General features: G+C 72.1%; 53 protein-coding genes, 1 tRNA gene and 2 pseudogenes (1 of these 56 only partly in view). 21 read left to right on the forward strand and 35 right to left on the reverse strand.

Annotation, left to right across the window (positions count from 1 at the left end):
• Nucleotides 1-447, reverse strand: partial view of an urea ABC transporter substrate-binding protein gene (gene urtA, locus ACQBJO_RS00315; protein WP_255184902.1) — the beginning only. Its footprint begins 804 nt before the window's first position; the window shows 447 of its 1,251 coding nt (coding positions 1-447); it begins with the start codon at nt 445-447; the stop codon falls past the left edge of the window.
• A 308-nt stretch (nt 448-755) separates the two neighbouring features.
• Nucleotides 756-1,253: pseudogene (locus ACQBJO_RS00320) on the reverse strand (monooxygenase family protein).
• 24 nt (nt 1,254-1,277) lie between these two features.
• Here ACQBJO_RS00320 and ACQBJO_RS00325 point away from each other — a divergent pair.
• Together ACQBJO_RS00325 and ACQBJO_RS00330 are read left to right on the forward strand one after the other, a co-directional pair.
• Nucleotides 1,278-1,523, forward strand: coding sequence for a hypothetical protein (locus ACQBJO_RS00325; protein WP_421007735.1), 246 nt, complete (start codon nt 1,278-1,280; stop codon nt 1,521-1,523).
• Nucleotides 1,524-1,616: 93 nt separating this feature from the next.
• Nucleotides 1,617-1,699, forward strand: a tRNA-Leu gene (locus tag ACQBJO_RS00330).
• Nucleotides 1,700-1,772: 73 nt separating this feature from the next.
• On the opposite strand, the pseudogene ACQBJO_RS00335 reads toward ACQBJO_RS00330, so the two are convergent.
• Both ACQBJO_RS00335 and ACQBJO_RS00340 read right to left on the reverse strand, forming a co-directional pair.
• A pseudogene (locus ACQBJO_RS00335) lies at nt 1,773-2,050 on the reverse strand (transposase); the annotation flags it as partial.
• 166 nt (nt 2,051-2,216) lie between these two features.
• Complete coding sequence (locus ACQBJO_RS00340) at nt 2,217-2,861, reverse strand: M23 family metallopeptidase (protein ID WP_421007736.1); 645 nt, start codon at nt 2,859-2,861, stop codon at nt 2,217-2,219.
• A gap of 27 nt (nt 2,862-2,888) precedes the next feature.
• On the opposite strand from ACQBJO_RS00340, the gene ACQBJO_RS00345 reads away from it, so the two are divergent.
• Complete coding sequence (locus tag ACQBJO_RS00345; protein ID WP_421007737.1) at nt 2,889-3,152, forward strand: hypothetical protein; 264 nt, start codon at nt 2,889-2,891, stop codon at nt 3,150-3,152.
• Between the two features lie 20 nt (nt 3,153-3,172).
• On the opposite strand, the gene ACQBJO_RS00350 is transcribed toward ACQBJO_RS00345, so the two are convergent.
• The 4 genes from ACQBJO_RS00350 to ACQBJO_RS00365 are packed head-to-tail and all read right to left on the reverse strand — an operon-like array spanning nt 3,173 to nt 6,158.
• Complete coding sequence (locus ACQBJO_RS00350; protein ID WP_421007738.1) at nt 3,173-4,411, reverse strand: hypothetical protein; 1,239 nt, start codon at nt 4,409-4,411, stop codon at nt 3,173-3,175.
• Nucleotides 4,412-4,466: 55 nt separating this feature from the next.
• The gene (locus ACQBJO_RS00355; protein ID WP_421007739.1) at nt 4,467-4,952 is read right to left on the reverse strand and encodes a hypothetical protein; all 486 of its coding nucleotides are present in this window, start codon (nt 4,950-4,952) and stop codon (nt 4,467-4,469) included.
• Nucleotides 4,953-4,994: 42 nt separating this feature from the next.
• Nucleotides 4,995-5,594 (reverse strand): dihydrofolate reductase family protein, encoded by a 600-nt coding sequence (locus ACQBJO_RS00360; protein ID WP_421007740.1) that lies wholly within the window; start codon nt 5,592-5,594, stop codon nt 4,995-4,997.
• Nucleotides 5,595-5,609: 15 nt separating this feature from the next.
• Nucleotides 5,610-6,158, reverse strand: a complete 549-nt coding sequence (locus ACQBJO_RS00365; RefSeq protein WP_255184911.1) for an NYN domain-containing protein — start codon at nt 6,156-6,158, stop codon at nt 5,610-5,612.
• 69 nt (nt 6,159-6,227) lie between these two features.
• Between ACQBJO_RS00365 and ACQBJO_RS00370 the strand changes: the two genes are divergently transcribed.
• Entirely contained in the window at nt 6,228-6,365 is a 138-nt protein-coding gene (locus tag ACQBJO_RS00370; RefSeq protein WP_164513539.1) for a hypothetical protein, read from the forward strand.
• A gap of 104 nt (nt 6,366-6,469) precedes the next feature.
• Here ACQBJO_RS00370 and ACQBJO_RS00375 read toward each other — a convergent pair whose 3' ends face one another.
• A complete protein-coding gene (locus tag ACQBJO_RS00375) occupies nt 6,470-7,042 on the reverse strand; it encodes a TetR/AcrR family transcriptional regulator (protein WP_421007741.1) in 573 nt (190 codons plus the stop codon).
• Between the two features lie 114 nt (nt 7,043-7,156).
• On the opposite strand from ACQBJO_RS00375, the gene ACQBJO_RS00380 reads away from it, so the two are divergent.
• The 4 genes from ACQBJO_RS00380 to ACQBJO_RS00395 are packed head-to-tail and all read left to right on the forward strand — an operon-like array spanning nt 7,157 to nt 12,618.
• Entirely contained in the window at nt 7,157-8,377 is a 1,221-nt protein-coding gene (locus ACQBJO_RS00380) for an acetyl-CoA C-acetyltransferase (protein WP_421007742.1), read from the forward strand.
• A 35-nt stretch (nt 8,378-8,412) separates the two neighbouring features.
• Nucleotides 8,413-10,587, forward strand: a complete 2,175-nt coding sequence (locus tag ACQBJO_RS00385) for a 3-hydroxyacyl-CoA dehydrogenase NAD-binding domain-containing protein (protein ID WP_421007743.1) — start codon at nt 8,413-8,415, stop codon at nt 10,585-10,587.
• A 1-nt stretch (nt 10,588) separates the two neighbouring features.
• Nucleotides 10,589-11,431, forward strand: a complete 843-nt coding sequence (locus ACQBJO_RS00390; RefSeq protein ID WP_421007744.1) for a CoA transferase — start codon at nt 10,589-10,591, stop codon at nt 11,429-11,431.
• Nucleotides 11,432-11,454: 23 nt separating this feature from the next.
• Nucleotides 11,455-12,618, forward strand: a complete 1,164-nt coding sequence (locus ACQBJO_RS00395; RefSeq protein ID WP_421007745.1) for an acyl-CoA dehydrogenase family protein — start codon at nt 11,455-11,457, stop codon at nt 12,616-12,618.
• A gap of 46 nt (nt 12,619-12,664) precedes the next feature.
• Here ACQBJO_RS00395 and ACQBJO_RS00400 read toward each other — a convergent pair whose 3' ends face one another.
• The gene (locus ACQBJO_RS00400) at nt 12,665-13,969 is read right to left on the reverse strand and encodes an MFS transporter (RefSeq protein ID WP_421007746.1); all 1,305 of its coding nucleotides are present in this window, start codon (nt 13,967-13,969) and stop codon (nt 12,665-12,667) included.
• Nucleotides 13,966-14,547, reverse strand: coding sequence for a helix-turn-helix domain-containing protein (locus tag ACQBJO_RS00405; protein WP_421007747.1), 582 nt, complete (start codon nt 14,545-14,547; stop codon nt 13,966-13,968). The genes ACQBJO_RS00400 and ACQBJO_RS00405 overlap by 4 nt, the downstream gene beginning before the upstream one ends.
• A 156-nt stretch (nt 14,548-14,703) precedes the next feature.
• Here ACQBJO_RS00405 and ACQBJO_RS00410 point away from each other — a divergent pair, with 156 nt between their 5' ends.
• The 6 genes from ACQBJO_RS00410 (at nt 14,704) to ACQBJO_RS00435 (ending at nt 22,587) form a co-directional block, all read left to right on the forward strand.
• Nucleotides 14,704-15,912: an endonuclease/exonuclease/phosphatase family protein gene (locus ACQBJO_RS00410; protein ID WP_421007748.1), complete on the forward strand. Its 1,209-nt coding sequence runs from the start codon at nt 14,704-14,706 to the stop codon at nt 15,910-15,912.
• A gap of 146 nt (nt 15,913-16,058) precedes the next feature.
• The gene (locus ACQBJO_RS00415; protein WP_421007749.1) at nt 16,059-18,653 is read left to right on the forward strand and encodes a circularly permuted type 2 ATP-grasp protein; all 2,595 of its coding nucleotides are present in this window, start codon (nt 16,059-16,061) and stop codon (nt 18,651-18,653) included.
• The gene (locus ACQBJO_RS00420; protein ID WP_421007750.1) at nt 18,650-19,720 is read left to right on the forward strand and encodes a transglutaminase family protein; all 1,071 of its coding nucleotides are present in this window, start codon (nt 18,650-18,652) and stop codon (nt 19,718-19,720) included. The genes ACQBJO_RS00415 and ACQBJO_RS00420 overlap by 4 nt, the downstream gene beginning before the upstream one ends.
• A 10-nt stretch (nt 19,721-19,730) precedes the next feature.
• Nucleotides 19,731-20,558: a patatin-like phospholipase family protein gene (locus ACQBJO_RS00425; protein ID WP_421007751.1), complete on the forward strand. Its 828-nt coding sequence runs from the start codon at nt 19,731-19,733 to the stop codon at nt 20,556-20,558.
• On the forward strand, nt 20,555-21,583 hold the full coding sequence (locus ACQBJO_RS00430) for a 1-acyl-sn-glycerol-3-phosphate acyltransferase (RefSeq protein WP_421007752.1): 1,029 nt from the start codon (nt 20,555-20,557) through the stop codon (nt 21,581-21,583). The genes ACQBJO_RS00425 and ACQBJO_RS00430 overlap by 4 nt, the downstream gene beginning before the upstream one ends.
• Nucleotides 21,584-21,612: 29 nt before the next feature.
• Nucleotides 21,613-22,587, forward strand: coding sequence for an alpha/beta hydrolase (locus ACQBJO_RS00435; RefSeq protein ID WP_421007753.1), 975 nt, complete (start codon nt 21,613-21,615; stop codon nt 22,585-22,587).
• 288 nt (nt 22,588-22,875) lie between these two features.
• Here the strand turns inward: ACQBJO_RS00435 and pheA are convergent, their stop codons facing one another.
• Genes pheA through ACQBJO_RS00450 form a run of 3 tightly spaced genes read right to left on the reverse strand, consistent with a single transcriptional unit; the run spans nt 22,876 to nt 25,486 of the window.
• A complete protein-coding gene (gene pheA, locus ACQBJO_RS00440) occupies nt 22,876-23,808 on the reverse strand; it encodes a prephenate dehydratase (protein ID WP_421007754.1) in 933 nt (310 codons plus the stop codon).
• A 26-nt stretch (nt 23,809-23,834) separates the two neighbouring features.
• A complete protein-coding gene (locus tag ACQBJO_RS00445; RefSeq protein WP_421007755.1) occupies nt 23,835-24,242 on the reverse strand; it encodes a DUF4446 family protein in 408 nt (135 codons plus the stop codon).
• Nucleotides 24,239-25,486, reverse strand: coding sequence for a glycosyltransferase 87 family protein (locus tag ACQBJO_RS00450; RefSeq protein ID WP_421007756.1), 1,248 nt, complete (start codon nt 25,484-25,486; stop codon nt 24,239-24,241). The genes ACQBJO_RS00445 and ACQBJO_RS00450 overlap by 4 nt, the downstream gene beginning before the upstream one ends.
• Nucleotides 25,487-25,564: 78 nt before the next feature.
• Between ACQBJO_RS00450 and ACQBJO_RS00455 the strand changes: the two genes are divergently transcribed.
• Nucleotides 25,565-27,892, forward strand: coding sequence for a hypothetical protein (locus ACQBJO_RS00455; RefSeq protein ID WP_430407133.1), 2,328 nt, complete (start codon nt 25,565-25,567; stop codon nt 27,890-27,892).
• Between the two features lie 40 nt (nt 27,893-27,932).
• Here ACQBJO_RS00455 and ACQBJO_RS00460 read toward each other — a convergent pair whose 3' ends face one another.
• The 3 genes from ACQBJO_RS00460 to ACQBJO_RS00470 are packed head-to-tail and all read right to left on the reverse strand — an operon-like array spanning nt 27,933 to nt 30,981.
• The gene (locus tag ACQBJO_RS00460) at nt 27,933-29,399 is read right to left on the reverse strand and encodes a hypothetical protein (protein WP_421007758.1); all 1,467 of its coding nucleotides are present in this window, start codon (nt 29,397-29,399) and stop codon (nt 27,933-27,935) included.
• Nucleotides 29,396-30,097: a glycosyltransferase gene (locus ACQBJO_RS00465; protein ID WP_421007759.1), complete on the reverse strand. Its 702-nt coding sequence runs from the start codon at nt 30,095-30,097 to the stop codon at nt 29,396-29,398. The genes ACQBJO_RS00460 and ACQBJO_RS00465 overlap by 4 nt, the downstream gene beginning before the upstream one ends.
• 2 nt (nt 30,098-30,099) lie before the next feature.
• Nucleotides 30,100-30,981 carry a DUF5926 family protein gene (locus ACQBJO_RS00470; protein ID WP_255184931.1) on the reverse strand — a complete coding sequence of 294 codons (882 nt, stop codon included), beginning with the start codon at nt 30,979-30,981 and terminating at the stop codon, nt 30,100-30,102.
• Nucleotides 30,982-31,081: 100 nt separating this feature from the next.
• Between ACQBJO_RS00470 and ACQBJO_RS00475 the strand changes: the two genes are divergently transcribed.
• From ACQBJO_RS00475 to rsgA, 3 genes are all read left to right on the forward strand, one after another.
• Nucleotides 31,082-31,561, forward strand: a complete 480-nt coding sequence (locus tag ACQBJO_RS00475; protein WP_255184932.1) for an ATP-binding protein — start codon at nt 31,082-31,084, stop codon at nt 31,559-31,561.
• A gap of 9 nt (nt 31,562-31,570) precedes the next feature.
• Nucleotides 31,571-32,074: a hypothetical protein gene (locus ACQBJO_RS00480; RefSeq protein WP_255184933.1), complete on the forward strand. Its 504-nt coding sequence runs from the start codon at nt 31,571-31,573 to the stop codon at nt 32,072-32,074.
• 72 nt (nt 32,075-32,146) lie between these two features.
• Nucleotides 32,147-33,244, forward strand: a complete 1,098-nt coding sequence (gene rsgA, locus ACQBJO_RS00485; protein WP_421007760.1) for a ribosome small subunit-dependent GTPase A — start codon at nt 32,147-32,149, stop codon at nt 33,242-33,244.
• Nucleotides 33,245-33,252: 8 nt separating this feature from the next.
• On the opposite strand, the gene ACQBJO_RS00490 is transcribed toward rsgA, so the two are convergent.
• The 3 genes from ACQBJO_RS00490 to ACQBJO_RS00500 form a co-directional block, all read right to left on the reverse strand.
• Entirely contained in the window at nt 33,253-34,101 is an 849-nt protein-coding gene (locus ACQBJO_RS00490; protein ID WP_421007761.1) for a hypothetical protein, read from the reverse strand.
• 159 nt (nt 34,102-34,260) lie between these two features.
• Nucleotides 34,261-35,259 carry a DUF2330 domain-containing protein gene (locus ACQBJO_RS00495; RefSeq protein WP_421007762.1) on the reverse strand — a complete coding sequence of 333 codons (999 nt, stop codon included), beginning with the start codon at nt 35,257-35,259 and terminating at the stop codon, nt 34,261-34,263.
• Nucleotides 35,260-35,336: 77 nt separating this feature from the next.
• Entirely contained in the window at nt 35,337-36,359 is a 1,023-nt protein-coding gene (locus tag ACQBJO_RS00500; protein ID WP_255184937.1) for a pirin family protein, read from the reverse strand.
• A gap of 83 nt (nt 36,360-36,442) precedes the next feature.
• Between ACQBJO_RS00500 and ACQBJO_RS00505 the strand changes: the two genes are divergently transcribed.
• Nucleotides 36,443-37,378, forward strand: coding sequence for a pseudouridine synthase (locus ACQBJO_RS00505; protein ID WP_421007763.1), 936 nt, complete (start codon nt 36,443-36,445; stop codon nt 37,376-37,378).
• A 306-nt stretch (nt 37,379-37,684) separates the two neighbouring features.
• Here ACQBJO_RS00505 and ACQBJO_RS00510 read toward each other — a convergent pair whose 3' ends face one another.
• The 4 genes from ACQBJO_RS00510 to ACQBJO_RS00525 all read right to left on the reverse strand — a co-directional run bounded on the left by ACQBJO_RS00510 (nt 37,685) and on the right by ACQBJO_RS00525 (nt 41,276).
• Nucleotides 37,685-39,373: an MDR family MFS transporter gene (locus ACQBJO_RS00510; RefSeq protein WP_421007764.1), complete on the reverse strand. Its 1,689-nt coding sequence runs from the start codon at nt 39,371-39,373 to the stop codon at nt 37,685-37,687.
• The gene (locus tag ACQBJO_RS00515; RefSeq protein ID WP_421007765.1) at nt 39,370-39,882 is read right to left on the reverse strand and encodes a MarR family winged helix-turn-helix transcriptional regulator; all 513 of its coding nucleotides are present in this window, start codon (nt 39,880-39,882) and stop codon (nt 39,370-39,372) included. Before ACQBJO_RS00515 ends, ACQBJO_RS00510 begins: the two co-directional genes overlap by 4 nt.
• A 166-nt stretch (nt 39,883-40,048) precedes the next feature.
• Entirely contained in the window at nt 40,049-40,678 is a 630-nt protein-coding gene (locus ACQBJO_RS00520; RefSeq protein WP_430407134.1) for a VOC family protein, read from the reverse strand.
• Nucleotides 40,679-40,685: 7 nt separating this feature from the next.
• Nucleotides 40,686-41,276: a DUF664 domain-containing protein gene (locus ACQBJO_RS00525; RefSeq protein WP_421007767.1), complete on the reverse strand. Its 591-nt coding sequence runs from the start codon at nt 41,274-41,276 to the stop codon at nt 40,686-40,688.
• A gap of 126 nt (nt 41,277-41,402) precedes the next feature.
• Between ACQBJO_RS00525 and ACQBJO_RS00530 the strand changes: the two genes are divergently transcribed.
• A complete protein-coding gene (locus tag ACQBJO_RS00530) occupies nt 41,403-42,368 on the forward strand; it encodes a helix-turn-helix transcriptional regulator (protein WP_421007768.1) in 966 nt (321 codons plus the stop codon).
• Here ACQBJO_RS00530 and ACQBJO_RS00535 read toward each other — a convergent pair.
• The 6 genes from ACQBJO_RS00535 to ACQBJO_RS00560 form a co-directional block, all read right to left on the reverse strand.
• Nucleotides 42,354-42,851, reverse strand: coding sequence for a hypothetical protein (locus ACQBJO_RS00535; protein WP_421007769.1), 498 nt, complete (start codon nt 42,849-42,851; stop codon nt 42,354-42,356). The two genes, ACQBJO_RS00530 and ACQBJO_RS00535, sit on opposite strands and share 15 nt — an antisense overlap.
• Nucleotides 42,848-43,483, reverse strand: coding sequence for a CDP-alcohol phosphatidyltransferase family protein (locus ACQBJO_RS00540; protein ID WP_421007770.1), 636 nt, complete (start codon nt 43,481-43,483; stop codon nt 42,848-42,850). The genes ACQBJO_RS00535 and ACQBJO_RS00540 overlap by 4 nt, the downstream gene beginning before the upstream one ends.
• Entirely contained in the window at nt 43,480-44,292 is an 813-nt protein-coding gene (locus tag ACQBJO_RS00545; protein ID WP_421007771.1) for a hypothetical protein, read from the reverse strand. Before ACQBJO_RS00545 ends, ACQBJO_RS00540 begins: the two co-directional genes overlap by 4 nt.
• Before the next feature lie 106 nt (nt 44,293-44,398).
• The gene (locus ACQBJO_RS00550) at nt 44,399-44,791 is read right to left on the reverse strand and encodes a peptidase inhibitor family I36 protein (protein WP_421007772.1); all 393 of its coding nucleotides are present in this window, start codon (nt 44,789-44,791) and stop codon (nt 44,399-44,401) included.
• Nucleotides 44,792-45,318: 527 nt separating this feature from the next.
• Nucleotides 45,319-46,077: an SDR family oxidoreductase gene (locus tag ACQBJO_RS00555; RefSeq protein ID WP_421007773.1), complete on the reverse strand. Its 759-nt coding sequence runs from the start codon at nt 46,075-46,077 to the stop codon at nt 45,319-45,321.
• A 31-nt stretch (nt 46,078-46,108) separates the two neighbouring features.
• On the reverse strand, nt 46,109-47,173 hold the full coding sequence (locus tag ACQBJO_RS00560) for a phosphotransferase family protein (protein WP_421007774.1): 1,065 nt from the start codon (nt 47,171-47,173) through the stop codon (nt 46,109-46,111).
• Nucleotides 47,174-47,575: 402 nt separating this feature from the next.
• On the opposite strand from ACQBJO_RS00560, the gene ACQBJO_RS00565 reads away from it, so the two are divergent.
• The gene (locus tag ACQBJO_RS00565) at nt 47,576-49,057 is read left to right on the forward strand and encodes a peptide MFS transporter (RefSeq protein WP_255184946.1); all 1,482 of its coding nucleotides are present in this window, start codon (nt 47,576-47,578) and stop codon (nt 49,055-49,057) included.
• 79 nt (nt 49,058-49,136) lie between these two features.
• Here the strand turns inward: ACQBJO_RS00565 and ACQBJO_RS00570 are convergent, their stop codons facing one another.
• The 5 genes from ACQBJO_RS00570 to ACQBJO_RS00590 all read right to left on the reverse strand — a co-directional run bounded on the left by ACQBJO_RS00570 (nt 49,137) and on the right by ACQBJO_RS00590 (nt 55,395).
• A complete protein-coding gene (locus tag ACQBJO_RS00570) occupies nt 49,137-50,030 on the reverse strand; it encodes a diacylglycerol/lipid kinase family protein (protein ID WP_421007775.1) in 894 nt (297 codons plus the stop codon).
• Nucleotides 50,031-50,040: 10 nt separating this feature from the next.
• Complete coding sequence (locus tag ACQBJO_RS00575; RefSeq protein WP_421007776.1) at nt 50,041-51,303, reverse strand: beta-propeller fold lactonase family protein; 1,263 nt, start codon at nt 51,301-51,303, stop codon at nt 50,041-50,043.
• A gap of 884 nt (nt 51,304-52,187) precedes the next feature.
• Nucleotides 52,188-53,777 carry an ABC transporter permease gene (locus ACQBJO_RS00580; protein WP_421007777.1) on the reverse strand — a complete coding sequence of 530 codons (1,590 nt, stop codon included), beginning with the start codon at nt 53,775-53,777 and terminating at the stop codon, nt 52,188-52,190.
• A complete protein-coding gene (locus tag ACQBJO_RS00585; RefSeq protein ID WP_421007778.1) occupies nt 53,774-54,730 on the reverse strand; it encodes an ABC transporter ATP-binding protein in 957 nt (318 codons plus the stop codon). Before ACQBJO_RS00585 ends, ACQBJO_RS00580 begins: the two co-directional genes overlap by 4 nt.
• Entirely contained in the window at nt 54,727-55,395 is a 669-nt protein-coding gene (locus ACQBJO_RS00590) for a TetR/AcrR family transcriptional regulator (protein ID WP_421007779.1), read from the reverse strand. Before ACQBJO_RS00590 ends, ACQBJO_RS00585 begins: the two co-directional genes overlap by 4 nt.
• Nucleotides 55,396-55,541 lie beyond the last annotated feature (146 nt).

Consider the following 55,541-nt stretch of genomic DNA (forward strand, 5'->3'; position numbering starts at 1 on the left):
CTCGTACTGCACAGGGTAGAAGAGCAGCGCGTCGTTGCCCTCGAAGACGGGGAGCATCGCCTTGCGCGAGCTGGAGGTCCAGCCGCCGAAGACCGCTGCGACACAGTCCTGCTGGATGAGCTTGGTTGCCTTCTCCGCGAAGACGGTCGGCTCGGAGGCGCCGTCCTCGGACACGACGGATAGCTGCTTGCCGAGGACACCGCCGTCGGCGTTGATCTCGTCGGCGGCCATCTTGAGCGACTTGTTGACGGTCGTCTCGCTGATCGCCATGGTCCCGGAGAGCGAGTTGAGGAAGCCCACCTTGATCTCGTCGCCGCTGGTGTCGACGCAGGAGTCGGCCGCGGCGGCGGTGCCCTCGCCGGTCTTGGCGCCGCAGGCGGCGGTGGCGAGGAGCAGGAGGGCGGTGGAGCTGGCGGCGACGGTGCGTCGCGTGATGGAGCGTGCCACGGGGTGCCTTTCGGTCCGTGCCGCCCGGGGGTCGGGTCGGCGGGGGATCGGCCCACGCGGGCGACGCTGCCCCCGGTCGGCGCCCGCGTGTGGGGCGCCCTCTGCCGAACTCGACGGACTGTGGCCGCGGTGTGTTTCGTCACTGTTTCGCGTCGGTCGCTGAGGCGTTTCATCTCCGGACCACCCCGACGGGGCGCGGGTTCACACCCTTCGACCGTCTGAATCGAGAGCCGCCGGTCTCGGCATCCGGACATGGACGGACCCGCGTCCTCTGCAGGACGCGGGTCCGAGATCGTGACTAAGGGGGGTCAGGCCACCTTCGAGCCCATCCGCTCGCGGGCTCGGTGGCCGCGCCGGGTGACCTCGACGGTGTCGGTGGCGGCGCCCAGTCCGACGTCAGCGCCGTTGCCGTAGAGCGTCTCGATGCCGGCGGCGGGCACGGCAAGGGTCTCGTGCCAGATGCCGACGGCGCCGGGCTGCTTGCGGCCGACGGCGTTGTAGGCCTTCCAGGCCGGCAGGTGCCGCGCGTCGGGGTTGGCGGCGTAGTCGTAGAGGTGCTCGGTGCTGCACCAGTACTGCACGACCTAGGGTCCCTTGCGGCCCATGAGGGTCGTCGCGCCGAGGAAGCCGAGGTCCTCGCCCTCGCCCCGCTCGGCGGCTCGTCGAGAATGCTCGAACTCGGAGATTATCCGCGGCATCGCGACGAAGACCGGCCACCACAGGTCGACGCGGTGCGGCTTGGCGATGGTCATGCCGATGTTGAAGACGACGACGTCGTCCTCGAGGGCGTGCGTGCGGTGCTCCATGATTCGACTCCTTGATGGGACCCGGTGATCGACGACCTCGACGAGGCCTGGGTCGCCTGCGACGCCGCGGGGCTCGGGGTCGACGAGACCCGCATGAGCGCCTACGCGGAAGGGGTCCTGCGCGTGGCCCGGGTCGACGTCGACTCCGTCCCGCAGGACCCCGCCGGTGCGGTGCGGCAGGTGGTGCTCGGGACCGTCCTCGTCGACCGGGTGCTCGCCCTCCTTCGCCGGCTGGCCCAGCAGCACCTCAGCGTGAGTGAGCAGGGCTGACCGGGACCCCGCGCCCCGCCGCTTTGGGGATTGGCCGGGTCATGGGGCACAATGAGACGGCTCGTGCGCCGGAAGGCGCTGGGCACACTCTTTGCGCGAGTGGCGGAACGGCAGACGCGCTGGCTTCAGGTGCCAGTGTCCGAAAGGGCGTGGGGGTTCAAATCCCCCCTCGCGCACAGATCCGAAGGGCGTCGCACCAGCTGGTGCGACGCCCTTCGTCGTGCTCGGGCGGGGATGCTCCTATGGATGTCAAGCGGCCATGGTGAGCGTCTGGTTGTCGGTTGCTGTCTTGGTGATGACGTAGAACATTTCTCGGGCGATGAGGCGTTTGAGGCAGCGGATGACGTCCTCTTGGACAGTCCTTCGGCAGTGCGCATGTAGGCCTGGGTGCGCGGGTCCCAGCGCAGGCGGCAGAGAACGATCCGGTACAGCGCAGCGTTTGCTTGCCGGTCGCCGCCGCGGTTGAGGCGGTGGCGGTGGGTCTTGCCGGACGAGGCGGGGATCGGCGCGACGCCGCACAGCATCGTGATGGGTGCCTGCTGGCACAGGCTCCTATGAGGTCACACATCCTCGTCCGGTGAGTGCACACGAGTCCCGCAGCGGAACGACCGACAGATCCCGATGAAGACCCGAAGTCAGTCAGGCGCCGAGTCAGGACGACCGCTGCGGGACTCGCCTACACCATCATCACTGTCAGGCGCCGACGACCTCGCCGTTGCGCGGGAGCCGACCGCCGAAGGTCATCGGCACCGCCTGCGCCGCTTCGACGGGCAGCCGGTCGATCGCCTGCACGTGCACGTGCGGCTCGGTGCTGTTGCCCGAGTTGCCGCAGCGGGCCACGTGCTGGCCGGTGACCACCGGTTCGCCGACCGCCACCGCCACGCTGTCGCGCTGGAGGTGGCACATGACGACCACGCCGCCGTCGCAGCGGATCATCACGTGGTTGCCGGCGAGGGCGGGCCAGCCGGCGGCCGCCCGCCGGCCCTGGGTCAGGGCATAACCGAGCGACGGCAGCCCCCGGTATGCCGCGTGGTCGGGCTCGCCGTCGTGGTCAGCGACGACCTCGCCGGCCACGGGCGCGACGATCGCCCGGCCGAAGCCCGGGAAGTCCTCCGGCGCCTGCGGCCGCAGCAGGCTCGCCCACGTGATCGGCGCGGTCCGTTGGTCCCTGCCCACGGGGACGAAGTCGATGGCGTTGGCCGACGCGAAGCGGGTCGTGCCGTGGCTCGGCACCCGGTCGGCCGGGCTGTTGCGCACGATCCACTCCCCGGCGAAGGGGAGGGCGAGCTCGATCGACATCGTGACCGGCTCCCTTCGCGTCGTGTCGTGTCGGAGCACCCCCCCGTGCTCGCCTAGGGTCCCAGCATGAGCGCACCTCCAACCGCACCGCGACCGTCCTCGGGGGCGCGCGGTGCCGTGCCCTACCTGCTCATCGGGCTCGGCGCGCTTCTGGGGTGCTGCGGTCTGGGGGTCGTCGCCTACGGCGGGCTCGGCGCCGTCATGGTCGACCAGGCGAGCGAGGACCCGTGGGTCGTGTGGTCGCTCGTCCTCGGTCTCGCCGCCAGCGTGATCGCCCTCGTGGCTCTCGTCATCGGCATCGTGATGCTCCTGCGGCGCCCCCGCGGCTGATGAGGGTCAGGACGCGAGGCTCAGCCGCTGCGGCCGAGCAGCGCCTGCAGCGCCGCGTGCGCGCCGGTCCCGTCACGCACCTCGGAGAAGGCGCTCTGCGACGCCAGCAGGTCGTCGGCATCCGGGTGCTGCGAGCGCCCGAGGACGAAGGTCGTCGTCCCGTCCTGCCCGGGCCTGACCTGCATGGTCGCCACGTGCTGCGGCAGGAAGGTGTTGACGACGAGGGCGCCGCTGCCGTCGCGCTGGGCGATGAGCGCGCGTCGGTCGGTGACGGCGCGGACCGCGACGAAGGCGGGCTGCCTGTCGCCGGTCGGGTGTGGGTTCGTCGCTGCCTGGTGGGCGCGACGCATCATGGCGGACCGCCGCAGCAGGCCGGTGAGCACGACGAGCCCGAAGAGGACGACGACGCCGACCGCGACCAGGCCCGCGGTCCTGCTGATCGACCCGACGACGCTCCACATGCCATAGGAGCAGAAGCCGAAGACGATGACGAGGAAGGCCACCGATCCCAGCATCAGCTGGCTGCTCCACCGGTCGACGAGCACCCGCAGCCGGCCCGCCTCCCGCCAGGTCACCCGCTCGCCGGGGTGGACGACCTCGGCGAGCAGCTGCTCGTGGTGCGGTCCCATGGGTGATGGGGAGAGCGTGACGGGCGAAGGGGAGGTCGCACCCTTCGCCTCGACGATCGCCCGCTCGGCCTCTCGTGACTCGTCGGCGGTGAGGTCGAGGAAGCCGACCGGACGGTGGCCGGACATGTCCGACCCGCGCGATCTCTGCGTCGTGAGCACGCGCCAGTAGAGCTGCGCGGGACCACGGCTCGGCACCCGGCGGGTCAGCTGAGGCAGGTCGGCGAGCGCCACCTCCTCGGCGACGCGCGCCCGCCCGTCGGGCCGGTCGACCTCCACCGCACGCCGGTCGGTGACGACGGAGGCGACCGGCGGGGTGCCGAGCACGGCGCGACGCACCGGCCGGACGAGCACCACCGCGAGGACGATCCCGACGACGGCGCCGCCCACCCCGTAGGTCGAGGCTGCGGCCACCGGGTCCGGCGAGCCGGCGTCCGGCCCCGCCGCCACGAAGGCCATCGTCACCATGCCGCCCACGAGGGCGCCCACGATGCCGAGGAAGACCACGGCACCGAAGAGGTCAGCGGCACGGGGCGCGCGTCGCCCGCGCTGCGCCAGCCACAGCACCCGCTCGTCGTCGGCCAGGCCCGCTATGCGCACCCCGGACCCCCTGCTGCCGTCCCCTGCGGTCATGTTCTCGACCGTAACGGGCGAAGGGGGGCGCCGCGCCCGGCGCGCAGGCCCCGCCTCAGACCGCGACGCCCACGGCGGTGAGCAGCTCCCGCAGTGCCGCGCCGATCTCCCGCTGCTGGCCGATCTCACGACCGACGATCGACTGGACCCCACCCTGGTAGGTCCCGTCGACCTTGCCCGGGGCGCCGACGTAGAGCGTGCGCCCGGCCATGAGCGACTGGCTGGCCGGATGTCCCTCGACGGCCGGACGCGAGGCGGCGAGCTCGGCGAGCTGCTGCTCGCTGAAGGGTGCGCCCGAGGCGCTGCCGACCCCGGCGAGGACGTGCTTGCCGCCGTCGACCTCGAGGGTGACGTGACCGACGGTCTTGCTCGCCTTGGCGCGGATCGCCTGAGCCGGCGCGTCGAAGAAGACGCCGCCCTGGCCGACGAGCCACACCCGGCCCGGGAGGACGCCGAGGATCGTCGGCTCGGACTTCGAGGTCATCATCCGCGGGTAGCGGTAGATGCCCATGAGGATCGGTGGCACCGGTGTCTGCTCCATGCTCCACCTTTATCGCGCCGACCGCGGGCGCGCTACCGGGGGTCAGCCGCGCACGGGCCGGTAGGTCATGTGCGTGACGAGCGGCGTGGCCCGGACCGAGACCCGCTCGAGGGTCTGCGGCGGCACCCCGTCGAAGATCCGTTCGCCGGCCCCGAGGATGCTCGACGTGACGTGCAGCCGCAGCTCGTCGAGCAGGCCGGCGGCGAGGAACTGGTTGACCGTGCTCGCCCCTCCGGCGACGGAGATGTTGCGCTCGCCGGCCGCGGCCCGGGCGCGCTCCAGCGCGGCCTCGATGCCTTCGGTGACGAAGTGGAAGGTCGTGCCGCCCTGCATCTCGATCGGCTCGTGGGCGAAGTGCGTCAGCACGAAGACCGGCCCGTGGTACGGCGGCTCGTCGCCCCACCACCCCCGCCAGTCACAGTCCCACTCGCCGCGGACCGGGCCGAACATGTTGCGGCCCATGATCGTCGCGCCCGAATCGACGATCGCGTCGACCTCCGCCCGGTTGTCCTCGTAACCCTCGAACATCCAGGCGTGGAGCGCGCCCTCCTCGATCTCGCCCATGGGCGAGGCCTCGCTCTGCCGCGGCCCCGCGGCGAAGCCGTCGGCGGAGACGGCGATGTCGGAGTACACGATGCCCACGGCGGGGCCCCTTCGTCAGATGAACTCGAGCGGGTCGAACTCGTCGATCTCGATGACCCGCACCCGCGGCAGCCGGCTCTTGAAGGCCGACACGTCGTACTCGAGGTCGAAGAACTCCACGCCGTCGACCTGCCGCAGGCCGTTGGCCATGAACTCGCCGAAGCCGACGACGCCGAGCCGCCGCCCTTCGTCCTGGGCCAGCGCCTCCATCTGCGGGGTGAAGTCGTTGTCGTGGCTGACGAGCATGACGTCGGCGTCACGCTCGAGGAGGGCCTCGGCGGTGCGCTGGATCGCGATGTCGACGACCTTGCCCTCGCCGCGCAGCGGCACCGGCCGGTAGCCCATGGCGAGCAGCGCCTGCACGAAGGAGGCCGGCAGCTCACCCGCGACGGCGAGGAAGAAGAGCCCCTTGACCGGCTGGTCCCACACCGCCTCGGTGTAGTCGAGCAGCGTGTTCCACCGCGGACGCTCCTGCGGCTCGGGCCGGCGCCCGAGGACGGAGACCCCGAGCGTGGCGTCGATGTTTTCCCCGTCGACGAGGAGGTAGGTGGTGCGATCGGCCATGATCGGACCCTACTGTGAGAGGGGCCGGCACGTCGCCGGCGCCAGGATGACGAAGGGGAGTGACCGCTCGTGTGCATGCCGGTCCGGTGCCAGCAGTGCGGCAAGACGACGTGGAGCGGCTGCGGTGAGCACGTGGCCCAGGTCCGGGCGCAGGTACCCGCCGACCAGTGGTGCCAGTGCCCGGAGAACGCCGACCCCAACGCCTGACGCCCTTCGCCCCTGACCTCCAACCCTGCAAAACCCTAGGGTCCTGCAGGGTTCACGCGACGCAACTGCGCAAAACCCTAGGGTTTTGCAGAGTTGGGTGACGGTCAGCGGAGGGTGATGCGGACCTCGGGGGGCGGGCCCTCGGCGCCGGAGAGGTCCCAGAGCCGGCCGAGGGCCGGCTGGAGCAGCCAGGTGCCGAGCTGGCGGACGAGCACGCGGACCGCCTGCTCGGTGACGGGGGCGCGACTCGCGCCGATGCCGTGGTCGCGCAGGGTCTGGGTCTGCACGACCTGCTCGTCGAGGAGCTTGCGCACGAGGCGCCCGTCGCCGGCGCCCGGGGTGACGACGACGCGGCGCAGGTAGTCGACGGCGTGGGGGTTGGCCAGGAACATCGCGTGGATCGCCGCGTCGCGCCCCGCGACGACCTCGTCGACCGGGCCGTCGAGCGGCACCGACCCGAGGGCGTCGCGGAAGAGCGCGACGACCGCGTCCTCGACCGCCTCCTGCAGCCCGTCCTTGCTGCCGAAGTAGTGCCCGACGAGGCCGGGGGCGACCCCGGCGGAGCGGGCGACCTCGCGCAGACTCGTCGCGGCGACGCCCCGCTCGGCGAAGAGCGCCAGTGCCGCGGCCCGGATGCGGGTGCTGGTGTCGCCGGCGGCGCCTTCACGTGAACCCACGGGGACCTCCCTTCGGTGTGACGGTGAACAAGTCGACCCACCATTGCACATGTGTTCAACGGCTGCGTAGGGTGCGAGGCGAACCCCAGCAGTGACCCGCGAAGGAGCCGGCCCATGCCCGAGCAGCCCCAGGCGATCATCTACGACGCCGTCCGCACGCCCCGAGGGAAGGGCAAGTCCTCCGGCTCCCTCCACGAGGTCAAGCCGATCGACCTGACCGTCGGTCTCCTGCAGGCGATCCGGGAGCGCAACCCCGGCCTCGACGCCGCGCAGGTCGACGACCTCGTCATGGGCATCGTCTCGCCGGTCGGCGACCAGGGCGCGGTCCTGCCGCGCATCGCCGCGCTCAAGGCCGGCTACCCCGAGCCGGTGGCGGGCGTGCAGCTCAACCGCTTCTGCGGCTCCGGCCTCGAGGCGGTCAACCAGGTCGCGGCGCGGGTGCGCTCCGGCTTCGAGGACCTGCTCATCGCCGGTGGCGTCGAGTCGATGTCGCGCGTGCCGATGGGCAGCGACGGCGGCGCGTGGGCGATGGACCCGCGCACCGCGCTCGAGACCGACTTCGTCCCGCAGGGCATCAGCGCCGACCTCATCGCGACGATCGAGGGCTACGACCGCGCCGAGGTCGACCGCTTCGCCGCGCAGTCCCACGCCCGTGCGGCGGCTGCCTGGGAGGGCGGCTACTTCGACAAGAGCGTCATCCCGGTCAAGGACGCCAGCGGCATCACGATCCTCGACCGCGACGAGACGATCCGCCCCGGGACGACCGCCGAGTCGCTCGGCGGCCTGCGTCCCTCCTTCGCCGCGATGGGCGAGCAGGGCGGCTTCGACTTCGTCGCCACCGAGAAGTACCCGCACGTCGACGCGATCAACCACGTCCACCACGCCGGCAACTCCTCGGGCATCGTCGACGGCGCCGCGCTGCTGCTCGTCGGCAACGAGCGCGTCGGCCAGCAGATGGGCCTGACCCCCCGCGCCCGCATCGTCTCCACCGCGGTCATCGGCTCCGAGCCGACGATCATGCTCACCGGCCCCGCCCCGTCGTGCCGCAAGGCCCTCGACCGGGTCGGCATGAAGGCCAGCGACATCGACCTCGTCGAGATCAACGAGGCCTTCGCCGCCGTCGCCCTCAAGCTCATGCGCGACATGGGCTGGAGCGAGGAGCAGACCAACGTCAACGGCGGTGCGATCGCCATGGGCCACCCGCTCGGCGCCACCGGCGCGATGATCCTCGGCACCCTCGTCGACGAGCTGGAGCGCCGCGACCTCGAGCGCGGCATCGCCACCCTCTGCATCGGCGGCGGCATGGGTGTCGCCACGATCGTCGAGCGCGTCTGACCCCCCTTCGTCACGGACAGGAAGCACGAGAAGCCATGAGCGACAACATGATCCGCTACGAGCGCGACGACGAGGGCATCGTCACGCTGACGATGGACGACCCCGGCGCGGGCGCCAACACGATGAACGACACCTATGTCCGGGCGATGGGTGAGACCGTCGACCGCCTCGAGGCCGAGCGCGACGAGATCACCGGCGTCGTCCTCGCCTCCGCCAAGAAGACCTTCTTCGCCGGCGGCAACCTCACCGACCTGCAGTCGGTCACCGCCGAGACCGCCGGTGAGTTCTTCACCGGCATCGAGGGCATCAAGTCGCAGCTGCGTCGCCTCGAGCAGCTCGGCAAGCCGGTCGTCGCCGCGATCAACGGCGCCGCGCTCGGCGGAGGCCTCGAGCTCGCGCTCGCGACCCACCACCGCATCGCCGTCGACGACCCGAAGGTCAAGCTCGGCCTGCCCGAGGTCACCCTCGGTCTGCTGCCGGGTGGCGGCGGCGTGACCCGCCTCGTGCGGATGCTCGGCATCCAGGAGGCCCTCATGGGCTGGCTGCTGCAGGGCCAGCAGTACGCGCCGGCGCAGGCTCACGCGAAGGGAGTGGTCGACCAGCTCGTCGCCACCCGCGAGGAGCTCGTGCCGGCCGCGAAGGCCTGGATCCGCGAGCACCAGGACGACGAGACCGCGGCCGTGAAGCCCTGGGACGCCAAGGGCTACAAGATCCCGGGCGGCACCCCGTCGGTCCCGAAGTTCGCCGCGAACCTCCCCGCCTTCCCCGCCAACCTGCGCAAGACGCTCAAGGGTGCCCCGACGAAGTCGCCCCGCGCGATCCTCGCCGCGGCCGTCGAGGGCTCGCAGGTCGACTTCGACACCGCGAGCCGGATCGAGTCGCGCTACATCACCGAGCTCGCGGCGGGCCGCGAGTCGACCGCGATGATCCAGGCCTTCTTCTTCGACCTGCAGGCGATCAACAGCGGCAAGCTGCGCCCCGAGGGCGTCGAGCGCCGTCAGGTCGGCAAGGTCGGGGTCCTCGGCGCCGGGATGATGGGCGCCGGCATCGCCTACTCCGCCGCCATGTCGGGCATCGAGGTCGTCCTCAAGGACGTCTCGATCGAGGGCGCGCAGAAGGGCAAGAGCTACACCGAGAAGCTGCTCGCCAAGCGCGTGGAGCGCGGCAAGATGGACCAGGCCAAGGCCGACGCCGTGCTCGCCCGTATTACGCCGACCGCGGACGTCAACGACCTCGCCGGTGTCGACGCGGTCATCGAGGCGGTCTTCGAGGACTACGACCTCAAGAAGCAGGTCTTCTCCGAGGTCGAAGCAGTCGTCGGGCCGGACACGCTTCTGTGCTCCAACACCTCGACCCTGCCGATCACCTCGCTGCAGGAGTTCTCCAGCCGGCCGAAGGACTTCATCGGCCTGCACTTCTTCTCCCCGGTGGACAAGATGCAGCTCGTCGAGATCATCCGCGGCGAGCAGACCTCCGACGAGGCGACCGCCCGCGCGATCGACATCGTCCAGCAGATCCGCAAGATCCCGGTCGTCGTCGGTGACGGGCGCGGCTTCTACACCAGCCGGGTCTTCGGCACGCTGATCCTCGAGGGCGCCGTGGCGGTTGCCGAGGGCATCGACCCGATGGTCGTCGAGCGGGCCGCGACAACGGCGGGCTTCCCCGCGCCGCCGCTGGCGATGCTCGACGAGGTCTCGCTGACTCTCACCCAGCACATCCGCGCCGAGGCCGACAAGGCCGCGGCCGCGGAGGGCAAGACCCTGCCCAAGGGCCCGGGCGAGGAGCTCATCGACACGATGGTCGCGGAGGGCCGCAAGGGCCGCGCCGCCGGCGCCGGCATGTACGACTACCCGGCTGACGGGCCCAAGGTTCTGTGGCCCGGGCTGCGCGAGCGCTTCGCGAAGGGGACGCAGGTCCCCCTTCGTGATCTGCAGGACCGCTACCTCTTCATCATGGCGCTGGAGACCGCGGGCTGCTTCGAGGACGGCGTGCTCACCGACACCGAGTCGGCCAACATCGGTGGCATCTTCGGCATCGGCTTCCCGCCGCACACCGGTGGGCCGGCGACCTTCATGACGAACTACGAGGGCGGCCTGGCCGGCTTCGTGGCCCGTGCGGACGAGCTCGCCGACACCTACGGCGAGCGGTTCCGTCCGTCGGAGTGGCTGCGCGGCCGCGTCGCTGCCGGCACCCTCGTCGACAAGGCCTGACGTGAGCGGCCCCCTGACCGGCGTCCGCGTCGTCTCGATCGCCATCAACCTGCCCGGGCCGGCCGCCGTCGCGCGGCTGGCCGGGCAGGGGGCGAGCGTCGTGACGGTCCTGCCCCCGGGTGGTGACCCGATGGAGCAGTTCGCGAGGGACTACTACGACGAGCTGCACGTCGGTCAGGAGGTGCGTCGGGTCAACCTGAAGTCCGACGCCGGTCGGGCCGAGGTCGACGAGCTCCTCTCTGCCGCAGACGTCTTCGTCACGAGCTCGCGGCCGTCGGCGCTGAGCCGGCTCGGGCTCGACTTCGACTCCGTGCACGCGCGGCACCCGCAGGTCTGCCAGGTCGACATCGTCGGCCACCCCGGTGACGAGGCGGAGACCCCCGGTCACGACCTCACCTATCAGGCCGTGACCGGACTGCTCGGCGAAGGGAGCATGCCCGCCACCCTCGTCGTCGACCTCGCCGGGTCGGAGCGGGCGGCGGCGGAGGCCGCGGCCGCGCTCGTGGCCCGGTCGCGGACGGGTGAGGGCGTGCGCCGCGAGGTGGCCCTGTCCGACGTGTCCGAGACGATCGCCGGGCCGCGACGTCACGGGCTCACCGCGCCGGGCGCCCTGCTTGGCGGCGGCCTGCCGGTCTATGCCGTCTACGACACCGCCGACCGACCGGTCGCGCTCGCCGCGCTCGAGCCGCACTTCACCGCTCGGGTCGTCGAGGCCCTCGGCCTCACCCCCGAGGAGCTGACCCGCGAGCGGCTGGCGACGATCTTCGCCACCCGCACGGCCGACGAGTGGGCCTCCTGGGCGGCGGAGCACGACGTGCCGCTCGCCCCCCTTCGCTCCAGCTGACCGACCCCGACCCGAAGGCAACGATGCCCGAGATCCTCATGCCCCAGCCCTATGTCTCCCCGTGGATGCAGGACGAGGTGGCCGACGTGCTCACCCTCGCCCGCACCTTCTTCGAGCGGGAGGTGACGCCGCACGCGGAGCGCTTCGCCGAGCAGCACCAGGTGGACAAGGAGACCTGGCTGGCAGCGGGTGCTGCGGGCCTGCTCTGCATCTCGGTCCCGCAGGAGTACGGCGGCGGTGGCGGCAGCTTCGCCCACGAGGCGGCCGTGATGTGGGAGCAGGGGAGGGCCGGCGATGACGCCTTCGGCTACTCCGTGCACTCGTCGATCGTCGCGCACTACCTGCTCGCCTACGGGTCCGAGGAGCAGAAGCAGAAGTGGCTGCCCAAGATGGCCTCCGGAGAGCTCGTCGGCGCCATCGCGATGACCGAGCCGGGCACCGGGTCGGACCTGCAAGCCGTCAAGACCACGGCCCGGCGCGAGGGCGACCACTACGTCATCAATGGGTCGAAGACCTTCATCACCAACTCCTCGCACGCCGGTCTCGTCGTGGTGGTCGCGCGCACGGGCGGCGAGGGGGCACAAGGGATCTCGCTCATCGTGGCCGAGGTCGACGGTCTCGAGGGCTTCGAGCGAGGGCGGGTGCTGCAGAAGGTCGGCCAGCACGGGCAGGACACCCGTGAGCTGGCCTTCACCGACATGCGGGTGCCCGTGGCCAATCTGCTCGGCGAGGAGGAGGGGCAGGGCTTCTACCAGCTGATGATGCAGCTGCCGCAGGAGCGGCTGGCGATCGCCGTCGGCGCGGTGGCCTCCGCCGAGCTCGCCGTGGACCTCGCGGTCGCCTACACCAAGGAGCGCACCGCCTTCGGCAAGCCGATCAGCGCCTTCCAGAACACGCGCTTCACCCTCGCCGAGGTCTCGACCGACGTCATGGCGGCGCGCACCTTCCTCGACCACTGCGTCGCCCTGCACATCGACGGCAAGCTCGACGCCGCGACCGCCTCGCGGGCGAAGTACTGGACGACCGACGTCCAGTGCGAGGTCATCGACCGGTGCCTGCAGCTCTTCGGCGGCTACGGCTACATGCTCGAGTACCCCATCGCCCGCCTCTACGCCGGCGCGCGCGTGCAGAAGATCTACGGCGGCACCAACGAGATCATGAAGGAGCTCATCTCGCGCACCCTGTGAGGCCGGTGAGCCGCCGCTGCTGGCGGGTCGAGGTATCCGGGTCCGCCTATTCGGTCGTGGGCACCTCGGCTCGGCCGGCGGGAGCGGCCTCAGCGAGCGAAGGGCGGCGACGCTCGGCGCGCAGGGCCGGCAGCAGGCACCAGACGCCCCCGAGGCCGAAGGCTCCGGAGACAGCCATGGCGACCGACGTCGACGTCGCGTCGGCGAGCAGGCCGACGAGTGGCATGGCCACCGAGAAGGCGCCGAAGCCGCACATCGAGGCCAGCGACAGCACGGTGGCCCGGTTCTTCGCGCTGGCCTCGCGGTGCAGCAGCGTGTTGTAGGCGGGGCCCTGCACCCCGTGGCCGGTGTAGGCCAGCAGGTGGGCGACGACCAGCCCGACCGGGCCGACGGCCAGAGCGAGGGTCACGCTGAGCAGGCTGTGGGCCACGCGGCCGACGATGGCCGCACGGGCCACGCCCCAGCGCGCCGAGAGCCACCCGGAGATCCGCGCACCGAGGGCGAAGACCGCCCAGGCTCCGGCGGCGAGCGGCCCCATGATGACGCCCGCGTGGTCCTCGCCGCCGAGCAGCTCGGCCATGCGCACCGGGGTGAGGTTTTCCATCCCGATCATCGCCGTGGACCAGAAGCACTCGAGCAGCACGAGCCCCCGCAGCACGGGGTTGTCCCGGACGAGCGCCAGCCCGGAGGCGATGACGCCCGGGGTCTCCTTGGCCGAGGCCACGGCCCGTGACCAGCCGGTCGAGTCCAGGTGGACGACCGGCTCACGCAGGAGGACGACGACGGCCACGAGGTGCACCACCGAGAGGACGGCGCAGATGAGGACCGGCAGCCACAGCGCCGAGTGGGAGGAGACCGGGTGCCAGGCGACGAGCCCGCCGGAGACGACCGAGCTGGCGGCCATGCCGAGCCCGACGACGGTCCCGGCGCGCGAGAGGTCTTGGTCGACGTCGGCCCCGGGCTCGGTCCGGTGCACGGTGTCGACGTACCAGGCCTCCAGAGGCCCCGAGTCCAGCGCGCGGAAGATCCCCATGAGCACGGCGACCACGACGAAGCCGGCGAAGGAGTCGGCCAGGAGGAAGGCGAAGAGCGAGGCGACATTGGCCAGGGCCGCCGCGATGAGCACCGGTCGTCGTCCGAGCGCGTCGGCGAAGCCCGAGGTCGGCAGCTCGAGCGCGAGGACCACGAAGCCGATGACGGACATGGCGGTCAGCGTCTGCGGCAGGGTGAGGCCCCGCTCGAGCATCCACAGCACGAGGATCCCGACGACGAAGCCGATCGGCAGCCAGCGGGTCGTCGTCAGGGTGAGGAAGACTCGGCGGGCGGCGGTGGGGGAGAGGGGCTCGGTCATCGGGACTCCCATGGGGTGTCGTCGGGGAAGCTCGCCACGATGACGGAGTAGCGGCGCTGGTCGGGCGGGAGGTCCCCCGGGGTCGGGGGGAACTCCGCCAGCACCTCCCACAGCAGCTGCTCGAAGCGGGACTGGATCACGGCCGCCTGCTCGACGGTCACCGGCACCTGCAGGTCGCTCACCGAGGTGAGCGGACGCCACTGGTCGCTCTCGCTGCTCCGCCGCGCGGCGGATGCCTGCATCCGGGCCGCGGAGTGCGTCACCGCGAGCTGGTGGAAGGCGTCGGTGGCATCCCTCCCTTCGTCCGTCGTGACATCGTCGTCGCGGACGGAGGTCGTCATCGTGCTCGCCCGCCACCACCGCTCGCGGTTGTTGCCGAGGTCGCTCGCCTCCTCGACGAAGCCGTGCTCCGCCAGCTGCCGCAGGTGATAGCTCGTCGCGCCCGAGTTGAGGCCGAGGCGGCGGGCGACCTGGCTGGCCGTCGCCGGCCCGAGCGTGCGGAGCAGACCGAGGATGCGCATGCGCACCGGGTGGGTCAGCGCCCGCAGCTGGGTGACGTCGGGGGTGACGGGGTCCATGAGAGGCATCGTAGACCGCAAAGGTTTGTTTGCAAAGAAATGCTTGCGTCCCTCCGAGACGCTTGCTGCGCAAGCTCCTCAGGGACCGGGAGGGCGGGGAGAGGTGTTCGCGTGCTCGTCAGGCGGTGTTCTCCCTTCGGCCCTAGCGTCGGGCGCATGACGCCACGCATCCGCACGGCCGGCGCGCTCGCCGGAGCCGCTGCCCTCGCCCTGACCCTGGCCGCCCCGGCCACCGCCGCCCGCCCCGGGCCCGAGGAGGTGCGCTTCGCGACCTTCAACGCCTCGCTCAACCGGGCCACCGAGGGGCAGCTCGAGCGGGACCTGTCGACGGGTGACAACGAGCAGGCGCGCAATGTCGCCGAGACGATCCAGCGGGTCGACCCCGATGTCGTGCTGGTCAACGAGTTCGACTACTCCCGCAAGGCCGCTCGCCTCTTCCGCGACAACTACCTGGCCGTCGGCCAGCGCGGCGCCGACCCCGTGGACTACCCCTACCACTACATCGCGCCGAGCAACACGGGCGTGCCGAGCGGGCACGACCTCAACAACGACGGGACCGTCGGCGGGGGCGACGACGCCTACGGCTTCGGGCTCTTCCCCGGGCAGTACGGCATGGTCGTCTACAGCAAGTACCCGATCGACACCGCCAAGGTGCGCACCTTCCAGCTGCAGAAGTGGCAGGACATGCCCGGCAACCGCATACCCACCGACTGGTACTCGCCCGCCGAGCAGGCCGACCTGCGGCTGAGCAGCAAGAGCCACTGGGACCTGCCGATCCGCATCGGCACCCGGACCGTCCACTTCCTCACGAGCCACCCGACGCCGCCCACCTTCGACGGGCCCGAGGACCGCAACGGGCGGCGCAATGCCGACGAGATCCGCTTCTGGGCCGACTACGTCTCCGGCGGCAGGGACGCGCGGTGGATCCGGGACGACGAAGGGGGTCGAGGTGGCCTCTCGCAGGGCGCGAGCTTCGTCATCGCGGGCGACCAGAACGCCGACCCCGACGACGGCGACAGCACCGACGACGCGATCCACCAGCTGCTCGACCACCCGCGGGTCAACACCTCGGTGACCCCCACGAGCGACGGTGCCGTCGAGGCGAGCGAGCAGCAGGGCGGGATCAACGACGAGCACGTCGGCGACCCGGCCCAGGACACGGCCGACTTCGCCGAGCCGCCGGGCAACATCCGCGCCGACTACGTGCTGCCGAGCCGCGACCTGCCGATCCGGGATGCCGGCGTCTTCTGGCCGACGAGCGACAGCCCGCTCTACCGCCTGACCGGCACCTACCCCTTCCCGACGAGCGACCACCGGATGGTGTGGGTCGACACGAAGTTCGCCCGGGGGCACGGCCGGGGCTGACCAGCCGGGGCTGCCCTCCCCTTCGCACGAACTGTGGCTGGCTACACCTCGGGTGGTCAGCCACAGCACGTGCCGTGGCTGACGCTCGCAGGTGTAGCCAGCCACAGTTTGTTGGGGCGGGGGGACGGGCGCGTTAGTGTCGCCACATGTCCGCAGCGGCCAGCGCAGAGACCTCCTCAGGCCTGATCGACGACTACCGCGATGTCGTCACGAGCAGCGACGGCGTCGACGAGCTCGTGACGCTCGAGGGGGTTCGTGAGGCCTCCGAGCCGCTCGCCGACCAGGTCGGCGGGGCCGGGCTGACGGCGCTGCTCGCGGCCCGAGCTGCGGCCCGGCGCTTCGTCGCCGACGACGGCATCACCTACGGCGCGAGCATCACCCCCGACGAGGACGCGGCCGCCGAGGGCCGGCAGATCCCGACCGAGCCGCGCGAGTGGGAGCTCGACCCGCTGCCGCTGACGTTTGGCGCCGGCGAGTGGAGCACCCTCGAGCAGGGCGTGCGCCAGCGGGCCGCACTCCTCGACGCCGTGCTCACCGACCTCACCGGCGAGCAGCGACTGGTGCGCGACGGCGTCGTCCCCGGGGCGGCGGTCTACGGCCACGACGGCTGGCTGCCGCAGGCCGACGGGATCCAGCTGCCCGGCCCTCGCCAGCTCGTCATGCCCGCGATGGACCTCGCCCGGGACCGCAACGGCACCTGGCGCGTCTTCGCCGACCGCACCCAGGCCCCGAGCGGCGCCGGCTACGCGATGGCCAACCGTCGGATCATCGCGCGCGTCCTGCCCGACCTGCACCGCCAGGTCGACCTCGCCCGGCTGCGCGGTTTCTTCTTCCAGGTGCAGAAGGCGCTCGTCGCCGCCGCCCCGCAGACCGACGACGTCCCGCGCGTCGTCATCCTCACCCCCGGCGCCCTGAGCGCCTCGGCCTTCGACGAGGCGCTGCAGTCCACCGTGCTCGGTGTGCCCGTCGTCGAGTCCGAGGACCTCGTCAGCCGCGACGGGCGGATCTGGATGCGCACGACCTCCGGGCTGACCCCGGTCGACGTCATCATGCGCCGCGTCGAGGGCGATGCCATTGACCAGCTCGACCTGCGCGGCGACTCGCGCCTCGGCCTGCCCGGCCTCGTCGAGGCCGCCCGGCTGGGCAATGTCTCGGTCGTCAACCCGATCTCCTCGGGCGTCCTCGAAAACCCTGCGCTCATCCCCTATCTGCCGCAGATCTGCCGCCAGGTCCTCGGCGAGGACCTGCTCCTCGCCTCCACGCAGACCTGGTGGGCCGGCGACCCGACCCACCTGAGCCACATCGTCACCCAGCTGGGCAGCCTCGTCGTCAAGCCGGCCTCCCGCAGCGGCGCGACCAACTCGATCTTCGGCTGGCAGCTGAGCGCTCAGGAGCGCGACGACCTCGCGATGCGCATTCAGGCGGAGCCGTGGCGCTGGACCGCGCAGGACCCCCTGACGATGTCGACCGCCCCGGTCGTCACCGCCGGCGGCCTCGAGCCGCGCCATGTCGTGCTGCGCACCTTCGCCGTCGCCGACGAGGAGGACTACGCCGTCATGCCCGGCGGCCTCGGCCGCGTCTCGGTGCGGGCCGACTCCGGCGAGATCTCGAGCCTCACCGGCGCGATGAGCAAGGACGTGTGGGTCCGCGTCGACAGCGAGACCCCGCGGACCGAGGGCGAGGTCCTCCCCGTCTCCAGCCTGCTCGAGGGCACGAGCGCGGCCGGCTATGCCGCACCGGCCCCCCGTGTCGCCGCCGACCTCTACTGGATGGGCCGCTACGCCGAGCGCGCCGAAGCGGCCGCCCGTCTGCTGCGCGTCGCCGACAACCTCGTCGACGACCACGCCGCCCGCCCCGGCACGACCGGCCACGCCGCGATGCTCGCGATCCTCGGGGCGGTCACCGAGGTCATGGCCGTGCGCCCGGGGTTCATCGGCGAGGAGGCGCAGGAGCGCCGGGCGGATCCGCTGCCGCACCTGCGCGAGCTGACGCTCGACCCGCGGATCGTCGGGTCGGTTGCCTATGCCACCCACCGCGCCGTCATCGCCGCCCAGGCCGTGCGCGAGAGCCTGTCGCTCGACACCTGGCTGGTCATGTCGCGCCTCGAGCGGACCCTGCAGCACGCCGTCCCCCAGGACGACCTGCAGGAGCTGCTCATGGAGACGATCGAAGGCCTGCTCGCGCTCGCGGGCATCGGCGTCGAGTCCCTCATCCGCGACCCGGCCTGGGCCTTCGCCGACGCCGGCAAGCGCGTCGAGCGGGCCCAGCAGACGATCCGGCTGCTCGCCTCGGTCATCGCCGTCGAGCGCACCCCCGTCGTCGAGGGCACGACCACCGAGGCAGCCCTCCTCGCCGCCGAGTCGGTCATCACCTATCGCCGTCGGCTCACCGCGGGCCTCGGCGGGATGTCGGCGCTGCAGGCCGCCCTCGACCTGCTCCTGCGGGACCGGACCAACCCGCGTTCGGTCGCCTTCCAGGTCGACCGGCTCGTCGAGGGGCTCGAGCTCATCGACGACGAGGCCGCGCTGCCGCAGGCGCGGGCCATCGTCGACCAGATCGCCGGGCTCGACCTCGATGCGCTCTTCGCCGACAACCGCACGCCCCTCGTGCGCACCCTGACCCGGCTCGGCACCGACCTGCGCGAGACGCACCGGTCCATCGACCGGGCCTACTTCCAGCGCAAGTCCCCGGGCCGCAACGTCCAGTGGGTGCAGTGGAACGGCGGGGAGGAGACCTGGTGAGCACCGACGAGCAGCCTCCTGTCGACCAGTCCAGCCCCGACGTCGTCAAGCCGAAGGGGGAGTCGGCCGTCCCCGAGCGGCCGCCGGCTCCTGAGCCGGTCGCCACCGGCGACCCCACGGTCCCCGTGATCAAGCCGGAGCACCACACCCTTCGTCAGTACGAGGTGCGCCACCGCACGACCTACACCTACGAGGAGTACGTCACCGACTCCTTCGGTCGGGCGCTGCTGCGCCCCAGGGAGACCGAGCAGCAGCGCGTCCTCGAGCACACCGTCGAGATCACGCCCGAGCCGCACATCCTCACCGAGCACGTCGACCACTTCGGCAACCACTCGAGCTTCTACGAGGTGCGCACGCCGCACACGGTGCTCGACGTGCACAAGGTGAGCCTCATGGAGATCGAGTGGCCGGCGCCCGACATGGACCGGCTCAACCGGTGGACCGTCGCCGAGGCGGCCGAGCTCATCGCCGCCGGTGACGGCCTCGACCGGGCCGAGGCGGCGCAGTACCTGCTGCCCTCCGCGCTCGTCGAGATCGCGCCCGAGGTCGTCGCCTACTCGGCCGGCATCCTGCCGCCGGACCGGCCCCTCGGCGAGGCGCTCGTCGCCCTCTACGCCGACATCTACCGCGACTTCCGCTATGCCAAGGGCACGACGAGCGTCAAGACGACGCTGCCCGAGCTGCTCGCCCAGCGCGAAGGCGTCTGCCAGGACTTCGCCCACCTCGCCGTCGGGTGCCTGCGCGCCGTCGGCATCCCCGGCCGCTACGTCTCGGGCTACATCGAGACCCGACCGGCGCCGGGCAAGGTCAAGCTCCAGGGCTCCGACGCCTCGCACGCGTGGGTCGCGGCGATGACGCCCGACGGCGACTGGGTCGACCTCGACCCGACGAACAACCACTTCGCCGACTCGCGCTACATCGTCACGGGGTGGGGCCGCGACTTCCGCGACGTCTCGCCGCTCAAGGGCGTGATCTTCGGCGAAGGGGGTGGCTCCAGCCTCAAGGTCGGCGTCGACGTCATCCCCCAGGACGGCTCCGACCCGCGGGCCGACACCCCCGCCCAGTAATCTGACGCCCATGTCCACGACCGCCTTCGTCCTCGGCGGAGGCGGTGTCCTCGGAGCGACCCAGGTCGGCATGCTGCGCGCGCTCCTCGCCGCGGGCATCACCCCCGACCTGGTCGTCGGCACGAGCATCGGCTCGGTCAACGGCGCCTTCGTCGCCGCCGACCCCACCGCCGACGGCGTGGCCCGGCTCGAGGAGCTGTGGCGCGACGTCGTCCGCTCGGGCGAGATGAGCGAGAGCCCGGTCCGTCAGGCCGCGCGCTTCGCGCGCCACGGCACCCACGTCATGCGACGCGGGCTGATCCCCGGGCTCGTCGAGCGCCACCTCGGGGTCGACCTCATCGAGGACCTGTCGGTGCCCTTCCAGTGCGTCGCCGCCGAGATCGAGAGCTCGGCGTCCCGGTGGTTCACCGCCGGGCCGATCGCGTCGGCGGTCGCGGCGAGCTGTGCGGTGCCGGGTCTCTTCGCGCCGGTCGAGATCGACGGGGCGCACTACTACGACGGCGGGCTCGTCCACTCGATCCCGGTCGGGCGGGCGATCGCCTTGGGCGCCACCGAGATCCACGTGCTGCAGGTCGGCCGGGTCGAGCAGCTGCTCTCCGCGCCGACCAACCCGCTCGACGTCGGTCTCGTGGCCTTCGAGATCGCGCGGCGGCACCGCTTCGTCGAGGAGATCGCCGAGGTGCCCGACTCGGTGCGCCTGCACGTGCTGCCGAGCGGGACCGACAAGGCGCCGACGACCTCGGTGCCACTCGGCCGCGGGACGGTGGCCAAGGTCGAGGACCGGATGGCGCGCGCCTTCGACGCGACGAACGCCTACCTCGACGGGACCACGCGATGAGGATCAGTGCCCTCCCTTCGCTCGGGGCGCCGCCGCTGTGGCTGCGGATCGTCCTGCAGGCGATCTACCCGCTCTTCGGCATCGTCATGTCGCTGCTCTTCTGCATCTTCGCGCCCTTCCTGCTCCTGCTGTGGCCGTGGGACCGGCACCTGGCGCTGCTGCGCTGCCTCTTCCTCACCGTCTACGTCATGTGGGAGGACATCGGTCTCGTCGTCGAGTGCTGGTACCTGCGGCTGCGCTCGCCGCGCGGCACGAGCCCGACGTGGGACGCCGACCACCTCGCGCTCATCCAGCGGGCGCTCAACAACGTGCTCTACACGGCCAAGAAGGTCGTCGGCTTCCACATCGAGATCGAGGGTGAGATGACCGTGGGACGCCCCGGCCACCCGCTCGTCGTCATCTCCCGGCACGCCGGCCCCGCCGACTCGCTCGCCATCGCCTGGCTGCTCGCGGGCACGGCCGGGCGGATCCCGCGGATCGTCCTCGCCGACGCGATGCTCTGGGACCCGGGCATCGCCATGGTGCTGCAGCGGCTGGACTCCTACTTCGTGCCGTCGCGCTCCGGTGCCGGCGACGACCGGACGAAGGGGGTCGCCACCCTCGCCTCGACCCTCTCGGCCAAGGACGCGATGCTCATCTTCCCCGAGGGGCGCAACTGGACCCGCGAGCGTCACGAGGACCAGGTGCGCAAGCTGCGCGAGCAGGGTGAGGCCGACCGGCTGGCGACCGCCGTGGCGCGGCCCTGGGTGCTCGAGGCGCGCTCCCGCGGCGTCGCGTCGATGCGCCAGCACGCGCCGGACGCCGACGTCATGGTCATCTCGCACACCGGGCTCGACATGATCTCCGGGCCGGGCGCCGTGATCCGCGCCGTGCCCTTCCGCAACCGGCTGCTCATCCGCGGCCGCACCTATCGCAGCGAGGACGTGCCGACCGACGGCGACGAGGTCGCCGAGTGGCTCGACGCGCGGTGGGGCGAGGTCAACCACTGGGTCGATACGCGCATCAGCGGACGCGAGCACCTGTGAGGCCGTGGTTCCCGCCGACGGTGAGCTCGGTGGCGGTGGCCGCCGCGGCCGAGGCGGACAACCGGGTGCACCGGTGGCCGCTCACGCCCCGGATCACCCGCTGGCTGCGGACGAAGGGGGCCGACGCCCGCCTCGCGGGCTTCGAGACCGATCGTGCGGCCCTGGGCGTGGACGTCGCCCCGGACGCCCGCGGCGACCTGGTGATGACGGTCGCCGGGGCACTGGCCGGGGCGCCGGACACAACTCTGCAAAACCCTAGGGTTTTGCAGAGTTGGGAGGGCGAGGCCGGGCGGGCGGAGGCGTGGGTGCTGTGGGTGCACGGGGGCGGCTTCTGCTGGGGGTCGGGACGTGACGGGACCGGGCTGCGGCTGGCCGCCGGGCTCGGGCGTCCGGTCGTCTCGGTCGAGTACCCGCTCGCGCCGGAGGCGCGCTTCCCGGTGGCGATCGAGCACTGCCTGGCCGCCTACGAGGCCGGGGGGCGCGAGCGCGGGCCGCGGGTGCTGCTCGGCGGGGTCTCCGCCGGGGCAAACCTCGCCCTCGGTGTGCTGCAACGGATCCGGGAGCGGCGTGCGGCAGGTGACGACCTGCCGCTGCCCCTCGGGGTGGTGGGGCTGACCCCCTTCGGCGATCTGGCGGGGGAGGGTGACTCCTATCGCGTCAACGAAGGCCGTGACGCCTACCTGCGGTGGCGCGGGCAGCAGGAGCGCTTCGCGCGGGCCTACGCCGGGCGGGCCGACCTGCGAGACCCGCTCGTCTCGCCGGTGCACGCGGACTGGTCGGGCGAAGCGCTGCCGCCGGCGATCTTCACGACGGGCACGCGCGACCTCTTCCTCTCGGACACCGCGCGGATCCACACCGCGTGGCGGGCCGCCGGTGGCGCGGCCGACCTCGTGCTCGCCGAAGGGCTCTGGCACTCCTACCTCTCCGACGCGCGGCTGCCGGAATCGGCCGCGCTCATGGCCCGGCTGCTCGACTGGTGCGAGGAGCTGCTGGCGCGGACGTAGGCGCTCACGGCCGGGCGGGCCCGTGGTCGCTGGGCACCCTTGGGGGCCGTGCGATGCGCTACGCCGCTGCTCCGTGCTCTGAGCACGCGGGATGGCCACGCACGCATGTGGGGCTGGCCGATGCGCTACGTCGTTGCTCCGTACCCTGGGCACGCGGGTGGCTCGTCGTACGGAGCAGTGGCGTAGGGGGTGGAGGCCGGGCGTGATGCTCCCGCCGACCGGCTGGTTCGTCGTACGGAGCAACGGCGTATGCGCGCGCAGCCGGGGCGACCTCCCCGCGTCAGCCCGTCAGCCCCCCAGCCGGCGCAGCCGGTCGAGCCATTGCCGCGCGGCGACGAAGGCCGCGTCGCTCGTGATCGGGTCGACCGAGATCGGGGTGTCGGCGGCCGCGGGGTAGGACCCGAGGAAGCGGACGTCGGCGCACACCCGGTGCAGGCTCATCAGCGCGGCCCCGACCCGTTCGTCCTGCACGTGCCCCTCGAGGTCGATCGAGAAGCAGTAGGAGCCCATCGACTCCTTCGTGGGCCGGGACTCCAGCCGGGTCATGTTGATGCCCCGCACGGCGAACTGCTCGAGCAGCTCGAGCAGGCCGCCGGCCCGGTCGCTGCGCTGGTAGAGCACGACGGTCGTCTTGTCGCGCCCGGTCGGCGCCGGCAGCCAGTCGGGCCGGGAGACGATCACGAAGCGGGTCACCGCATTGGTCATGTCGCCGATGTCGTGGGCGAGCACCTCGAGCCCGAAGTGCTCCGCCGCGATCGGCGCGCACACGGCGACCTCGTAGCCGAGGTCGTCGGGGTGCTCGGCGAGGTCCTTGGCCGCCGACGCGGTCGACAGCGTCGGCACGTAGATCGCCTGCGCCGCCGTGCGGCCGGCCCACCCGCGCACCTGCGCCCAGGCATGGCTGTGGGTGCCGATGGCCCGGGCCGCGGCCAGGCTCGTGCCGGGTCGACCGCACGCGACGAAGGTGATCGGCACGAGCACCTCGCCCACGACGACAAGCGGGTCGCCCGAGGCGAGGGCGTCGAGGGTGGCTGAGACACCCCCTTCGACGCTGTTTTCGATCGGCACGACCGCCGCGTCGACGTCACCGGAGCGCAGCGCCTCGAGCGCCGCGTCGACCGACCCGAGCGGCACCTGCTCGTGCTCCGCGGCGCCGACCCACGACAGCAGCGCCTGCTGGGTGAAGGTGCCCTCGGGACCGAGGTAGGCGTAGCGGGTCATGTCTCCTCCTGGATGGACGAAGGGGGTCAGGCGTCCGGTGACCCGGTGCGGGCCGCGGCGAGCGCCTGGCGCTCCTCGGGGGTGAGGGTGGCATCGGCATCGCCACCGACGACCCCCTTGGCATAGGTCCGCGACTCGCCGCGCCCGTGGATGCTGCTCACGACGAGACCGTCGCCGGCGTCGTCGATGATCGCTGCGGAAAAGCTCAGCCGCCCGCCCATGTCGCCGAAGGCGTCGTAGCGCACGACGGCCACATGCCGCAGGGCCTGCGCGATGTCGTGACGAAGGGAGGCGAGGTCACCTTCACCGACCGGCGACCGGTGCTCGAGCTCGGCGATCCGCGCCGCGAGCCGCCGGGATGCGGCGAGCGCGACGGCGGCGACCGCCAGCGCGACGACCAGCCCGCACAGCAGGGCGATCTCGACGGCGGTCATGCCGTCACCCTAGGCGCTGGCTCGGGTGCCGTGGCCGGCATCTCACGGTCCGTGCGCCGGACCGCCCACGCGAGCAGCGTGAGCACGACGACGCCGCCGATGACATTGCCCTCGACGAGCAGGTCGCCGACCCACGCGGGCTGGCGCAGCTCGCGCTTCCACAGCACGCCCCAGAAGGGCATCGTGCAGACGAACCACGCGACGACGACGGCCGCGGCCCCGACCCGCGGCCAGTCCGGGCGTCGCCAGCGGGCGACCGTCGGGCCGAGGATGGCCGGGACGACCACCATGATCCAGTGCAGGTGGTGCACCCACGAGACGGGCGAGAGCAGGAAGCCGGCGAGCCCGACCGCCGCCGCCTCGGCCACCCAGTCGCCCTGTCGGTGAGCGCGGCGGGCGACCCAGAAGACGACGACGCCCATGACGAGCAGCCACGGTGCCCAGGCGAGGAGCAGCTCGGGCCCGTCGGCGATCCCGCGGCGCAGCAGGGTCGCGCGGAAGGACTGGTTGGCCGAGCCGTCGTTGGGCCCCAGCCGGGTCGGGTCCGACAGCGCCCCGCCCCAGAAGGCGAAGGAGGCCTGCGGCAGGACGAACCACGCGGCGAGCGAGACGAAGGTCGCGGTGCCGACCGCCCAGCCGGCCTCGCGCCAGCGCCTGTTGAGCAGGTAGTGGATGACGAAGACTCCGGGGGTCAGCTTGATCGCCATCGCGAGGCCGACGAGCACGCCCGGCGGGACCGTCATGAGCCACCGCTGCCGGGGGCGCTGCAGGTCGAGCAGGCAGGCGAGGACGAGGAAGGCGTTGACCTGTGCGAAGCGGATCCCGTCGCCGACCGGCTGGGTCCACAGGAAGCCCGCGGCGACGACCCCGACGAGCACCGGCGCCCACACCCCGACCCGCTCGCGCAGCCGGTACCAGGCGAACCACACGATCGCGACGTCGGCGAGGAGCTGGGCGATGGTCCAGCCCCACGCCGCGACCGCGAAGGGGACGAGCGCGAGCGGCACCGAGAGGAAGGCCGCGATGGGCGGGTAGGTGAAGGGCAGCAGCTGCGGCGGCTGGGTCATCTGCGCGTAGATGTCGCGCCCCTGGAGGATCGACAGGCCGCCCTCGCGGTAGACCTGCACGTCGACCTGCCACTGGTCCTGGGGGAAGAAGACGAGGAACTTCGCCACGGGCCAGGCCGCGATGAGCACGAAGAGCACGACCCCGAGGAGGAGGTGGGGGCGGCTCAGGCGGCGCATGCGGCCATTGTGTCCGACCGCCACGCGCCCACGGCGCAGGTCGTCCGGGTCGGCGCCGCCGGTCACTACGGTGGGTCCATGGTCAGCGGCTCGCACCTTCGTCGTCGGGGTGCGCTCGCCCTCCTGCTGGCCGTGCTCGTCCTCGTCGGCCTCGCCGCGGGGCCGGTGGGGGCGCACTCCCTTCGTCAAGAGAGCGAGCGAGACGTGAGCGGGGTGGAGGCCGGGGCGCGCGATGTCATCGTCATCGGGGCGCCCGGCCTGTCGTGGAAGGACGTGACCGAGGACAAGGCGCCGGCGATCACGAGCTTCGCCGAGGGTGCGGCCGTCGCCAACCTCAACGTCCGCTCGACGTACTTCACCTCCTGCCCGACCGACGGCTGGCTCGGCCTGTCCGCGGGCACCCGAGCCGCCGAGCCCCGCGACGTCACCCGCGGCGAGCTGCGGGCCGACCCCCGCGCGCTGCCGCACTGCTCGTCGCTGCCGACGCTGCCCGACCCCGGCCCCGAGCTCATGGCCGTGGAGATGGACCACGGCTACTGGCAGGACCTGGCGAAGGGGGTGGCCGCGCAGGGCTTCGACGCACGGATCGGCACCCTCGCCTCGACCGTCCACGAGGCCGGTGGGTGCATCGACGGCAGCGGTGCCGGTGCCGTCCTCGCGATGGCCGACCGCGACGGCGTCGTGCGGTCCGGTGATCCGGGGGTCAACGAGACCTGCGCGATCACCCTCGTCGGTGCGCCGGCCATCTCGGTCCCCGACGACGGCGCCGTGCGCACCCGTCAGGTCGAGGCCGTCGACGACGTCGTCGCCGACGTCGTCGCCGGGGCGCACTCCGACACGGTCGTCGTCCTCGCCGGCCTGTCCGACGACGGCGGGCAGCCGGGGCTGCGGGTGCTCGCGATGGGCGGCGCCGGCATCCCCTCCGGCTGGCTGCACTCCGACTCGACGACCCGCGACGAGATGGGGCAGGTCGCCGACGTCACCCACACGGCGCTCGCGACGGCCGGCTTCACCCCGCCTCCGGGGCTCGCCGGGCGGCAGCTCGTGCCGGTCGACGACGAGGCCCCCTTCGCCGACCGGCTCGCGACGCTCGTCGACGACGACGCCCAGCTGCAGGAGGCCGACCGGGTCATCCCGCCCTTCTTCCGCGGTTTCGGTTTCGGTCTCGTCGGCCTGCTCGCGCTCGCCCTCGTCCTGCTGCGCGTCGGGCCCCGCCGCTGGCGACCGGTCGTGCCCCGTGCCGCCGGTCTCGTCGGGCTCGCCGCGATGGCCGTGCCGGCCTCCACCTATCTGCTGACGACGACCCGCTGGTTCGACTCCGACCACCCGATGGGCGCCTTCGTGCTGCGCCTGGCGGTCATCGACCTGGCGCTCGTCGCGCTCACCCTCGCCGCCGTCCTCGCGGTGCTCCGCCGGGTCCGGCCCCGATGGCTCGCCGAGGGTCCGGCCGTCGCGCTCGTCGGGGTCGCCGTGCTCTCCGCCGTCACGTGGCTGCTGCTCGCCGGCGACCTGCTCGTCGGCCGCGGACGGATGACGATGCTCTCCGTCCTCGGTCTGCTGCCGCTGGACGGCGGCCGCTTCCACGGCTTCGGCAACGTCCCCTTCGCGATCTTCGTCGCCGCGGCCTTCCTCCTCATGGCCGCGCTGGTCGCCCCAACTCTGCACGACCCCAGGGTTATGCAGAGTTCGTCCGACCGAACCTTGCAAAACCCTAGGGTCCTGCAGAGTTCGGGGCGGGCACCTGCTGCCGAGGCGGCCCCCGTCGGCACGAAGGGGGCCCGCCGCACCGCCGCGCTCGTCGTCGCCGTCGTGGGCGGGGCGACCTTCGTCGTCGACGCCTGGCTCGGGGCCGACGGCGGCGGGGCGCTCGCGCTCATCCCGTCGGTCGGCTACCTCGTGCTCGCGGTCGCGGGCGTGCGGCTCACCTGGACGCGGGTCGTCGGGATCGGTGTGGTGACGGGCGTCGGCTTCCTCGCGATGGCCGGTGCGGACTGGCTGCGGCCCGAGGAGCAGCGCACCCATCTCGGCCGCTTCTTCCAGAGCCTGCTCGACGGCGACGCGTGGGGGATCCTCGTGCGCAAGCTCGAGACCAATGTCGACCTGCTGCTCGGTCCGGAGCGCACGGCGCTGCTCGTGCCGGTCGTGCTCGTCGCCGTCATCTGGGTGCTCGCGCGGCCGAGCAGTGCTGCGGGACAACGGGTCCAACCCCTGCTAACCACCTATCCCGGGCTGCGTGTCGGCCTCATCGGACTCGTCGTCGCGCTCACCGTGGGATTCGTGCTCAACGACTCGGGCACGGCGATCCCGGCCGCCGCGGCGCTCGTCCTCGCGCCGGCGCTGCTCGTCCTGTGGGCCGGAGCCGGCGGCTCCCCGGACGAGCGGGTGGAGGTATCCGCGACCGACTGACCGAGCTCCCGGTCGCGCGGGTGGAGGTATCCGTGACCGCCTATGCGGTCGCTGCCACCTCGACCCGACGCTGGTCGGCCCGTCGCCACAGCCCCCAGATCGCGACCCAGACCGCCAGCGTCGCCAGCGGCGAGGCGACGAAGCGGAAGCCCAGCGTCACCATCTCGACGTCGTCGGGCAGCCGCACCCGGCCGGGGACGTAGGCGAGGGCGAGGACGAGCGAGCGACCCACGAGCAGCAGCAGGAGCGGAGCCAGTCGGCGCCACGCCTCGCGCCCGACGAGACCGACGAGCACGGCGGTCGCGAGCCACTGCGGCAGCTCGTACCAGGGCAGCACGTAGCCGGCGCCGAGCGAGTAGGCCGTCGTGAGGACGAAGAGCGCCCGCACCGCGACGACCTCGGTGAGTCCCTCGGTGATCCGCCAGAGGGCGATCGCGAGCAGCACGCAGCCGAAGGCGGCGACCCAGGTCGTCATCGTGCGGGCGAGGGGTTCGCTCGTCGCGAGGTCGATCAGCGTGTAGACCGCCCGCCACGGCATGGCATAGGAGATGCCCCCGCCCGCCTCGGCGATCCGCCCGAGCGCGTGCGTCCCGACGAGGGCGTGGGCCGGGACGAGCACGAGCAGGGTCCCGACGACGAGCGGCGCCGCTCCCGCCCGCGGCGCTCCCCGCCCCCCGCGCCGCGAGAGCAGCCCCCACAGCAGAGCGAGGCCGACGACGCCGGCGGTCAGCTTCGTGCTTGCCGCGAGCCCGGTGGCCAGGCCCGCGAGGAGCGGCCGGCCGGCCAGGCCCAGCCCGAGCGCTGCCGCCATCGCGCAGACCGCGAGCGTGTCGACGTGCGCGCCGAGAACGCCGGCCCCGAGGACGAGGACATTGGTCGTCCACCACCGGTCGACGGTCGGCCGCGGCGTGCCGAGCCGCACGAGCAGCTCGCGGGTGCCGAGCCAAGCCGCGACGACGAGCACCTGCCAGACCCACACGACCTGTCGGGCGAGGTCATCGCCGACCCACGCCGCGAGCCCCATGAGCCACGTGCCGACCGGGCCGTAGACGCTCGTCGCCTCGCGCCACGGGTCCTGCACGAGGCGCACGACCGGGTCGGCCCCGCCCCGCCAGTCCGCCGGCACGACGGACCACGGGTCGCCGCCCTCGACGAGGATCCGCCCGTAGGCGGCGTAGTTCGTGTGGTCGGCGGTGCCGAAGGGCGCCGTCAGCAGCACGAGCACCGCGAGCAGCCCGACGTGCCACCACCGCAGGCGAAGGGGGCTCGGCCGCCGCACGTGCCGCCACAGCGAGGCCGCGCCGAGGAGGTAGCCGGTGGCCTGCAGCGCGACGACGGTCCAGCCGCCGAGCCGCCACGGGAGCGAAGGGGGTGCCCAGCCCCGGTCCCCGAGCGGCGGGAGGGCGAGCGAGGTGCCGCTCGCACCGACGAGGAGCAGCAGCCCGATGCCGGCGACGAGCAGCCCGACCCCGAGCTGGTCGACCTCCCCTTCGTCCTCGTGACTCACGACAGGAAGCGTCGGGCCAGCAGTGCCGTCGACACGTCGCGCAGCTGCATGGCCCGGTGCACGCGGCCCTTGATGTCGTTGCCCGTGCGGCGGTGGGTCAGCTCGACGGGGACCTCGACGACCCGGCGCCCGGCGCGCAGCACGTCGACGAGCATCGCCGCCTCGACGCCCCAGCCGCTCGCGAGCGGCGTCGCGTCGGCGAAGGTCTCGCGGGTCATGGCCCGCATGCCGTTGAGCGGCTGCTCGACGACCCGCCCGGTCATCGCCTCGATCTGGGCGCGAGCGAGCCGGACGACCCGGCCCGAGCCGAGCGACGAGGCGCTGCGGGGGATGTTGGCCACCGTGAGGTCCGCCGACCCGATGAGCACGGGCAGCAGGAGCGGCTCGAGGTTGGCCGCCGACCCCGCCAGGTCGGCGTCGGCGAAGAGCAGCACGTGCTCCGGTCCACCGGTGCGCTGCTCGTGCTCGACGAGCCGGGCCACCCCGGTCTCGAGGGCGGCCGCCTTGCCGCGGTTGGCGGGATGGCGCGCGACGACGGCACCCGCGTCGGCCGCCACGGCGGCGGTCGCATCGGTCGAGCCGTCGTCGACGACGACCACGACGTCGACGTCGGCGAGGGAGAGCAGCGCGGTGACCGTCGCGGCGACCCGCTCGGCCTCGTCCTTGGCCGGGACGATCGCGGCCACCCTCGCCGACATGGTCAGCGCAGGGTCACCTGCCGCGAGAGCAGACCGGACCGGGCCCGGCGCTCCTCGGCAGTCAGCTCGTCGGTGGAGGCGGCGGCCGCGGCGTAGCGGCCGGCGAAGTCGGCGACCGCACTCTCGTGCTCCGACGGGTCGGAGTCGGGCGCGACCTCCCAGACGGGGACGATCAGGCCACCGGCGCGGAAGGCGCCGAGGAGGCGACGCTCCTCGTCGAGGTGAGCCTCCCCCTTCGCCTGGAGCCGGGCCATCGCGGTCGTCGCGGACTCCTCGTCGTCGGCGAGGACGTGCCGGATGTAGGTGCGTTCGCCGATGCGGCACCAGTAGGTGCTCGGGGTGCCGGCGATCGCGACGGTCGGGACGACGGACTCGTTGGCGCGCTCGAGGGAGGCGGCGGCCTCGCCGCTCACCTCCTGGCCCTCGACCCAGAAGTCGAAGCCCTCGTGCACCGTGATGTCGAAGGGGGCGGACAGGTCGAGCAGGTCCTGCAGCCGCGGGGTCTCGGCGGTCGTGCGGGGCAGCTGCGAGATCGGGGCGCCCGGCTCGGCGGCGAGGGCGGTGAGCAGCGCCTGCGCGAGGTCGCGGCTCGGGTCGCCGCTGCTCGACCCGGACTGGCTGGCGATGAGGACGCTGCCGTCCTGGCGGCGCAGTGCGGGCCATGCCATCGGCAGCACGCTCGCGAGGGTCACCGTCTCCGGGGAGCCCTCGGGCACCGCGTCGGCCTTGAGCGTCAGGGTCGCCGTGGCCGCCGGGAGGATCTCGTAGGCGGCCACCCAGTCGGGCTCGCCCGGCAGCCCCTCGAAGGGGCGTGCGACGTATGGCGCGGGGGCGACCTTGGTCTTGCCCTGCGCGTCCTTCTTGCGACGTGAAGCCTTACCCATGGCGGTCAGCGTAGGCGGTGCCGGGCCCGGGAGTTGGGTCGCACCGCCGGGGCAGGGACAATGTCGGGGCCAGCGACCGCGATGAAGGGATCGTCAGACCATGGGCCAGCCACACGACGGCGCCACGAGCGCACCGACGCTCGACTCCTTCGGGGGCGAGATCGGCCGGGGGCAGGCCCGCACGATCCGGGCCCGCTGGGAGCTGCAGACCGTCACCCGGGTGCGCGAGGCGATCGCGCTCGACCTCGCCGCCCGCGAGGTCAGCGAGCAGGTCATCGGCGAGGCCGAGCTCGTCGTCACCGAGCTCGTCACCAACTCGCTGCGGCACGCCTCGCCCCTGGGCGACCGCACGGTGCGCATCCACTGGAAGGCCCGCGGCGACAACGTCGAGGTCGAGGTGAGCGACGGCGGCGCGGAGACCGAGCCGGCCCCGGCACCCCGCCAGATGTGGGCCACCTCCGGCCGCGGCCTGCGGATCGTGCGCAGCATCGCCCACGAGTGGGGCGTGCAGCGCGACGACAAGCAGACGACCGTCTGGGCCGCGCTCGGCGGGCCCTCGCGGCGCCGCGTCGGTCCGTAGGGTGGGCGCATGAGCTACGCGATGCCGCCCCAGCAGCCCACGAAGCGCGGGACCCCGTGGGTCCTCGTGACCGGTCTGGTCATCCTCCTCATCTCCTTCGTGCTGTGCGGCATCGGCGGCTTTGCCGTCTTGGGGCAGAGCCAGGACCTCGCCGACGAGCCGATGCAGACCGGCGCCTTCACCGTCACCCTCGAGGAGGGTGAGTCGGTGGCCGTCTGGTCGGAGACGGAGTCCGCCTCGTGCACCGTGACCGGTCCCGCGGGCGCGGTGACCGACTCGGGCTCCGGCGACCAGACGGTGACAGCCGGCGGCAAGACGCTGCACCGGGTCATGGCGATCGACGCCGACCAGGCCGGCAGCCACACGATCACGTGCACCGCCCCCTTCGTCGTCGGCGACAACCTGTCCGTCGGCAGCATCGTCCTGGCCTCCATCGGTGGCGCGCTGTGCTGCATCGCGGTCGTCGTCACCGTCGTCGGGCTCGTCCTCTGGCTGCGTCGCCGCCGCGCCTGACCGATGACGAAGGGGGACACCCCCCCGAAATTCGGTGGCGGCCCCGGCCCGCGCGGTGCGACCGTGACGGGGATGGACGAGACCACTTCTGCAGCACCGACGCTCGCCGCTCTCGGCTGGGACGAGGCGACCGCCGCGGCCTTCGACGAGGCCGTGACGGGCTCTCCCTTCGACCTCGTGGCGGGGCGCGTCGGCCGGGTCGACCGCGGCCGGGTCACGGTGCACACGACCGACGGGGCCGTGCCCGCGCTCGTGCGGCTGCCCGCCGGCAGCACGCTCGAGGAGGCGCCGACCACGGGTGACTGGGTCGGTCTCGAGCGGCGCCCCGACGGTGACGTCGTGCGGCTGGTCCTCCCGCGGCGGACCGCGATCGTGCGCAAGGTCGCCGGTGAGCGCTCCGACGCCCAGGTCATGGCGGCGAACCTCGACCTCGTGCTCGTGGCGGTGCCCTTCGAGACCCGGGTCAACCTCTCGACGATCGAGCGCTATCTGGTCGTCGCGTGGGAGTCCGGCGCCCAGCCGCTCGTCGTGCTCACCAAGTCCGACCTCGCCTACGACCCCGACACGACCCGCGCCGAGGTCGAGGCGAGCGCGCCGGGGGTCGACGTCCACGTCGTCTCCGCAGAGACCGGCGAGGGCATCGACGTCCTCGCCGCCGCGCTCGCCGGCGGCACGACCGCCCTCGTCGGCCAGTCCGGCGCCGGCAAGTCGACGCTCGTCAACACCCTTGCGGGGCAAGAGGTCCAGGTCGTCTCGGGCACGCGGCAGGACGGCAAGGGGCGGCACACGACGACCGCCCGCGAGCTCGTCGTCCTCGCCGGCGGCGGGGTCCTCGTCGACACCCCCGGCCTGCGCTCGATCGGGCTGCACGACGACGGCGAGGGGGTGGCGCTGACCTTCCCCGACGTCGAGGAGCTCGTCGCGTCGTGCCGTTTTGCCGACTGCGGCCACGACACCGAGCCCGGTTGCGCGGTGCGCGCCGCGCTCGACTCCGGCGAGCTCGACGAGCGGCGCTGGCACAGCTGGGGCAAGCTCCAGCGCGAGGCCGAGTGGATGGCGATGCGCACCGACCCAGCGGCCCGGTCAGCGGCCCGCAAGCGGTGGGCGGCGATCGGGAAGTCGGGCAAGGCGCAGGCGGCCCTCAAGCGGGGGCTCGACCCCTTCGCCTGAGCCGCGGGCTACCAGGGGTGGACGAGGTCGGCCAGGTCGTGGCCGAAGCGCGCGGCGCTGCCGGGGCCGAGGTGCAGGCCGGTGACGGCGACGGTCACGACGACCACGAGCATGCCGAGGGCGGCGAGGCGGGCGGTGCGCCGTTCGTCGGCGGCGTCGCCATGGCCGGCCGGGTCGCGCAGCGACAGCCAGGTCGTCAGGGCGAGGGCCACGCCGGCCTGGACGAGCGCGATCTGCAGCATGCCGGCCGACAGCGCGCGGAAGGGCGAGACGAGCGGTAGCGCCACCTCGAGGACGACGACGGCCGCTGCCACCGCGAGGGACTGGAGCAGCCGGCGGCGCGGGGCGCTCGCCGGCCGGGCGGCCAGGTGCATGCGGTCGAGGGCCACGGCGAGCAGCACCCACTCGACGGCGAGGACGGCGACCCCGAGCGGCGGGCTGAGCATGCCGACGCGCACCGTCGGCCACAGCGTGAAGGTCGCCAGCACCATGACGACGATCCCGACGACCGTGCCGTGCCACATCGGGGACAGCCGGGCGGGGAAGGTCGTCGGCTGCGTCGAGCGTGAGCGCAGGCAGGCGATCAGCCCCGCGGCGAGCGCGAGGCCGGCGGCGGCCATGCCGCCCCAGTGGGCGAGGACCCGGTGGCCGGCCGCGACCTCGCAGCCGGGTTCGGCGCACGAGCCGGCGTGCTCGGGATAGGAGGCGGTCGCCGACCAGCCGACCGCGACCAGGGCGAGGAGGGCCACCGCGACCAGCGCCCACGGCCAGTGGCGAAGGGGGGAGCCTCCCCCCTTCGTCGCGGGCCGGGCCGCATCGGCCGGGGCCGCCTGACGGGTCGCCGACGGGCTGGTCACGGGTTCATCCTCACCCACGGGTCCGACAGCGCTGCGGCGACTCGCCCGGGGGAGTCACCGGGCCCGTCGTTGCCCCCGGACCAGTCGGAGGAACAGCCAGAGCACCCCGGCCATCAGCAGCACCGGGGGTAGCACGACGAACCAGAAGGCGAAGGTCCCCTAGGAGGGCACGAAGATCCGCAGGAACCAGGGGTAGTCGGTCTCGACGACCTCCTGGCGGCGATAGGTGGCGTCGGTCGCCGATCGGGTGAAGGTCATGTCCGTGGTGACCTCCTCCGGGCGCACGTAGGTGTCGAACCGTGTGACGAAAGGGGTCTCGCGGGTCAGCTCGGCCAGCGTGGAGCCGGCCGGCACGTCGCCCGCGCGCAGCGGACCGGCGAAGGCGACGCCCGGCTCGATCTCGCCGAAGTCGACGTCGGTCCGGTGCTCGGTCAACGTGTAGACGCGCAGCGTGCTGACCGAGGCCGCGGTGGCCTGCATCCGCATCGGGTAGACGATCTCGCGGGAGGGGAAGGTCGCCCGGATCGGCTGCAGCTCGCCGTCGAGGGCGTGCGGCGAGTCGGGCCCGGCGGTGAGCTTGATGGCGGCGATGACCCAGCCCTCGCGCAGGTAGGGGCGGGTGGCCGCGACGACCTCGTCGCGGACGTCGTAGCCGTGCTCGTCGAGCCACCGGGTCAGGGGCGCGGTCGACGTCGAGGTGAGCTGGGTGGCGGTGAAGGGCCCGAGCTCACCCTCCTCGAGGACGTGGACGCCCGGTGGCTGGCTCGCTCCGGCACCGTCGCCGGCCGCGCCCCCGATCACGGGGAGCTGCAGGCCACGCAGCACCCGCCGCTCGACGATGTCGGGCGCGGTGGCGCGCTCGAGCTGCCCCAGGGTGTCGACGTCGGCGACGTCGAGCTCGGCCTGGGCCGGCAGCGGCAGGATGAGCGCCACGTCCTGCGCCGAGGTGAACATGTCGAAGCTCAGCAGGATGTCCTCGGTCTCGCCGTCGTGGCGCACGACCGCGGACTCCTCGTTGACCGAGACGCTCTCGCCCGTGGGGGCGCCGACGCCACCGCACGCGCAGGCGCTCGCGGGCGCCACCATGCCGACCGACAGCACGAGTGTCGCGAGCAGCGCGACCGCAGCGGCCCGACGGCCGGTCCTCGAGATGGTCACGTCATCCCCCTTCGTCCCTCGTCAGTGTGGTCCACCGCAGCGGCGGGACGAAGGGGGAGGACTCCCCGGTGATCGGGTCAGAGCACGTCGTGCCCGGGGTGGCCGCCCTGGGCCATGGCCTCGGCGATCTCGAGGGCGGGGCGGACCTTCGGCGTCTTGGGGATGACGCCGAGGCGGCCGGCCTGGAAGTCCTCGAAGGCGGTGACGAGCTCGTCACGGGTGTTCATGACGAAGGGGCCGTAGGCGGCGACGGGCTCGCGGATCGGGCGCCCGCCGAGCAGAACGACCTCGAGCGAGGGGCTGCGCGAGTCCTGGCTGTCGTCGGCGGTGATCTCGAGGGCGCCTCCGGCGCCGAAGACCGCCAGCTGGCCCTCCCGGATCGGGCGACGGTCGGGTCCGACGGTGCCGCGCCCGGAGAGGACGTAGGCCAGGCCGTTGAAGTCCTCGCGCCACGGGATGTGCAGGCGCGCACCCGGGGCGATCGTCGTGTGGATCATCGAGATCGGCGTCGTCGTGATGCCCGGGCCCTCGTGGCCGTCGAGCTCGCCGGCGATGACCCGCAGCAGCGCGCCGCCGTCGTGGCTGGAGAGCAGGCCGACCTGACCGGAGCGGATGTCCTGGTAGCGCGGGTCGGCCATCTTCTGGTGGCTGGGCAGGTTGACCCACAGCTGCAGGCCGTGGAAGACGCCGCCGCTGACGACGAGCTCCTCCGGCGGGGCCTCGATGTGCAGCAGGCCGGAGCCGGCGGTCATCCACTGGGTGTCGCCGTCGGTGATCAGGCCGCCACCGCCGTGGGTGTCCTCATGGGCGAAGGTGCCGTCGATGATGTAGGTGACGGTCTCGAAGCCGCGGTGCGGGTGCCAGCTGGTGCCGCGGGCCTCGCCGGGCTGGTACTCGACCTCGCCCATCTGGTCCATGTGGATGAAGGGGTCCAGGCGCGCCATGTCGACGCCGGCGAAGGCGCGGCGGACCGGGAAGCCCTCGCCCTCGAAGCCCTTGGGCGCGGTGCTCACCGAGAGCACCGGGCGGGAGACCGCGTCGGGCACCGGCTGGGTGACGCGCGGGAGGGTGAGGATGTTGTCGACGGTCACGGCGGGCATCTGGTGCTCCTTCGGTTGGTGGTCACCTGGGTCAACAGTAGTTGAAAATCAAACATTCCGGGAGGTCGCCTAGTCTCGGGCCCGTGCCTCCCCGCTCGCCCCTGCCGCCGCGCCATGGACTCGGTGCGGCCTGGGTGCGCACGCCCGACCACGACCATGGTCGGCCGCGCCCCTGGTCGACGATGGGGCACTGGTTGCGCGACACCTCGCCCGAGCGGGTCGACGTCGACGGGATGCTCGCCGACGCGCGCTTCGTCTACGACGACGGGTCGGTGCTGCTGGCCGAGGACCCGTACCGGCCGCACACCTTCGTGTGGTTCCACCGCGACCTGCGCGAGGAGCCGGAGGTGCCCGGCGAGATCACCGTCCTGCACCGCGACGAGCGGCTCGTCGTCGTCGACAAGCCGCCCTTCCTCTCGACGATCCCGCGGGGGCGGCACGTCATGCAGAGCGTCACCGTGCGGCTGCGTGACGAGCTCGGGCTGCCGGAGCTCACCCCGCTGCACCGCCTGGATCGGGTGACCTCGGGGGTGCTGCTGCTCGCGACGGAGCGGAGGTGGCGTGGCGCCTACCAGACGCTCTTCGAGCACCGGCGGGTCCGCAAGACCTACCTCGCGCTCGCGCCCCGGCGCGCGGACCTGACCTTCCCGCTCACCGTGCGCAACCACATCGCCAAGACGCGTGGCGTCTGGCAGGCGCAGGTCGTGCCCGGCGCCCCGGTCAACGCGATCACCGACATCGAGGTCGAGGCGGAGGTCGGCTCGGAGGGCGGAGGCCTCGCGGTCTACCGGCTGACGCCGCGCACCGGGCGCACCCACCAGCTGCGCCTGCACCTCCACGGCCTGGGCATCCCGATCGTCGGCGACCCGCTCTACCCCGAGGTGCTCGACGTGTCGGTCGACGACTTCTCGAACCCGCTGCAGCTGCTCGCCAGCACCCTCGAGCTGGAGGACCCCGTCGACGGGCGCACGCGGCGCTTCGTCAGCGGTCGGACCCTGCCGATCGCCCCGCCAGCCTGAGCCTGGCTGTACCCGCGGCTGCATACGCCGTTGCTCCGTACTCCGAGCAGCCGCTCCCGCCCCGGGTCGGCCGCGGCGAGGGGACTGGCGGCACTGCAGGTCTCCCGGCCCCATATGCCGCTGCTCCGTACCCCGGGTCGGCCCAGAGTACGGAGCAACGGCGTATGCAGCTGGATCGGTCCCGGATGGCCCCCGGCCGGCGTGCTCGCAGTACGGAGCAACGGCGTAGGGGCCGGGATCGGTCCCCGATCCCCAGTTTTCCGGGGGCGAGGCGCCGGGACCCGGCCCCTGCGCCCCGGCCGGGACTCAGCCCCGGCGCGCCCCGGCCAGGTCGGACTCGGCCGAGTCGGACCCGACCGACCCGGTACCGGCGGCAGCGCCCCCTTCGCCCGAGGTGCGGGGGTCGCTCTCACCGGACTCCGACGCATAGGCGTCGAGCACCTGCTGGCCGGCGTCCTCGACCGGGTGGTCGTCGTTGGACTCGCGCAGCGGGTTGTTGGGGATGAAGAGCGTCGCGACGAAGACGACCGCGAGGATCGGGAGGCCGAGTGCGAAGGCATCGGTCAGCTTGTCGGCCAGGCCCCAGCGGACGGCGTCGGCGACGGCCGGGGGCAGCTTCGCCAGGGCGCTCGGGTCGAGCACCGCACCGGCGTCCATGTGACCGCCGGCCTGCGCGGGCATGCCGCCGGGCAGGTGCGAGGCGATCTTCTCCTGCAGACCGCTCGACATGACCGCACCGAAGATCGCGATGCCGACGGTCGATCCGACGTTGCGGAAGAACTGGGTCGACGCGGTGGCGACACCCATGTCGGCGCGGGCGACGGCGTTCTGCACGACGAGCGTGTACTGCTGCATCGCCATGCCCAGACCGACGCCGAGGACGACCATCGCCTCGGTGAGCTGCAGGCTCGTGGCGTTGTGGTCGAGGCGGGTGAGCAGGAAGACGCCGACCGCCATGATCGCGATGCCGGTGAGCATGAAGGGCAGGTACCGGCCGGTGCGGGTGATGAGCATCCCGGTGACGATGCCGCAGATGATGAAGCCGAGCATGAGCGGCATGAGGATCAGGCCGGAGTTCGTCGCGTTGACGCCGATGACGCCCTGGGCGAAGACCGGGATGTAGATGATCGCGCCGAACATGACGATCGCGACGCCGAAGGCGGAGACCAGGCTCAGGCTGATCGTGCGGTTGGCGAAGAGGCGCAGCGGCAGCACCGGCTCGACGGCCTTGCGCTCGACGAGGACGAAGGCGGTGAGCAGGACGGCGCTCAGGACGAAGAGGCTGATCGACTCGGTGGAGCCCCAGGCCCAGCTCGACCCGCCGAAGGACACGGCGAGCAGCAGCGCGACGAGACCGGTCGAGAGGGTGCTGATGCCGAGGTAGTCGATCGGCGCCTTGCGCGGGGTGTGCGGCACGTGGAGGAATCGCGCGATGAAGACGAGCGCGATCAGGCCCACGGGCAGCGACACGAAGAAGAGCCAGCGCCAGCCGAGGTGGTCGGTGATGACGCCACCGAGGAGCGGGCCGGCGACCGAGGTCACGCCGAAGACCGCGCCCATGAGGCCCTGGTACTTGCCGCGCTGCCGCGGCGGGATGATGTCGCCGATGATCGTCTGCGACAACGGCATCAGGGTGCCCATGCCGAGGCCCTGCACGGCACGGCCGGCGACGAGCATCCAGAAGCTCTGCGAGAAGCCGGCGATGATCGAGCCGATCATGAAGACGACGATGCCGCCGAGGTAGAAGGCGCGACGGCCGTAGAGGTCGGAGAACTTGCCGACGATCGGGACGGTGACGGCCGAGACGAGCATGGCCGCGGTGGCGACCCAGCTGTAGTGGTCCATGCCGCCGAGCTCGGAGACGATCCGGGGCAGGGCGGGGCCGACGATGGTCTGGCTGACGGAGGCGACGAGCATGCCGAGCATGAGGCCGGCGAAGACGCGCTTGTTCTCCGTACTCATCTTGTAAGGGGCGGATGCCGTGGTGGTGCTCAAGAGGCGGTCCTTCCGGAGGTCTGGAGGGGCGAAGGGGGGTGCGTCGCCGACTGCGCGTCGGCGGCAAGATCTGCGGCGAGCCGGGTGAGGAGACGGTCGAGGTCGACGAGGTCCTCTTCCGGCCAGTCGGCGAGCATCCGGCCGAGGAGGCCGGTGCGGGCGCTGCGCTCGTCGAGGAGCGTCTGGAGGCCGTCCCCGCTCAGGCGCACCGTGGAGGCGCGCCCGTCACTGGGGTCGGGCAGGCGTTCGAGGAGCCCGTGCGTCTCGAGGTGGCTCACCCGTCGGCTGATCGTCGACAGGTCGTGGCCGAGGGATTCGGCGAGCTTGGAGATGCGGATCCCGGCCTCGGTGGGGCAGTGCGCCAGCGTGCCGAGGAGGGCGTAGTCGGTGCGGCTCATGGCCTGGGGGTCGAGCGCCTGACGGCGGGCGATCATCTTCGAGAAGAGCCCGAAGACCTGACCCAGCGTCTCCTGCAGGTGAACTGCGACGGTGGGGTTGGTTGCGTGCATACGTCAACTATATACCTGCGTGCCGCAAGCATCCAAATCAACGTCGGTCGAGGTGTTGGGTCCCGGGCGGCCGGTGGGCTGGAACTATGCAGGACCCTAGGGTTTTGCGGAGTTCGTCGGGGCGGTGCACCGGGGTGGGACGGCCTACCTGGCGAAGGGGGGACGGTCAGCCCTGCTCGATGAGCAGGGTCGGGGTGCCCAGGGCCCGGTCGCGGACGGTTGCCACGCGGGTGCCGGGCTTGCGGCCGGTGCGCACCTCGGAGACCTCGACGCCGCTGGTGACGAGGCGCGCGCGGGTGGCCTCGATGTCGGTGGACCGCCAGGCCAGGCCGCCGAAGGAGTCGGGGTCGCCCGTCGGCTCGATCGGCGCGGCGACCTCGACCACCGCGTCGCCGCAGCGGAAGAAGAGCCCGCGGAAGCCGTGCTCGGTCAGGCGCCGGTCCAGCCGGAGGTCGAGGCCGACGCGCGCGCCGAGGTCGGCGGCGACCCGCTCGGCGTCGCCGGCGCGCACGACGACGTGGTCGAGGACGACGTCCGTGCTCCCTTCGCCCTCGACGAAGGTGGCGAGCCGCCAGGTCAGCCCGCCGACGTCGAAGCCGCTGGCGTCCCCGACGAGGCCGCGCCGCTGGAGCAGCCGCTCGGTCGCCGTGACGTCGTCGACGCCGAGGGTGACGGCGGCCAGGCCGCCCTCTCCCGACTGGATCTCGATCTCGCGGTCGAGCGTGCCGAGTCGCCGCCACGCGTCCTGCGTGGCGGCGACGTCGGGGCTGGCGATGGTCAGGCCGGTGATCCTCACCCCGCCATCATGGCGTGGCCGGCTCCGGGGCGCTCCACGGCTGGGCGAAGGGAGTCGCCGGCCGGCCCGTGTCGGCGAGGATCAGCTCGAGCGACGTCGCCCCGTCGATCTGCTCGCGGATGATGTCGGCGTGACCCGCGTGGCGGGCGAGCTCCTCGATGAAGTGGACGATCGAGTAGCGCATCTTGACGTCGGAGCTCGTCATCAGCCCGTACCAGGGGGCCGGCGGGACGCTCGAGTCGGCATCGGCGTCGAGCGAGCGGATCCACTCGACGACCGCGACCCGGCGCCGGTCGAAGGTCGCGATCGTCTCGGCGAGGGTCTCGTCGGCGCGCAGGGCGAAGGTGTCCATGAAGGCCGCATATGCGTCCTCGGTGATCTCGCCGCCCTCCTCGACGCGCGCCTCCTTCTCGTCCGGCGCGGCGATGACATAGCTCGTGTGCTTGATGATCCCGCCGATCGACAGCGCCGATCGGGTCGGGGTGAGGCGCGCCTGCTCCTCGGTGAGGCCGTGGGCGCTGGCGCGCAGACCCTCGAGCTGCTGGTCGACGTACTCCGCGAGGCCCGTGGCCTCGTCGTGGACGGCCGGGTTGTACATGTCGGGCTCCTTGCGGTCGTGGTCTCGGTGCTCGTGCCGCGAAGGGAGGGACCTCCCTTCGCCTGGAGCCCACTGTCCACGGCATTGCGGACAGTTCCTGTCACCGATCCGAGGATGATGGTGGACATGGCCGAGACGACCGAACGTGCGCTGCGACTGCTCGGGCTCTTCGAGACCCGGTCGGTGTGGACCGGGCCCGAGCTCGTCGAGCTGCTCGGAGTGACCACCCGGACCCTGCGGCGGGACGTCGAGCGGCTGCGCGAGCTGGGATATCCCGTCGAGGCGACGCCCGGGGTGGGTGGTGGTTACCGGCTCGGCAGCGGCGGGCGGATGCCGCCGCTGCTCCTCGAGGAGGACGAGGTCGTGGCCGTGACGGTGGCGCTTCGCGTGGGGGCACAAGGGATCTCGGCGATCGGTGAGCCCGCCGTGCGGGCCCTGACGCAGCTCGACCAGGTGATGCCGCCGCGGCTGCGCGGCGAGGTGGCGGCGCTCGCCGACGCCACCGCCCTGCTGCCCGGCGCGACCGACGACGTCGACACCGGCGTGCTCGTCGTCCTCGCCCACGCGGTGCGTGACCAGGTGCGGGTGCGCTTCGGCTACACCGGGCGCGGCGGGGAGATGACCGACCGTGACGTCGAGCCCTATCGCCTCGTCGCGACGGGTCGCCGCTGGTACCTGCTCGCGTGGGACGGGCGAAGGGAGGACTGGCGCACCTTCCGCCTCGACCGGATGGCGGGGGTGCGGGCGTCGACCTTCCGCTTCCGCCCGCGGCCGGCGCCCGACGCCGTCGAGCACGTGCGGCGGGCGGTCACCCGTGCCGGCTACGCCCACCGGGTGCGGGTGCGCCTGACCGCCGACGCCGAGGCGGTGCGCCGCCGGGTGCCCGCCGCCTACGGCGTCGCGACGCAGGTGCGCCCCGGTGTCACCGACCTCGAGTCGAGCGCCGACGACCTCGCGAGCCTCGCCCGCCACCTGACCCTCGCCGCCTTCGACCTCGGCGCCACGATGGAGGTGCTCGACCCGCCAGAGCTGGGAGTGGCGATCGACGAGTTCGTCGCCGGGGTGAAGAGGGTTGTTTCAGTGCGCGGCTGAGGCGACGGGATAGGCGATGAGCACGAAGCGCATGATCCGGCCAGCGATGACACTCAGCGCGAAGATGCGTAGAGACGCCTGCGACATCGCTGCCGCGACGGCGACCACGAGCAGCGGGGGGAAGCCGGAGATCGCGCTCACGAAGACCACCGCCCCACCGACGACGGGGCGGTCGAGCTGCGCGATGAGGATCTTGGCCCACCGGGCGACCTTCGCGCCGAGGCGCGACGGGGTGGTGGTGCGGGCTGACCGCTTGTGCAGGTGTCGGGAGGTCCAGGCACTGCCACGGCGAACACCGAGGAAGAGGACGATCTTGCCGACGCCTTGACCGAGACCGATGACGACGACCGAGGGGAGCCAGGTGCGGTCGACGGCCGCGGCGCCGACGGAGATCGCCTCGGCGTTGACGATCGGGACGAGCGCCGAGAGCACTCCCAGAGCGAAGAACGCACCGAGCTCGAGACTGCCAGCCAGTCCGCTCATCGTGCCTGTGTCGACTGTCGCGGCCAGACCACCGTGAGGAGCCTATGGGTGCTGAAGAGCTTGACGCCTAGGAGGGCCAGCGCAATGAGCGCCGCGACCTCGAACTGCCCCGCGACGGCGGCGATCACGACGAGCGAGGTGTTGAGGGCCTTCGCCGGGGGCGACCAGTTGAGGTCGTAGATCCGCTGATCGACGCGGTGGAAGTAGTTGGGACTGATGACGCCCAGCGGCAGGAAGGCCAGGGACAGCATCATGTCCACGACGCAGAACTGGAGCAGGAAGATCGCCAGCGGCAAAGAGGCCGCGGGCTCCAGGTGGATGAAGGCCGCTGCTGCCAAGGTCGTGCACGCTCGATCGCACACGATGTCGAGCACGGCGCCGACCACGGTCTCCTGCTGGAGACGACGAGCGAACCATCCATCGGCGATGTCGCCGATCCAGTACACGAGGTAGGCAGCCACCAGCCAGGCCCACGAGTTCTCGTGGATGGCCACGATCGACAACGGGACGCTGATCCCCGTGCGCAGGAGAGTGATGCCGTTCGCGACCGTGCGCGTGCTGGCACGGGCAAGCCTCGAGTCTGGCGGCGAATGAAGGTCTGCCCCCACGCCGCTACGTCGATCTTCCGTCATGAACCCCCGCCTGCCCTAGCTCCCCTGACGAGAGCGTGAAAGCGGGCTCCGTCAGCACCGTGCTCCGCGTGCCAGTCGGAGTATAGGCGGTCGATGGATCGCCTGAGTGCCACATGGACTCGGCTCTTCCGTTTGCATGAAGTGTCGGCTGTGAGGAGTTCTATTTCGCCTTTGGTTGTTTCCTTGAGGCTCCTCGAACCAGTCAAGTATTCATCGATCGAAGCAGAGAGTCCGTCGAATACCTCGACCGGAGAATGCACCGCTGTGTGCCCCTTGGACGTCATGCACTCCGAGTAGCGGGTGACAGCATTTTTCGCCTTCGTGAGTGAGAGTTCTACGAGCCCGTTCTCGTGGGGTACCGACTGCTTCAGCTTATGGAACTCGCCAGGGTCGATACCGTAGGTGTCGCGAATCGATTGGCCCGCGCAGCCTTGAATCGGAATGGACAGGACTCCCCCTCCAGGCTGTTTGAACTCGAGCTCCTCACCGGAGCCGTAGGCCGCCTTTCTGTACTTTTCTGCGCTGGCTGGAGTCGTCGACCCTCTGCTTCGAGGGTTTTTCTGGGGCCAGTCTGTGGATGTTCTCCACTTCAACAGGCGAAGTTGACGGCCGACGGACGGTGAAAGGTTTACTTTGGTCGCGCGTGCGTACTTGCTCGGCAGTTCGAGCCTCTGGTTGGAATCGCCGGAGCCCTCTGGCGTCTCGATGGTTACGCCAGCTGCCGACATGCAGCGTCGGAAGTTCGCGTCCTCGTAGGCCTCCCCGCGGGCGGCGTCTTTCCAGATGATCGCAAGTTCTTGCCGGTCCAAGGGCTGAATCTTGCGCCTGTTTTCGGCAGGATCCAAGGCGCTCTGGGCGCCCTCTGAGGTGCACCCCGCAATCGCTAGGAGGAGTGAAAGCGTCGCAGCTGCCCTTCTAGCCAAGGCAAGGAGCCTGCGCGGCCGCGGACGAAGCAGTCATCCACTGGTGACTCTCCCCGTCATTGTCCTTGTTGTCCGGGAGAGTGAGTCGTGCCCCGCGCTTGAGGCAATAGTGCGGGTCGTTGTACCAGCCACCGTCGTACACCAAGACGGCGAGGCCGGAGGTACCATTGTTGTAGGCGGTGTCATCATTGTTTGCCAGGGTGTTATTCCACACTCGAGCGTTGGTGTCGCTGCCCCACCAGTCACCTGTGGCGTACCCGCCAGTCCACACGCAGAAGTTTCCGCTCGGGCAATCGGAGTAACTCGCGGTATCCGCGCTGCTGGCCACAGCTGGCGTGATCGTAAGGGCTGCTGCAACACAGATCGTCGTTGTGATTCGCTTCATCTGATACTCCCCGTTGAGTGAGTCGAACCTGTTCGTCAACCTTGCCACTCGGGGGCGGGGGGGGTAATTATTTGCCCAGAACTGGGTAAAGAATTCTTAAGGGAGATGCGTCGTCGTCTCCTTGGTCGCCGAGGCTAGGCGTGGCAGCCCACAACATGACGATTTCACGCGCGCTACTGGACGGTGGAGGCGTCCTCGACGCGGCGCTTGAGGGTCTTCGAGGGAGAGGGCTCGGTCGACGCCATCGACGACTTCACCAACCGCCTGGCCACCACCCACCAGACTGTATTGCCGTAGGGCAATGCGAGGTCACGCCCCTTGACCCGGCGAGCAGGTGACGCGCAGGGCGAAAGGGGATGACGGCGCACATCAAGCCGAAGTCAGAGACGAAAACCGCAACACGACTGCGAGTCGAAGGACTTCGGCGGGCGCCGTCGTCCCCCTTCGTCCGGAGCCGAAGGAGGAGCCGGAGGAGGAGACGGGTCTCGAGGGCCTCGCTGGCGCTCGGCCACCCCGACCAGCGGGGGTCAGAGCATCCTGCGGACGACGGAGAGCGGCAGCACCTTCATCGCGGAGCCGACGGCGACCCAGGGCTTCGCGGGGACGAGCGCCTTGGCCTTGCGGCCCTCGATGGCGACGACCATCGCGCGCACGCCGGTCTCCGTGTCGACCATGAACTTCGTGCGCTGCTCGACCTTCTCGTTCATCTCCGAGCGGATGTAGCCCGGGTAGAGGACGGTGACGTCGATGTCGAGCTCGGGCTTGCCGATCATCTCGCTGCGGATGCCCTCGCCGAGCGAGGCGAGGAAGGCCTTGGAGGCGCCATAGGTCGTCATCGACTTCGGCATGCCGCGCAGCGCGGTGACCGAGGCGATGAGCACGAGGTGGCCGGCCTTCTGCTCGCGGAAGATCGCCATCGCGGCCTCGGTCTGGATCGCGGCGCCGAGCACATTGGTCTCGATGGTCTCGCGGTTGGCGTAGTGGCTGCCCTTGCCATAGGGCGCGCCCTTGCCCAGTCCGGCGTTGACGACGACCCGGTCGAGGCGACCGAAGTCCCCCTTCGCCCGGTCGAAGACGGCGGTGACGGCGTCGTCGTCGGTGACGTCGAGGGCATAGGTCTCGACGCGGCGGTCGGGGTGGGCGGCGAGGATCTGCGCCTTGAGCTCGTCGAGCCGGTCGGTGCGCCGCGCGGTCAGGGCCAGGTCGTGGCCGAGCGCGGCGAACTGGCGGGCCATCTCGGCGCCGAGGCCGGAGCTGGCGCCGGTGATGAGGGTCGTGAAGGTCATGGGGACTCCTGGGTGTGGGGCGAAGGGGGGATCAGCCGATGAGGGTGCGGCAGCGGGCGTCGAGATAGGTGACCATCGGCCCGAAGGCCGCGAAGCGCGGGTTCGTCGTGGCGCCGGAGACGTAGCGGGCATAGATCTGCTGGGCGATGCCCGCGAGGCGGAAGAGGCCGAAGACCTCGTAGAAGGCCCACTCCCGAGCGCTCACCTCGAGTCCCCGTGCGGCGCAGTAGCGCTCGACGATCTCGGCGCGGGTGAGCATGCCCGGCAGGTGCGTCGGCTGCAGGCGAAGGGAGCGCATCGTCGCGTCGTCGTCGGCCTGGGCCCAGTAGGCCAGGGCCCCGCCGAGGTCCATGAGCGGGTCGCCGACGGTCGCCAGCTCCCAGTCGAGGACACCGACGACCTGCGTCGGGTCGGCGGCGTCAAGGACGAGGTTGTCGAGGCGGAAGTCGTTGTGGATCAAGGCATGCGGCCGATCGGCCGGCTCGTGCTGCGCCAGCCAGGCCATGACGTCCTCGAAGTCCGGGACGTCGTCGGTCGCGGCTGCGCGGTAGCGGGAGGACCACCCTTCGACCTGGCGGTGGACGTAGCCGTCGCCGCGGTCGAGGGCCGCGAGCTGGGGCACGGCGGTGACGTCGACCTCGTGCAGCTCGACGAGCGTCGCCAGAGCGGCCTCGCACAGGGTGGTCGCCTGCTCGGGGGTGAGGGTGACGCCGTCGGGCAGGTCGCGGCCGACGATCGTGCCCTCGAGCTTGTCCATGACGTAGAAGTCGCTGCCGAGGACCTCGGGGTCCGTGCAGAGCCCGACCATCCGCGGCACGTGGGGGAAGACGGGGTGCAGCGCCGCCTGCAGGTCGTGCTCGCGGTGCATGTTGTGCGCGCTGCCGCCGAGGGCCCCATGGGGCGGGCGCCGCAGCACGAGCGCCCTTGTGGGCCAACGCAGCTCGTAGGTGAGGTTGGACGCGCCGGAGTCGAACTGGCGCACCTGCGGCTCGCCCTCGAGCGCCCGGACGACCTCGGGGTCGCCGTGCTCGCGCAGCCACGCGCTCACCTGCGCCACGTCGAAGGCGTCCTCTTCGCGGACCGCTCCGGCACTCATCGCCGCTCCTGTGCTGAACCCGGGTTCATGTCGCCCGACCCTACCTGCCCGGCCCACCCGCTCCCTGAGGAGTTTGCGCAGCAAGCGTCTCGAAGGGAGGTGCCGGGCCCTTCGAGACGCTGCGGCCGCGGGCTGCCTTGCTCCTCAGGGACGGGGGGGCGGCTGCGCACCAAGCGGACGGCAAGGAGGGTTGGCGCAGCGTCAAGCCGAAGTCGAGAACGACAACGCGACCACGCGAGGACGAAGGACTTCGGCAGCGCGCCGGCCCTCGTGGCCGGGAGCGCCCGGAGGTGGGTGTCGTCCCCCTTCGTCCGGAGGCGGGCAGAGGATTGACTGGTTCGGACCACCCAGTTCACGGGCGTATCGTGTCCGGCGTTTTTGACCACCACCAGAAGGGTCACCATGACCACCGCCGCGACACCGCCGGCCGAACGCACCTTCCTCGGTCACCCCCGAGGGCTCGCCACGCTCTTCAACATCGAGCTGTGGGAGCGCTTCTCGTACTACGGGATGCGGGCGATCCTGCTCTACTACATCGTCGACACGGCGGCGAACGGCGGGCTCGGGCTCGACCAGTCGCTCGGTGAGGCGGTCGTCGCGACCTACGGTGCCGCGGTCTACCTGCTCTCGGTCGTCGGCGGGTGGCTGGCCGACCGGGTCATCGGCGCCCAGCGCAGCGTCTTCGTCGGTGGCGTCATCATCATGGCCGGGCACGTGAGCCTCGCCGTCCCCTCGCCGGCGACGTCCTGGCTCGGCATCGCGCTCGTCGCCCTGGGTACCGGTCTGCTCAAGCCCAATGTCTCGGCGATGGTCGGCCACCTCTACGAGGAGCGTGACGCGCGCAAGGACTCGGCCTTCACGATCTTCTACATGTCGATCAACATCGGCAGCTTCTTCTCCCCCTTCGTCGTCGCCTTCCTGCGCGACCAGTGGGGCTACCACGCGGGCTTCCTCGCCGCCGCCGTCGGCATGCTCTTCGCGCTGATCGCCTACGTCGTCGGCCGTCGCACGCTGGCGCCCGAGTCCAACCTCGTGCCCAACCCGCTGCAGCCCCGCGACCGGGCGCGCGTCCCGCTCCTGGCCGGTGGCCTCGTCGCGCTCGTCGTCGTCCTGCTCCTGGCGACCCGCGCGCTGCGAGGCGCCTGGGCCGACGCGGTCATCGACACGATCTCGATCCTGTCGGTCGTCGCGTCGGTGTCCTACTTCGTCGTCATGTTCCGCAGCAAGCAGGTCACGCCCCGCGAGCGGACCCACCTGGCCGCCTACCTGCCGATGTGGGTCGGCGCGGTGCTCTTCTGGATGATCTTCGAGCAGGCGGCGTCCAAGATGGCGGCCTACGCGGCCAACCGGACCGACCTCGACTCGCTGGGGTTCCACTTCTCCGAGGAGTGGTTCCAGTCGATCAACCCGGTCTCGATCATGCTGCTCGCGCCGCTCTTCGGCCTGCTGTGGATGCGCCGGGCCGGTCGCTTCCCGTCGACGCCGATGAAGTTCGCCCTCGGTGTCACCCTCGCCGGCCTGTCCTTCGTGCTGCTGTCGGCGGCCTCGGCCGCCTTCCCCGGCGCGACCTCCCCGGTGTGGGTGCTCGTCGGCGTCTTCGTCATCCAGACCCTCGGTGAGCTCTGCCTCTCGCCGGTGGGCCTGTCGGCGACGACCTCGCTCGCGCCCAAGGCCTTCACGAGCCAGGCGATGGCGCTGTGGTTCCTCGCCGTCGCCACCGGCCAGTCGCTCGCCGCGCAGCTCATCCGCGCGATGGAGGGGCTGCCCGACGGCACCTTCTTCATCACCCTGGGCGTCATGGCGGTCGTCGTCGGCGTCGTCCTCGCGGCCCTGTCGCCGTGGGTGCACGCGCGCATGAAGGACGCCGAGCCCGAGCACGCCTGACCCGGGTCACCACCGCCGGGTCGATGTATCTGGGTGCGCTGGAGCTCACCCGAATACATCGACTCGCGGGCGCCGGTGCTCAGCCCGCGACGCGGATCGCCAGCGCGTGCGGCTCGCACCGCACCCGCAGCCGCCGGGCGGGCCCGGCGACGTCGCCGTCGAGCTGCACGTGCAGCGGCTGCTCGCTGACGACCTCGACCTCGCGCGAGGCCCGCGTCGCCAGCCCGGCCACGTCACCGGGGAGGCGGAAGACCCCCTTCGCCGCGACGCCGAGCCACTGCCCGGGACGCCGCACGGTCACCTCGAGCACGTCGAAGAGCCCGTCGTCGACGAGACCGCCCGGCGCGATCCGCACGCCGGCCCGCACCCGCTCGCAGTTGGCCGCGAGCACGCTCCACACCCGCAGGTGCTCGGGCTCGCCGCCGTCATGGCGCACCGTCACGGGCACCGGCCGCCGCAGCGCCGTGACCGCCGCCGGCGCGACATAGGCAGGCCAGCCGATGCGGTCCTTGAGCCGCGGGTTGGCCGCCGCCACCGTCGCCGCGTCGTGGCCCATCCCCGCCAGCACGACGAAGGGGAGGTCCGCCGCCTCGTCGTCGACCTGCGCGAGACCCAGGTCCACGGGACGGGCGCGGCCGGTGAGAGCCACCTCGACGGCCGCCTCGACCGTGCGCGGCATCTCGAGGTTGTGGGCGAGGAGGTTGGCCGTGCCGATCGGCACGATGCCCAGCTCGACGCCGGTGCCGCCGAGGGCGTGCGCGACGTGCCGGACCGTGCCGTCACCGCCTGCCGCGACGACGAGCTCGGCCCCCGCCTCGACCGCTGCGGCGGCCTGCCCGTGCCCGCAGTCCTCGCGGGTCGTCAGGTGGACGTCGGGGTCGGGCCAGCCGGCGGCCTGCGCCGTGGCGACGACACCTTCGAGGGCGCGCTCCCATCCCCCCTTCGAAGGATTGAGGACGAGCCCGATCCTCATGGCGCGGCCCTCACACCGTCCGGGAGTCGTCGAAGACGACGATCGTGCCGCCGTAGCTGGCGACCCACACGCGCTTCTTGGTGGGCTCGTAGGTGATGCCGATGGGCAGCGCGTCGGTCTTCTCGGTCTGCACGACCTCGAAGTCCTTGGTGCGGATCTTGCTCACCGTGCTGCTGCCGTAGTTGCCGACGTAGATCGCACCGCCGTCCGGGCTCATCGTCATCGAGCGCGGCTGGTTGCCGACCTGCACCTCGCGCAGGGTCTTGCCGGTCGTGGCATCCACCTCGCTCACGGTACCCGCGCCGTTGTTGGAGACGTAGAGCTTCGAGCCGTCGGGGGAGACGAGCAGGTGGCGCGGGCCGTCACCGGTCGCGGCGAAGTCGCTGACCTCGCCCGACTCGAGGTCGACCTTGACCGTCTTGTCCGAGCCCATGACCGCGACGAAGGCGGTCTTGTCGTCCGGGGTGATGGCGATGCCGCGGGGGTGCTTGCCGTCGATGGGGATCGTCGTGACGACCTTCCCCTTCGCCGTGTCGACGACGTCGAGGTCCATGGAGCACCAGTTGGTGACGAGCACCTTCTTGCCGTCGTGGGTCGCGGCGACGTACTTGGGCACGGCGCCGACCTGGATGACGTCCTTGATCTCGTGGGTCGCCGTGTCGATCTTGTAGAGATAGCTGTCGGAGATGCCCTCCGGCCCGGTGCACGCGTCGGCACCCTCGGGGGAGAAGCCCTGGCCGTACATCGCGTAGTTGCTCACCCACGCGGTCTTGCCGTCGGGGCTGAAGGCCATCTCGACCGGGGCGCCCTTGCTCGTGCCGGGGTGACCCTTGATGCCGAAGTCGGCGAGGTCGACCCCGTCGGGGATGGTCTCCTCGATGGCGCCGTCGGGGGTGAGGGCGGTGACCGAGTGGCTGTACATCATGTTCTGCGCGAAGACGTGGCCCGTGCGCGAGGCGACGACCGACTTCGGGGTCATCGGGCCCGAGATCCGCTGGATCCGCACCATCGACGAGTCCGCCGGGGCGGCCTCGGCACCCTGCTTCTTCGCCGGGCGGACCTTGGGCGCCGCCTTCTCGACCTTCGCCGGCTCGGCCCGCTTGGCGGGGGCGGCGCTCGTCGCTGCGGGTGCCGCCTTGGGGTCGGCCGCGGCCTCGTCCTCGCCGCCGAAGAGCTTCGCCAGGCAGACGACGAGCACGATGAGCACGACGATGGCCACGACCGTCGCGATGCGACGGCGCTGCACGTAGACCGGGTCGTTGTTGATCTTCACGGGCACCTCTGCAGGTCGGAGTTGCCCAGCAACCTAGGGGCGCAGCGGGTCGACGGGTCGGAGGCGCACCGGACCTGACCAAACCGCTCCCCAAAGGCGGACGAAGGGGGAGACCTTCGGCCGATGTGGCGGTCCCGGGCGTCGTCGTCATGGGAGGGACGCAGGTCTACGAGATGGTCATCGACGGTCGCCGGCACCGGGTCGAGACCTCCGTCGGCGACGGGTGGAAGAACTCCGCGACGTGGTGGGTCGACGACGAGGAGCTGGCGACCGCGACGTCGGCCGCGGCCGACAACCTCTACCTCGTCGCGGACGAGGAGCACGCGCTCGCCGACGAGGTCGGGGCCGTGCGCGCTCGCTTCACCACGCTGAGCAAGCCGGTGCGGGCGACGTGGTTCGAGGGAGAGCGCTCGGTGGCCGAGGCCAAGGCCCAGGTCGGGGTCGGCGGGCTCGACCTCGTGCCCGAGCCGGGGTCCCCGGCCGCGGTGCGCGAGGAGCGGATGCGGGCCCGGCCCCGCCTCTACGCCGCCCGGCACGTCGCGGCCGGGGTGGGCAAGGTCGTCATCCCGATCCTGCTCGCCGCGCTCGCGGCGCGCTTCGTCGTGTCGATCCCGTGGCCCGACTGGGACCTGCCGTCGATCCCGATGCCGGACCTCGACCTGCCGACCATCCCGTGGCCCTCGATCGACCTGCCGTCGATCCCGTGGCCGGACTGGAGCGCGCCGGGGTGGCTCGTGTGGGTCCTCGACCACCTGAAGTACATCCTCCCGATCCTCGCCGGGCTGCTCCTCGCCCGGGCGGAGATCATGCGGCGGCAGCACCAGGACGCCGAGCGTGAGCGGAGGGCCGCAGGGGTGCCCTCCGCTCACGACTCGGGCCGGGAGTCAGTGCATCGGGACGTCGCGGCGGCGAAAGCCGACGATCCCGAGGACGACGAGGACCAGCCCGCCGACGCCCGCGACGAGGGTGCCGGTGACGTCCGGCGCGTCGGCGGGCACGTTGCCGACGAGACCGAAGGGCGCCCACTCGACGAGCCATGACGGCAGCTGCAGGCCGGGGCCCATGTAGCCGATGACGGCCGCGATGCCGAAGACCACCCACGCCCCGGCCTGGAGCCGGGGGCGCCAGCCGAAGAGCGCGAGCGAGATGCCGCCGAGCAGGAGCATGACCGGCAGGTGCTGCAGCGCGGCCCGCAGCAGGGTGGTCACCCATGACGAGTCGCCCAGTGCCGCAGCTGTGCTCAGCGCGAGGGCGAGGGCTCCCGCGCCGCCGACGAGCAGCGTGCCGACGGCGATGACGGTCAGGTGCGGGGCCAGCCAGGCGGTGCGGCTGCGGGCCTCGCTCAACTGCAGCTCGAGGCGCCCGGAGGTCTCCTCGCGTCGCAGCGACCCGAGCGACTGCAGGACGTAGCCGCCGACGAGGATCGACAGCAGCAGGACGAACATCGCGGCCATCGGCTCGACGATGCCGCTCTCGCCGCCGGCGATCCACACCTCGAGGTCGGGGTTGCCCGTGATCGCGTCGATGACGGTCTGCATGAGCGAGCCGTAGGTGCCCATGAGCACGGCGACGAGCACCGCCCACCCGAGCGTCGTGCCGCGGTGCTCGCGGACGGCCAGGCCGAAGGGAGCGACGAGCGCTGCGCTCGCCCGGCGCGGCCCGGTCCGCGCCGGCACGAGCGAGCCGCCGACGTCGCGGCGGGTCGACAGCCACAGGGCGAGGGCGAGGAGCAGGGCGGTGGTGCCCAGGCTCAGGGCGAAGGGGAGCGCTCGCGTCTCCCCGAAGGCCGCCACCTTGTCGTACCAACCGAGCGGCGTGGCCCACAGGGCCGGGCCCTCGTCGATGGCCGCGGCGCCGCGGACGAGGTAGGCGGCGAGGGCCACCGCGAGGCTGGCGGCCCACACGCTGCGCTGGTGGCCGAAGGCCTGGGCGAGCACGGCGCTCACCCCGACGAAGACCGCTCCGAGCGTGGCGAGCGCCGCGCCGTACGCGATCGACCCGCTCGTCTGCGCGCCGGCGGCGACGAAGGCGAGCGCCGTGAGGGCCCCCAGTCCGACGAGGGCCGCGAGGGCGACGACGACCGCTGCGACGAGCGGGGCCTGACGGCCGACCCGCGAGGCGAGCAGCAGCTCGAGGCGCCCGGCCTCCTCCTCGCGGCGGGTGCCGCGGACGGTGAGGGCGATCGCGAGCAGCGGGATGCCGAAGGCGACGACGAAGCCGAGCTCGTTGACGAGCACGCCGCCGAGGGTGTCGGTGCCGGCGACCGCGCCGTTGAGCACCCTCATGCCGGGGCCGGCGGTCGTCTCGGCGTAGGAGCGCAGCTTGTCCGGGGTGTCGTAGAGGCCGGTGATCGACGTCGTCGTCAGCAGCACGATCGCGGTCAGGCCGAGGACCCAGCCGACGACGGCCTTCCACCCGGTGCGCCACTGCACCCGCAGGCTCGTCCCGACCCCCGCCATGCTGAGCGCACTCATCGCTGCTCACCCGCACCCTCGCTGGCTGAGGTGCGAGCGCCAGCGAGCCTCGAAGCCGGCTCACCCCGGTACTGCTCGAGGAAGAGGTCGTCCAGGCTCGGCGGCTCGATCGTCAACGTGTGCACGCCGGCGGCGTGCAGCCGGCCGACGACCTCGGCGATGTCCTGGGCCTCGACGTGGCAGCGCGTCTCGACGCGGCCGTCGACCTCCCCTTCGTCCAGGGCGGTGACCCCCGCGACCCCGGTGAGCCCGGGGGGGACATCGGTGACCGCGTGGACCCGGCTGCTCGTGCTGCGGCGCAGGTCGGCGAGGGTTCCGGTGGTGACGGTGCGGCCGGCGCGGATGATGCTCACCCGGTCGGCGAGGGCCTCGACCTCGCCGAGGATGTGGCTCGAGAGCAGCACCGTCGTGCCCTCGGCGACGCGCTCGCGGACGCACTCCTGGAAGACCTGCTCCATGAGCGGGTCGAGGCCGGAGGTCGGTTCGTCGAGGAGGAGCAGGTCGACGTCGGCGGCGAGGGCGGAGATGAGCGAGACCTTCTGCTTGTTGCCGGTGCTGTAGTCGCGGGTGCGCTTGCGGGTGTCGAGGTCGAAGCGCTCGACGAGGTCACGGCGCCGCCTGTCGTCGAGCCCGCCGTGCGCCCGCCCGAGGACGTCGATGCACTGGCCGCCGGTCAGGCCGGGCCAGAGGGTGACGCCGGCGGGGACGTAGGCCAGGCGACGGTGCAGCGCGACGGCATCGCGCCACGGGTCGCCGCCGAGCACGGTGATCCGGCCGGCGTCGGCGCGGGTCAGGCCGAGCAGGACCCGGATCGTCGTCGACTTGCCGGCGCCGTTGGGCCCGAGGAAGCCATGGACCTCGCCGGCCCCGACGTGCAGGTCGAGACCGTCGAGGGCGTGGGTGCTGCCATAGGTCTTGTGCAGGCCTTCGGCATGGATGACGGCGTCGTTCATGCGGACTCCTCGGACGAAGGGGGTGGGGTCCCGATGTCGCCGTCTGCGGCTGTATCGGGTGTGGGCAAGATTGCCGCATAGAAGCGCATCGCCTCGTCGCCCCAGCGGGCGAGACCCTCGCCGCGCAGCGGGTCGACGCCGAGGATCTGGCGCCAGTGGTCGGCGAGGAAGAGGGTGCCGAGGTCGGAGGACATCGCCAGCGCCGCACGCATCTCGGGGTCGGGGCCGGCGACGAGCTTGCCGGCGGCGTCCCAGATGCGGAAGACCTCGACGGTGCGCCGGTGCCAGGCGGTGAGCAGCTCGGTGGCGAGCGGGTCGCCGCCCATGAGCAGGCGGCGCAGGTAGGGGATGATCGGCGACCGCTCCGGCAGTGCCTGCTGGAGCATCTCGCCGATGGAGGCCCACTGGGCGGCCTGCATGTCCTCGGCGAGGTCGGTGTCGGTCGACAGGTCGAAGAGCTCGTCCATCCAGGCCCGCACGTGCTCGACGACCGCCTCGCGCAGACCGGCCTTCGACCCGAAGTGGTGGACCACGAGCGCCGGCGACACCTCGGCCCGCTCGGCGATCTGCCGCATCGTCACGGCGTCCTCGCCGCGCTCGGCGAAGAGCTCGAGGGCGGCATCGCGCACCCGCGCCCGCCCGGTCCGATCGTCGACTGAACTCATGTTCAGCAGGCTAAACCTGCGTTCAGTCCCCGGTCAAGACTTCGCATTTCCCAACGGCAATGCTCACTCCACGCTGCATTGCCGTTGGGCAATGCGCACTCCTGGTCGCATTTCCTTAAGGTCGTGCGCCCCCGGGGTCGAAGGGG

Origin of the sequence: Janibacter zhangyanbonis (assembly GCF_050507325.1) — a bacterium.
GTDB lineage: Bacteria > Actinomycetota > Actinomycetes > Actinomycetales > Dermatophilaceae > Janibacter.

Coding starts and splice junctions, on each gene's coding strand:
- ACQBJO_RS00550 (WP_421007772.1), bottom strand. CDS start 44,791: ATGAAGCGAATCACAACGACGATCTGTGTTGCAGCAGCCCTTACGATC.
- ACQBJO_RS00560 (WP_421007774.1), bottom strand. CDS start 47,173: ATGAGTGCCGGAGCGGTCCGCGAAGAGGACGCCTTCGACGTGGCGCAG.
- ACQBJO_RS00535 (WP_421007769.1), bottom strand. CDS start 42,851: ATGAGCGGACTGGCTGGCAGTCTCGAGCTCGGTGCGTTCTTCGCTCTG.
- pheA (WP_421007754.1), bottom strand. CDS start 23,808: ATGACCCGCTACGCCTACCTCGGTCCCGAGGGCACCTTCACCCAGCAG.
- ACQBJO_RS00580 (WP_421007777.1), bottom strand. CDS start 53,777: ATGAGTGCGCTCAGCATGGCGGGGGTCGGGACGAGCCTGCGGGTGCAG.
- ACQBJO_RS00540 (WP_421007770.1), bottom strand. CDS start 43,483: ATGACGGAAGATCGACGTAGCGGCGTGGGGGCAGACCTTCATTCGCCG.
- ACQBJO_RS00425 (WP_421007751.1), top strand. CDS start 19,731: ATGTCCACGACCGCCTTCGTCCTCGGCGGAGGCGGTGTCCTCGGAGCG.
- ACQBJO_RS00350 (WP_421007738.1), bottom strand. CDS start 4,411: ATGACCGCAGGGGACGGCAGCAGGGGGTCCGGGGTGCGCATAGCGGGC.
- ACQBJO_RS00445 (WP_421007755.1), bottom strand. CDS start 24,242: ATGACCGCCGTCGAGATCGCCCTGCTGTGCGGGCTGGTCGTCGCGCTG.
- ACQBJO_RS00355 (WP_421007739.1), bottom strand. CDS start 4,952: ATGGAGCAGACACCGGTGCCACCGATCCTCATGGGCATCTACCGCTAC.
- ACQBJO_RS00385 (WP_421007743.1), top strand. CDS start 8,413: ATGAGCGACAACATGATCCGCTACGAGCGCGACGACGAGGGCATCGTC.
- ACQBJO_RS00365 (WP_255184911.1), bottom strand. CDS start 6,158: ATGGCCGATCGCACCACCTACCTCCTCGTCGACGGGGAAAACATCGAC.
- ACQBJO_RS00475 (WP_255184932.1), top strand. CDS start 31,082: ATGGGCCAGCCACACGACGGCGCCACGAGCGCACCGACGCTCGACTCC.
- ACQBJO_RS00515 (WP_421007765.1), bottom strand. CDS start 39,882: ATGCACGCAACCAACCCCACCGTCGCAGTTCACCTGCAGGAGACGCTG.
- rsgA (WP_421007760.1), top strand. CDS start 32,147: ATGGACGAGACCACTTCTGCAGCACCGACGCTCGCCGCTCTCGGCTGG.
- ACQBJO_RS00585 (WP_421007778.1), bottom strand. CDS start 54,730: ATGAACGACGCCGTCATCCATGCCGAAGGCCTGCACAAGACCTATGGC.
- ACQBJO_RS00570 (WP_421007775.1), bottom strand. CDS start 50,030: ATGAGGATCGGGCTCGTCCTCAATCCTTCGAAGGGGGGATGGGAGCGC.
- ACQBJO_RS00380 (WP_421007742.1), top strand. CDS start 7,157: ATGCCCGAGCAGCCCCAGGCGATCATCTACGACGCCGTCCGCACGCCC.
- ACQBJO_RS00470 (WP_255184931.1), bottom strand. CDS start 30,981: ATGGGTAAGGCTTCACGTCGCAAGAAGGACGCGCAGGGCAAGACCAAG.
- ACQBJO_RS00525 (WP_421007767.1), bottom strand. CDS start 41,276: ATGTACAACCCGGCCGTCCACGACGAGGCCACGGGCCTCGCGGAGTAC.
- ACQBJO_RS00430 (WP_421007752.1), top strand. CDS start 20,555: ATGAGGATCAGTGCCCTCCCTTCGCTCGGGGCGCCGCCGCTGTGGCTG.
- ACQBJO_RS00415 (WP_421007749.1), top strand. CDS start 16,059: ATGTCCGCAGCGGCCAGCGCAGAGACCTCCTCAGGCCTGATCGACGAC.
- ACQBJO_RS00465 (WP_421007759.1), bottom strand. CDS start 30,097: ATGTCGGCGAGGGTGGCCGCGATCGTCCCGGCCAAGGACGAGGCCGAG.
- ACQBJO_RS00345 (WP_421007737.1), top strand. CDS start 2,889: ATGAGCGCACCTCCAACCGCACCGCGACCGTCCTCGGGGGCGCGCGGT.
- ACQBJO_RS00555 (WP_421007773.1), bottom strand. CDS start 46,077: ATGACCTTCACGACCCTCATCACCGGCGCCAGCTCCGGCCTCGGCGCC.
- ACQBJO_RS00500 (WP_255184937.1), bottom strand. CDS start 36,359: ATGCCCGCCGTGACCGTCGACAACATCCTCACCCTCCCGCGCGTCACC.
- ACQBJO_RS00590 (WP_421007779.1), bottom strand. CDS start 55,395: ATGAGTTCAGTCGACGATCGGACCGGGCGGGCGCGGGTGCGCGATGCC.
- ACQBJO_RS00565 (WP_255184946.1), top strand. CDS start 47,576: ATGACCACCGCCGCGACACCGCCGGCCGAACGCACCTTCCTCGGTCAC.
- ACQBJO_RS00395 (WP_421007745.1), top strand. CDS start 11,455: ATGCCCGAGATCCTCATGCCCCAGCCCTATGTCTCCCCGTGGATGCAG.
- ACQBJO_RS00405 (WP_421007747.1), bottom strand. CDS start 14,547: ATGGACCCCGTCACCCCCGACGTCACCCAGCTGCGGGCGCTGACCCAC.
- ACQBJO_RS00455 (WP_430407133.1), top strand. CDS start 25,565: ATGGTCAGCGGCTCGCACCTTCGTCGTCGGGGTGCGCTCGCCCTCCTG.
- ACQBJO_RS00400 (WP_421007746.1), bottom strand. CDS start 13,969: ATGACCGAGCCCCTCTCCCCCACCGCCGCCCGCCGAGTCTTCCTCACC.
- ACQBJO_RS00480 (WP_255184933.1), top strand. CDS start 31,571: ATGAGCTACGCGATGCCGCCCCAGCAGCCCACGAAGCGCGGGACCCCG.
- ACQBJO_RS00530 (WP_421007768.1), top strand. CDS start 41,403: ATGGCCGAGACGACCGAACGTGCGCTGCGACTGCTCGGGCTCTTCGAG.
- ACQBJO_RS00410 (WP_421007748.1), top strand. CDS start 14,704: ATGACGCCACGCATCCGCACGGCCGGCGCGCTCGCCGGAGCCGCTGCC.
- ACQBJO_RS00450 (WP_421007756.1), bottom strand. CDS start 25,486: ATGCGCCGCCTGAGCCGCCCCCACCTCCTCCTCGGGGTCGTGCTCTTC.